Below are 57671 nucleotides of genomic sequence, written 5' to 3' on the forward strand. Positions count from 1 at the left end.
ACCCCACCGCAACAGGACGTCGGCGCCCGCCCGCACCGCCGGCTGCCAGCCGGTAGCCGCGAACGGCTTCACCACCGCCCAGGCCCGCCCGAACTCCCCCGCCGCGCACAAGCCCCGCACCGCACCCGCGGCGCAGAACCAGTCCTCGCGCACCCGCGTCGCGTCCACCAGGGCCTCCAGGCCGCCGCGTTCGAGGATCTCGTCCACGATCCGCGGCAGGACACCGCCGAGAGTGCTCAACTGCCACCGAAGATCACCCACATTCACGAGGGCATGCTAGGGCAAGTCACCGACACCACCCAGTGCGGGAACTTCGCCCTGCTGTAGCTGCGATCTCTCGCTTTTGTGTCAGTACGCAACCTGCACGTCTCTCACCCGATGACAGTGCAACGACCCCGATCTCACACCTCCATGACAGTCGTAGGACAACTGCCACAGCCCTCTGGCCAGCGCAACAGACCGGTGCCAGACAAGACCACCAATGACACCAACCTCACTGACACGAAACCGAGAGATCTCACTCCGGGGCGCCGCCGCGTTCAGTGCCGTCAGGCGTCGGTATCCAGGCCGGCCTCGGCCGCCCGGCGGAAGACGTCCCCGCACGTGGGGGACGGCACCGGCGAGCGTTCGGCGAGGACGACCAGCGCATGGCGCAGCTCCGTGCTCAGCTGGAAGAGCCTGCGGCTGGACTGCCCGCCCTCGTAGGCGTACAGACGGAAGAGGTCGACGGCCTGTCCGTCACGGCCATCGGCGAAGGTGTCCGGAAGCCCGGCGAGCAGTTCGAAATCGCGCTTGCCGGTCGCCGCGTCGGCCACGGCACTGACGGCCAGAGCGTCGTATTCGGCGGCGGAGACGGAAGCGTCAACCGCGACGGCATGGGCGGCCAGAGCCGCGAAGACCTCGATCAACTGCTCGCCTACCACTGTGTCGATACCCCAGGTCCGGAGATTCTCGTGGCGACGGCCCCGACGCCATGGCTCCTGGTCCACCAGCGGCAGCAGGACACGCCCCAGGTGCGAGCAACGACGCCACAACATGTCGTGATCCGAGGTCACCTTCGGTCCTCTCTACGGCGAGTGGAAGACCGGGGGCCGAAGACCAACCCGACCACCACAGGCCCTCCAACTTCCCACTACACGCAGGGCACGTACAGAACGGGGCTGTTCGCCGTGCCCCCGCCCACCAAGCCGCCCGAACTCACCATGGTCCCCACCGTACTGGTACGCCAGGCACGGTTCGGGTCACCAGGATGGTTCACACAGGTTGCCGCTGCGGTCGACGACCGCAGCGGTGGCGCACAGAGGGACTGACGCGCAGTCCCCGCCGTCATCCACATGCACGAGAAGTCGTTGTAGAACTCTCGGCTCGAACCGAGCTTCCCACTCAGGCTCCAGCGCGTTCTTCACGCGTGCTTGCTGCGCGCGGTCCGCGAGCACCGGAATACCCAGGGGACGCTGTTTCCCGTTCGCCTTCGGAATGTAGACCCGCTTGACCGGCAGGGCTTTGAGGGGTGATGCATGACGGTGCAACCGTTCCGCCAAATCCCCTCGATCGCGGGAGGTCAAGGCGACCTCTCCGTCGACGCCCGCCGTCTTGCGGCCAGCGTTGCGCTGCGTGACCTGCCGCACGCTGACCAGCGTGTTGCTTCGGCTCCGCAGCATCAGCTTTTGCAGATTGCGGACCTTCTTGAGGTCCCCGTCCTTCGTCGCCTTGAAGATCCTCTGCCTCAGTCGCCGTACGTGGTCCTCGTGGGTGCACCAGTTAATGGCGTCCCAGTCGGGGCCGCGTCCTCCGGTCCGTTCACTCCGAGGGCTGCCATCGCGAGAGCGAATGCGTGTGCCGTCATCTGTGTCCAACTTGTCCTTCGGCTCCGGTACTTCAGCTTTGGTGCATCAAAGGCTCACCCGGTCCACGTCAGCTCCCTTTCGGGCCAGGCGAGTGCCTGTATCCGGCCGGTTATGCGAGACGACCGCGAAGGGCACGGCCTTGGTGTCCCGGTTTCCCGTCGCCTTTCGGCGTACCGGCGTTGGCTTCTTGGACCGTCCTGCTCCCGCCGGGGAGTTGAGCCTCCCTCACGGTCGGCTTACCGGGCCAGAGCCCGGACCCCGACGGGGTTTTCACGTTCCGCATGGTCGAGATACGACCGGGGTGGGCGCTCTCTGTACCCCGGGGCGGCGGTGTTCTGCACGGCTGGCTCCTAGTCACCAGCCGCCGCCTGCCGTTTCGCAACGGCCAGCCCTGCCCCCAGCGGTTCATCCCATCTCCGGGGGTATCGATGTCGAGGCATCTTCGAGAGTTCGCGTGTACTCGCCCGTCCGGCCTTCCCCTTGCCTGTAGCCCCCGGATGGAGCGGGAGCCCTTGGGCGTCTTCTCTGAGCTTCGCACCCTGCCGTTACCAGCAACGCACGTCAGAGCGGGGACGGATCTATGAACACTTGTCCGGAGCTACGCTGCTGTCATCGGTCTCAGCCCTCCAATCAGCATGCTCGCTCGAACCATGCGACTTCGTGTCGCACCCAGGAAGTCGAACCCGTCACTCATGTGCACGACCTGGGTCTTGGCCTGCGAAAGTCGCAGGCCGAGAGGTTCGAGCACGTCGGCGACTTCTTCGCGCAGTGCCGCGGTGTCGGCCCAGGTGCCGTGCACCAGGACGACGAAGTCGTCCGCGTAGCGGACGACCCGCCACGTCGGACGGCCTTTGCGGCGCCGGTAGAAGCGCTTGCCTTCGGTTGACATCGTCCCGCCCGGCTCCCATGGCCCGTGCAGGTGCTCGTCGAGCACCGACAAGGCGATGTTCGCCAGCAGCGGGGACAGGATGCCGCCCTGCGGGGTGCCGGTCAGTGTCTCCTTGCTCTCGCCGAGTTCCGTGAAGACTCCGGCTTTGAGAAAGGCTTTGACCAACGCCAGGACGCGCTTGTCCTTCACCCGGTGACGCACTCGGTGCATGAGAGCCGCGTGGTCGATCGAGTCGAAGCACGCCTCGATGTCCGCATCCAGCACCCAGCGATACCCCCGGGTGCCGAAATAGTGGATCTCGGCGATCGCGTCCTGGGCCCGCCGTCGGGGCCGGAACCCGTAGGAGACCGGTTTGAAGTCGGCCTCGAAGATCGGTTCCAGCACCAGCTTCAGCGCCGCCTGAACGACCCGGTCCGCAATCGTCGGAATCCCGAGCCTGCGAACCTTCCCCGAGCCCCCCGGCTTGGGAATGCTGCGTTCCCGCACCGGCAAAGGACGGAACGAGCCGTCCTTGAGGGCGGCCCGCAGGTCGTTCAGAAACCCGGGAACACCGATGGATTCCTCGACGTCGGTGGCGGTCAGGCCGTCGACGCCGGGAGTCCGGGCTCCCTGGTTGCCCGCGACCCGGTCGAACGCCACCAGCAGCGTCGCCGGGTCGTGCACGAGGTTGAACAGGTCATCGAACCGGCGGCCGGGATCGGCCACCGTCCAACGGTGAAGCTTGGTCTGCATCTCCAGTACCCGGGCCTGGGGGCCCAGAGCTCCGCCATTCGGCGGGGCGTCTTCCGGCATTGCAGCATCCTTCCCTTCTCGATACCGCTGCCGCCCTTTCCCATGTGGCCGGCTTTCCCGGCCTCGGAGTACTACGGCGGCTCCGCCCCGTCCCGGACCGATCGGCGGTCGATGCGCCCAGCCCCGGCAGCCTGTTGGAGACAGATAGCGGGGCGAGGTTCGGGACGGTTCCCGTGTTCACTGTGGTTCGCTCGATGAAGGAGGAGCCCGACTGTGTCCCTGCGGCATCGCCACGAGTACGCCGCAGGCTTTCCTCGTGGCCTCCCGGCCAGCTTTCGTAGACCGGCCCAGAAGTCGTCAGACCACCCGAAAGGATGACCTGCATACGCACCGCTTCCGGCCCAGATCCGCCAGGTTCGAGCCGGTGTCCCTTTGAGAGGGCGGTATGAGAGTGTATAGGGGTTTTGTCGTCACCTGAACGTGTGGCGGTGCGGTATCCCGGCCGGTCGGCGGCCATGGGCATGTTGGGCTGGTCGCCGTGAGCGAGCGCAAGCCCTACAAGACCGACGTGAGCGACGAGCAATGGGCGCTGGTCGAGCCGGTGATCGTCGCGTGTAAGGCCGCGCATCCCTCGGTCAGCGGCCATCAGGGCCGGTACGCGATGCGGGAGATCGTCAACGCACTGCTCTACCAGGGCCGGACCGGTTGCCAGTGGGAGCTGCTCCCACACGACTTTCCGCCGCCTGGCGCGGTGAAGTACTACTTCTACACCTGGCGCGACGACGGCATCGATCAGACCATTCACGACCTGTTGCGCTGGCAGGTGCGGGAAATGGCGCGTCGGAAGGCGGACCCGAGCCTGGTGGTGCTCGACACCCAGAGTGTGCACGCGGCGGCCGGAGTGCCCGCTGAGTCGACGGGGCGTGACGCGGCAAAAAAAGTACCGGGCCGCAAGCGCGGCCTGGCCGTTGACGTTCTGGGGTTGGTGATCGCTGTGGTCGTGGTGGCCGCGTCGGCGCACGAGAACGCCGTCGGCATCGCGCTGCTGGACAAGGTCGCCGCCGACACCGACACCGTGAAGAAGGCCCTGGTCGATCAGGGCTTCAAGAACGCCGTCGTCGCGCACGGGGAGAAGGTGGGCATCGAGGTGGAGGTCGTGGAGCGCAATCCCGCGCAGACCGGGTTCGTTCCCCAGGCCAAGCGGTGGGTCGTGGAGCGCGCCTATGGGATCTTGATGCTGCACCGCAGGCTGGTGCGCGACTACGAGCACCGGCCCCGCAGTTCGGAGTCGCGGGTGTACTGGGCGATGACCGCGGTGATACTGCGCAGGCTGACCGGGACGACCGTGCCGGCCTGGCGCACCGCATGACCGGCGGGGAGCTGACGCTCGGCGCGGTGCTGGCACGGCTGGAGGAGCGGGAACGGGAGATCACCGCGCAGGCCGAGACGATGCGGGAACAGGTCGCGCAGTTGACCGCGCGGCTCGACGAACTCGGCCGGGCCGCCGAAGAAGTCCGGATCACCCGAAAGACACTGCTGGGGCTGCCCGACCCGCAACCGCCCGCGCCGCCGGCACTGAAGCTGCCGGATCATCCGGCCTATCAGCAGATCATGGCGGTGTTCACCGCCGCCGACCACCCGCTGCGGGCCCGGCAGGTGTGCGAGGCGATGGACCTGCCGGTCGCGCCCAACAACATCAACAACGTCCGCCTCAAGCTCAAGCGACTGGCCGACCGCGGGATCCTGGCCGAGACCGAGCCAGGCTTGTTCACCCAGCCCCGGCCGTAGCCGACCGACGTCGCCACAACCTGCCCACTCGTCCCGCACGAAACGAAGAATCGGGCATCAGGTCTCATACCGCCCTCTCAATGAGGCCGCTGGCCCACTCCGGGCCCGTGATGTCTGCGAAGCCCTCGACCACGAACTCCTGGCGAAGAACATCGAGAAGACCCGCGCCAAGCTGAAACGCCTCGTCAAGCTCGACGTCATCACGGAGGTCGGCCCCGGCAGCTTCGCCAGGAAACAGTAGCCGAACGAACCACCACGACCTCTAGGACCAGAGCGCCACCGGCAGCTACCAGCCGCACTCCACCGGCCCGATCGGCTGCAGCCCAACCTGCTGGGCCAGCCATTCGGCACGCGCCACGTCACCCTCCCGGAAGTGAATGAAGACCGTGTGATCCGTGGCGGGCGCGTCGCGGTACACGTCCCGGCTGTTGATGGCGATCTGGACCTTCGCGTCCTTGTTACGGATCTCCAGGCCGAGTTCCGGAACGGCCGGCCAGCTGAAGAAGTCCCAGTCGATCGAGGCTGTCCCGGAACCGATCACACCGAAGAACGCCTTCTCGATCGACCCGACTGGCTGGCTCTCAAGGTAGAGCGTGACAGGGAGCAGAACCGACACCCGCGGGTCCCCTGCCGCGATCATGCGCCGGACCTCGTTGTCGGACTCGGGCCAGCACGGGTCGTCAGGGCTGACCCATGCCTTCGGGAAGGCGGCAACCATGCGCTGTGCCTCTTCCAGCGTCAGCGCCTGCGCCTCCGCGCCGACCTGGAACTTGTCCATGGGGAAGGCAAGGCTCAGCAGGCGCTGAACCGCCTGGTGGGCGTTCAGTAGATCTAGGGTTCGCAGAATTGGCAGGGCGTTCGAAGTGCTCACGCCGGAGCAGTCTGGCAGATACAGCCCCGCACGCTCACGCGAGTTTGTACTGCTCAGCTGCGTCTCCGCCTCGGCACCTACCCGCGGCAGTGACTCCGCCCCGCCCCACCAGGTGACACCGCTTCTCAACCTCTCCTCGAAACGGACAGCACCTCACAAACCGCCCTCTGAGAGACGTAAAACGCCGGTTCCTCGCGTACTCCTCTCCATCACGCTTGCCGGACCCGCCCCATCTGGCAGTACTGGACACGTCCCGGCTTTGTCAGGGCCGCTCTCGCCCTCCCCGGCATCACCCGGATCAGGCTGCCCTCAGCTTCAACCCTGCTGCTGCGACAGCGGGTTGGTGCAGGTCTTCCACCTCCACTCGAACCAACAGCGCCTCACGGCGCAAACAGAAGCTGAGCCAGAGCCCGTTCTCGTGTACAGAACCACTGGCGTCAACGTCGAACCCGAGCACCGCCATGCCGTGCGATGGCCACATCTGCTGACAGCGCCACTCGCCGTAGGTGGTGCGGCAGCGGGTGCAGCAGTAGCGGCCGGTCAGCCCCGTCTTGGTGCGCTCGTGGACCACCCGCAGATGGCACACACCACCAGCCCGGCCAGCAGCGCCCTTCCCTCCCGCGGCGCTCCCATGCTCTTGGCGCGGTCCCGGTGGCAACCATTCGCGCCAGGTTCCGCTCGTACTGCTCGACGCCGATATGGGCCGGCAGCACGTCCTCGATGTGCACCAGCCACTCCCCGCGCTCCAGCCCCCGCTCCCGGCCGCTGTGGGAACGGTCAGACCTGCACCGGGCGGGGTCGCTGCGGCTGCGCCCGTAGGAGTAGGTGCCGGCATGCGCCGGGTTGCGCAGCATGCTGATCAGCCCCTGCTGGTGCGACGACCGCTCGGCCGGCCACGCAAGCCGCTCGGCTGGGGAACCCCCAGCCGAGCGGCTGCTCAGCCTGCTCGCGGTCCGGTCAAACCGGCCACATGTGGTGACGGGTCCTCAAGGGCGGTGTCACGACATACACACCATCTCGAGATACACACGTACCACGTTGTCCCGCACCGTCTGCACATCCACATAGACGGTGCTGTCGCAGGTCGCGGTTGTGATGTTGTACCGTCCCGAATCGACCGTGACGCCCTTGGGGATGGTCTGCCACAGCCCCTTGTCGCCGGAGGATTCGATCGGAACCAGTTCCACTTCGCCCCCGCTGGAGGACTCGAGGAACGGCACCAGGTCGGCCCTGTCGATCTCGAACTGCATCTCTCCGGCAGAACCCGACCAGTCGTCCTGATCGCAGAACTTCACATCCTCGGCCCGCTCGGGAAGGACCAGCCGGTAGGTGTTCAGGGTGTCCTTGAGGGACTTGCCCCGCGCACACCTGGTGAACATCCGTGAGTCATCGGCGGCTTGTGGAACGGTCACAGTCACTGCCTCAAACATCGAGTACACAATGCCCGACATCGCGAGCAGGCCCAGCAGCAGTATCCCTGCTACGGTCATTCCTCGCCCTCTGCGACTACCCATGTCCTCCCCCGCAGCTAGAAGTAGTGCATGGTACTGGTTCCGGCCATGTCATATTCCTGTGCCCATCCATGCTCATGTAGGTCGACGAACTGCCCGAGGTCGATCTCCTTGCCCGTCCCGAACGGGTCAGGCGCGGTCTTCCCCCGGTCGAAGTTCCAGTTCTTGAAGAGGTCCACCTGGTACCGCGTCCGCGCTTCACCTCCGGCGCTTATGGTGACGGATCCGGTGACCCGGAACTTCACACTGCCGATGGCGTTCTTGGCGTCGAAACGCCGGAACTTCGTCTTCAGCCACCCACTGTCGCCGGAGAACGAACACGTACCGCCGCCTGCGCACTGGCTTTTCGAGTACGACTCCCAGCGATTCAGCTCCTTCTTAAGGCCGGGGCTCAGGCCCTCGTCCTCAAGAAGGTTGTCCACGGTCTTGCTCTGCAGCGTGTAGGTGTCGCCGCTCTGCTCCCGGTAGCGATTCCAGAGGTCGCACGACAACTGCAGACCGGCCCAGCACGCTCCCTCGGTGAAGCTGTTGTACAGGCTCATTGTCTGGGTAAGCCCGTAGTTGAACCAGTCCTTCCAGCTGGACTTGGAGTCGAACAGCGCGACGTCGTGCGGAGTGTTCGGCGAAGAGCCAGCTTCGTCGTCCTTCGGGATCGGCGAGGACTTAACCTCCCAGCCGGTCGACGTCATACGGCAGCCCACACCCGGATCGTCACAGTAGTCGGGACGGTGTCCGTCCAGTTCGACCCTGCTGATGGGGTTGCCGCCGGTGAAGGCGTACCGGTTGCCGGTCATGGGGTCGGTGCCGAGTCCCATGTCGGCGAGGGCGCCGTTGTACATGTCTCGGGTGGTGAAGCGGTTGAGGCCCGGATTGTAGTCGCGGAAGCCCATGTCGTACGTACCGGACTGGGCGTCCCAGCGCTTGGCGTTGAAGCGGTACGGGTTGTACTCCTCCTTGTCCGGCTGGCCGGCCCCGGGCTTGTCGATGCCAGTGAACTCCGAGTCGTCGTCCTTGCCGTAGGCGGTGTAGCCGTACGTGGCCTTCGAGTCGCCGTTCTTGTCCGTCAAGGTTTCGACGTCGGAGTGGCTGTTGTAGCCGTAGAAGCCGTCCTCGGTCGTGCCGTCGGCGTTGTGCTTGCTCTGCGACAGGCGCTCGCCCCACGGGCTGTACTGGTAAGACTTGGTCAGCTCGCCGGAGACCTTCTCGTCCAGTACCTCATTGGAGAGGCCCAGGTACGCGAAGTCCGTTGTCTTGCCGTCCGTCGTCTTCGATGCGGTGCGGTCGAGCGGGTCGAAGGTGTACTTCGTCGACTTCAGTACACCGGTGTCGTCCATCTTCTGGGACTCCACGACGTGGTCGAAGCCGTCGTACACGCTTCGCTCTATGACCTTGCCGCCCGAGGTGACCGAGTCCTGGCGGCCGAACGGGTCGTAGTTGTAGTTCGCCGTCGTACCGCCGGTGGTGGCCGTCAGCAGGCGGTTGCGGTCGTAGTTGTAGGTCGTGGACGTGCCCTTGACGGTCTGGCTGATGACGTTGGCGTTGTCGTCGTGGACGTAGGTTTCCGTGCCGGCTCCCGTGCCGGTCTTGACCGACTTGGCGAGCCGCTCGACGGGGTCGTAGGTGTAGTCCGTCGTCGACGACAGGTACGCGGCATGGTCGTCGGCGTTCATCTTCTTCGCCACGTCCTGCGTCTTGTTCCCGTTCGGGTCGTAGGCGTAGGTGTGGGAGGAGACGAGCGTGCCGTTCGGTTTCTTCTCGCTTGTGGACTTCAGCGCACTGTCCAAGTAGTACGTGTAGTCGACGGTGTTGCTGTTGGCCTTGGTCTCTTTCAGTTTCTGGCCGCGGTCGGTGTACGTGTACGACGTGATCTTCGGCGAGGCATCGGTCGCCGTCTTGCCGACCGAGACCGTCTTGACCATCTCGCGCAGGTCGTAGGTGTACGTGGAGAACTGGTCGGGGTGTGTGATCGTCTCGGGCTGCCCGTTGGCGTCGTAGGTGTAGGAGGTGGCCTTCTTCTCCTGGCCGACGAGCGCTTCGGTGACCTTCTGGACCTGGTTCAGGCCGGTGTAGGCGACCGTGTAGGCGTCGATCTTGGCGCCGGACGAGGTGTCGTCGATCGAGGTGAGGTTGCCGTTGACGTCGTAGGCGTAGGCGAAGGTCTTCTTCTCGCTGTCCGTCTCACCGCTCGTGTCCCGGACCAGCTTGACCGCGTCCGCGACCGCGACGCCTGTGCTGTTCTGGTCCAGCTTCAGCTTGGCGTCCTCGCCCTGCTTCAGGCTGTACGAGCCCAGCGACACCCAGGTTCCGGTGGTGGCGTTCTGGTCCTTCGTCACCGACGGCTCGGTCGTTGTGCCGTGGGTGAGCGTGTACTTCGCCGTCGTCGCGGCGCCGGTCGCCTTCGGGAACTTCACATACGCGCTGTAGGTGCCGTCCTTGGGGATGTTGAGTGTCCAGTTGAAGGCGTCCGTGCCGGTGCCGGCCGCGTGGGTGCGGTGGTCGTAGCCCTGCTGCCCAGCGATGTCCCCCTTCGTCCACGTGCCGGTGGACGAGGTGTTCTGGGTGTCGGAGTTGTCCACGAGGACGACCGACTTGCCGACGGGGACGCCGTCGTCCGACTTGGACTTCAGCTTGCCGTCGGGGTAGTACGACCAGCTCATGGTGCGGTCCGAGGAGCCGCCCGCTGAGGTCAGCGTGCGCTTGGTCTGCTGGCCCAGCTCGTTGTAGTCGTAGTCGGCGGCGATGTCCCAGGGGTCGGTGGACTTCTTCGTCCAGCCGTTGTCGAAGTAGTCATAGACGGTGTCGTTGCGAACCGTCTGCCCCTCCGACGGCGGCAGTGAGGTCCTGGAAACCCGGCCCACTGCGTCGTAGAACGTCTGGGTGTAGACGTTCGGGCTGTTGTAGCGGGTGTCTGCCGGGTCGTACGGCTGGAACTGCTTCACCGGCCGGTTCAGCACGTCGTACTCGGTCCGGGCAGCGAAGTCATCGGCACTGGCCGTGTCCACACCTCGCGGCGTGATCACCTTGGTGGTGTTGCCGACCTGGTCGTACTCATACTTCGTCGTCCGGTACGTGATCGACGTGGTGCCGTCGTGCGGGACCTTGACCTGCGTCTGCTTGCCGCGCTCGTCGTAGGTGATCTCGGTGGTGTTGTTCTCGGCGTCCGTCGTCGAGACGACCAGCGAGTCCTTGTCGTAGGAACGCTTGGTGGTCTTGCCTGCGGCGTCCGTGACCTGCGTGACCCGATGGTTCAGGTCATAGGCGGTCTTGCTGGTGTAGTCGCTCGTGTCAGCCGTCGCGTTCTTCTTCGGGTCGATGACCGTGACCACGTTGCCGACGGAGTCGTACTCGTACGACAGCTTGTCCCCGACGGCGCTGACCACCGAGGCGAGCTGATAGATCTCGTCGTAGGTGTTGGTCGTCCTGAAGTCGTTCGGGTCCGCGGTGGTCAGCGTGCCCCTGGGCTCGACAGTGGCGGTGACGTTGCCGACCTTGTCGTACGTGTACGTCGACTTCCGCTCGTCCGACGTCGTCGTGTCCTTGGGGGCCGTGGCCTCCTTGACCTGGTCCGCGGCGTCATAGACAGCCGTCGACACCGCGCCGTTGGGAGAGGTGGTGGTCGTGACGTTGTTGTTGGCGTCGTAGACCGGGGCAGGCGTGGTGATCAGCACACCCGCGGTCTGGTCCTTCGGTACCGTGCTGACCAGCGGACGCCCGTAGGTGTCGTAGGTCTGCGTGGTCTTCTTGCCCAGCGCGTCCGTGACCTCGCGGACCTGGCCCCGCTCGTCGTACACGAACGCCGTCGACTTCTGCAGCGCGTCCGTGATCGTCGCCGGGTAACCGGTCGGGCCGAAGCCGCTGTTCGCCGTGGCGTTGCCATTGGCGTCGGTGACCTTGGTCATCTGGCCGTAGGCGTCGTAGTCGTACTTCGTCGTGTAGTCGCCTGCCGTCGTGGTGGCGACGCCCTTCGGGTCGGTGACCGTCTTCAGGTTGCCGAACGTGTCGTAGCCGAACTGCCACGTACGACCCTCGGGCGACTTCTTCTGGAAGAGGTCGGCGATGTAGCCGTTCAGACCCGTCTGGTACGTGAAGGTCGCCGCTTCGGTGCTCTTCTTGTTGGCCTCGGCGTCCTTCTGCTCGAGCGGATAGCCGGTCTTCGCGTCGTAGACGTACGTCGTGACCGCCCCGTTGGGCTCCTCAAGACGCGTCACATTGTTGTCCGCGTCCCAGTTCAGCTTGGTCGCCTGCGACTTGGCGTTGGTGATCTGGGTGGCGCGGCCGTAGCCGTCCGTGACGTAGGTGGTGGCGTGGTCCTCGGCGTCCGTGGTCTTCGTCTGGATCGTCGAACCGGACGTGCCGTCGGGGTCGACGTAGTCGAAGACCGTGGTGCCGCCGAGCCGGTCCGTGATCTTCTTGGCCCGCCAGTGGAACTTGGGGTCGTCGCCGTCCTTCGGGGCGTAGTAGTCCAGCGATGTCGCGTTGCCCCGCGGGTCGGTGACCTTGACCAGCTTGACGTTCTTGTTGCCCTGCGTGGCGTCGTAGGTGAACTTGAATACCTTCGGCTGGGTCGATCCGTCACCGTCGGTCAGCTCGCTCAGCAGGCCCTTGTCGCTGTAGACGAACGACACCTTGCGGCCCGATATGTCAGTCATCGACTTCACGTGGTCGATGATCTTCGGGTTGGTGAGGTTGGTGCCCGTCTGCTTTGCGCCCGTGTCGTCGATGTACGAGTACGACTGACCCTTGGCGTAGTAGTCGATCGTGAGCGACTGGCGGCCGGCCGGGTCGGTGATGTACCGGAGCAGTTTGGCGCGCTTGTTGCCGGAGGTGAGGGACTCGTATGTGTAGGTCTGCGTGTTGCCGTTCTTGTCGACGATGGACGTGATGTGGCCGGAGCAGTTGAACCAGAACGCCGTCCGGTCGGGCCGGGTCAGCTTCCAGGCCCGCGGGTCACCGTCCTTGTCCGGGGTGCACTGCACACCTACCGTCTGCTCCAGCAGGTAGTGCACGCCCGCCGGGGCCTTCCAGGTGCCGTCGGGCTGCTTGCGGAAGACGTGCGAGGTGCCGTCGCCATCCGGCAGTGTCACCTCGGTCGGGTTCGGATTCGGATGGAAGTCGAGCGCCATGCCGAGCCGCACGGGAGCGGCCGCCTGGCCTGCCCAACCCTGACCGAGGACGGTGTCCGAAGTATCCAGCGAGTTGTAGCTCAGCCGGGCGAAGGTCGACAGACCCCGACCCGGGTTGTTGAAGATGTTGTACGACCAGACGTTGTTGCCGGCGTGGACGTTGTTCATGACCGTCGAACCAGCGCCTGTGTTTTTGCCGGTGTACGAGTAGAACTTCTCCAGACCGAGCTGGTCCGAGGTCGGGTCCTCGACCGCGACACGCATCGCGCCGCCAGGGATGCCGTCGGACTCGGAGAGCCACTTGCCCGTGACCTTGTTGTAAACGTCCCAGGTCAGGATGTACTCGGTGCGCTTGTTGCCCCCGTCCGAGTTGATCGGGGCCTTCACCTGAGCATTGACCCAGGTCGTCTCGGACGGGCTGAGCCGGGACTCCTCCATGCCACCGTTGAACGACGACTGCAGCGGGCTGCCACCATTGACCGGTGTGCCGTCGGGCAGCGACCAACGGTACGAGAGGGCGTAGTCCGCGATCTTCCACAGGGATGAAGAGGTGTTGGTCAGCTGGACCGTTGTGGTGTAGGTGTCGCCTGGGATCATACGGGAAGGCACTTGGTCGGCGAAGTACGTCTTCGAAGTGTCGGTGTAGGTCAGCGACAGTCGCGGGCGCAGCTGGGGTTCTGCCGCCTCGGTGGAAAGGAACGTGGTCGTCTCCTGCGGCCCCGTCGTCGTCTCGTCCTTCAGCTTGATCAGGACGGACTTGTTGCCCGCAGGGTCCGAGACCCAGCTCTGCGCCAGCGATGTGACGGGCCAGGAGCGCCAACCGTTCTCATTGGAGGTGGTGGCGTACTGCTCCGAGATCAGGGCACCAAAGTCCCCTCCCGCGGTTGTCCAGTTGGTGGCCGCGTCAGCCTTGGTCCAGGTCGCGGTGGCCTCGTCGAAGTCCTTGTTCAGTGGACGGGCCTCGAAGCCTGCCTTGGTGGTGTAACTGGTGGTCGAGCCGGCCCACAGGTCCACCCCGGCATCGGTCAGCTTGGCCGTTGCCGGCATGCTCGGGATGACCGGGAACTTGAGAAGAGCGCGGGTCTTGCCGAGCGCGGTGGAGTTGTTGCCCACCTGAAGCCACTTCTGCCCGACACCGCCGACGCTGATGGTGTCGTGCGCAGTGGTCGATTCGGTCGACGAGAGGGTCGTGTCCGAGACAGCTGAGACGATCTTCGTGGTATGGGCGTAGCGCGGGGTGATGACCTTCTGCGTCGGCGCCGTGATGAGCTGACCGTCCTGGGTTTTCACCACCACCATGTAGTAATAGATCTTGGTGCCGTCCTCCGCACTGTTGTGGCTGGGGGTAGCGGAGGAGTCGGTGTACCTGGTTGTTGTCGGGGACAGCGGAGCAACGAGTGTGTCCGTCGTCGGCGTGAACTGCGGCGACGTGCCTCGGTGCACCTGGTACTCGACGATGTCGTCGCCGGTCGCGGTCGAGGGGTCGGCGTAGGACGACCAGGACAGCTCCGCGCCGGTGTCGTGAATCGTGGTGGGTGCGGCGAGGCTGACCCCCGGACGCCCGTAGGTGATCGTCAGCCGGGGGTAGACGGCCGTCTCCTCGTCGTGGAAGTACGGCCGTTTGCCGGCCTCCGAGGAGACATAGCTCGGCCCACCCTTGCCGAGTACGGACTCGTCGGCCGCCTTCAGGACGAAGCCGTAGTTGGCGTAGGTGCCGTTGACCCAGGACTGGACGGTGTCCGTGACGGAGAAGTTGTGCCACGCGTTCTGAGTGGCGTTGGCGCCCTTCGTCACCGTGGCAGCCTTGGTGAAGCGCACCGAGTCGGCGATGGTCCGCTTGGTGGAGTCACCCGTGTCGCCGAGAACGACCTTGCCTACCGTACCGGCGGCGAAGGAGTGTGAACCGAGCTTCGTCCACACACCGGTGGTGCCCGTGGTCTGGTTGACCGTGTAGGGCGCGGTTCCGCCGTTGTATGTCACCGTGTACGGCGCCACAGTGGTGGCATCGGCGGTGCCGGCGTGGTGCACGTCCACGGTGTAGGTGCCGGACTCGGGCAGCTTGGGCTGCCAGGTGTACGACTCGCCGGTGGCGGTGTTCTTGTTGTAGACGTAGTCGTTACCGGTGTTGATATTGCCGGTGGTCACCACACGGGGCCACTCACCGACGGCCGCCGTAGTGCCGGTGTCGCCGTCGTCCACGGTGACCGAGGTGCCGGAGAGCTCGCCGGTGATGCTTTGGGCGGTGTTCCACGTGGCCTTGGTCTCGTCCCAGGCTGCGGTGGCCCGGTGCGCCTCAACGACAACGCTATTGGCGTTGGTGGTGTGCGTCTTGTCGTAGTACAGGCTGAGCTGCGCCGAGTCGATCTTCGTCTTGGCCGGGATCGAAGCGACTGGGAACTGCACGAGCGACCGGACAGTGCCAAACGCGTTGGTACCGACGTTCAGCGGATAGCGGGTGCCCGCCCCGTCGTTGTCGTCGTAGTTCCAGGTCGGCGCCTGCGACGCGATCATGGTGTCCTGAACGCCATCCGCCTCCTCCCGGACACGGATGGTCGGGTCGACAGCGACCGGATACTGCCTCTCAGGCGCGGCCAGCCACTTGGCATCGGGCACGACCGTCAGCCGCCAGCCCTTGCCGTCCTTGACCAGTTGCTGGCGGACAGCGTCACTGTGCGCCTTCTTGGCGTCCGTCATGAAAGGGGCCGGGACGGTGAGTACGGGGTGCTTGGAATACTCCCCGAAGAAATCGATCGAGCCGTCCTTGCGCAGCTTGGGCGTGAGGCCATCGCTCTCCAGCGTGAAGGTGAACTTCGTCGGCCCAGTGGGGCGTTCGCCGAGCACGATGTCCTCCTTCACCTCCCCGGGGCGCACCTGGTAGACGAGGTCGGCCTTGCCGACGGCATCGTCGTAGCGGACAGTCGCCCCCTTGACCTGGGGCTTCAGCTTCGCTGCGCCAGCCTTGAGCCCGATGGTGACGGACTGTCCAGTCGGCGCCTCGAACCGCATGACACGGTCTGAGGTGGTGCCGAACCAGCTCCGGCCAGTGTTGCTGGTGTTGGCGAAGTCGTACCCGGCACGGCCGGACCGGCCGACCGTCGTGTCGATCGGCTTCCAGTCCTTGCCAACCCGGTATGCCGTCGCGCGCGCCGATATCTCGGCCTCTACCCGACCGTCCGAGAGCTGCCAGTAGCGCGAGTTGGCGGTGCGCTTTCCCGTCAGCTCCTTCACACGCTTGACCTTGGCCGCCTTCTTCCCCTTGGCCAGACGCTGCCGTTGCGGAATATCGGTCTGAGCCGAGTGGCCGGGATTGTCGCCGCCTTCCTCCTCATCGGCGAACCAGCCCTTGACGGTGTCGAACAAGCCGGGACCGTCATCCCCCGACTCGCCTGCTCTAGCGGCGAATGCCGGAGTCTGCAGCAGCGGGCTGCATAGAACCCCAGCCACTACGACGGCCAGTAACCGTCTGGATCGAGAAACCACGAAGAATTCTCCCTGTTCCCATTCGCTGCGCCCCGAATGAGCGCAGCGGAACGAGCCGTCCTGCAGCTACGCGAGACGACCCGTGCGCCAGACCAGGAAGGCCCAATGCACCGCATGGGGCGGCTCGTTGAGTGACCATCCAGGCCGGGCCGCGCGATTCTTAAGGGGGCGTCACACCCGTGTCAAGCAGGAGGCCAAGGCGCCATATCACGTAATATTTGCCATATAGCCTCGCAATTCTCGCGTACTGCGAAGACTGTTCTGATTGCCCCAATTGTGAATGGGGTGGATCCCCCCGTGTCAATCCGGTATAACCAGCTGTCTTTTCATCAGGAGCATCAGGAGAATGGCAGGCCATGACCCCCACCGAACGGACAGCTCAGGAATCCACGAAAGCGGAAGACGCTGCCACGGAGGAGTGTTCCGAGGCGAGCACCCCGGTCGAACGGATGCGCTCGCCCTTCCGCTTGCTTCTACTTGGCGGGGTTGCCCTGCTGGCGATTTCGGCAGTGGCCATCGCCTTGGTCTCGAACTTTGGCGAAAAAAAGAGGAAGGAAGCGAAGGTCCCGGCATACGACGTTACCTACACCGTCACCGGTACCACAAACGTCAGCGTCTCAGTACAGAAGGGTGGCGGGGTGGCCCTTCCCGGCGGCGAAATCTCCCCCTCCAAGCTGCCCTGGACCAAGCACATCGCCATGCCGGCGGATGGTACGCCCCCGACAATGGACATCCTTCTCGGCGAGAAGGGCGGCCATGCCGAGTGCACCCTCATCATTCGCGGCCGTCTTGCCTCCCGCTCCGTGGCTGAGGGCACCTTCGGCCGGGCGACCTGCAGCGCCGAGGCGCCGACCACGGCTCCGTCCACCGCCCCGTGACGCCTGCAGCCTGACTCGCGCCCCCCCTTTGGGGTGTGTGAATACAGTCACACCGGCAGCCAGTCCGGCCACCACGGCGGCCTGCGCCCGCGCGCCTTCCCGGCCTGGGGCATCACCGACGTCGGTATCGGCACTCTGCGGTCCGAGGTCCACCGCGGGGACTGTTTCGCCGCCGGGAAGCAGCTGCGGGCCATCAGCCGGGACCAGGCCCTCGCCGCCCTCGCCGACGGAATTCAGGCCTGCGAGGTGTGTCGGCCGGACCTGGTGCTCGGCGCGCTGTGATCAGTGCCTGGTTGCAGCATGAAAGTTGTGGAACTCCCGATCAGCGTGGCGCTGGCCCGTGCCGTACCGGTACTGCCGGACGGGCCGGGCTGGTGGTACGAGCCGAAATTATGGACAGGGTTTTGTGGTGTCCGGTGTCCGGCCAGTCAGGCTGAGTAAACCCTCCAGTATTGAGACCGTGCACGATCTGGTGTCAGCGGCGGCTGTTACGGTCCGGCCATGACACGCCCCGACCACGTACTTGCTGTCTTGCGCCGGAATCCTGATCTGGTGAGGCTGGCTGCGGGATCCTTTGATTTTGATCTTGACCGGGCCGAGCACGGGGGAAGAGGTCCGTCTGGCGAGCGGAGCGCCGCTGAGGGCCGTGGCGGGTGACGACACCGGTGGAACCTATTTCATATGTGCCGACGGGGCTGTGCTGTACGCGAGCTCCGAGGATGAAGCGGGCCTCATCGGCGCCAGCATGGACGAGGCTCTGGAGATCCTCTTCGGTCTGCCGGGCTGGCACGACTACGCCGAACTCGATCTCGTGGCCGATGACGAAGCGCTGGAGGCGGTGTTCAACCGGACCGAAGACGAGATTCGGGACTCTTACGGCCCTGAGCTGGACGCCGATCGCAGCATGCTGCTCAGCGGGTTGGGTCTGCGCGAGCTCTCCAGGAGGGAGCTGCTGCGCAGGCTCCAGGAGTCCCTTCTGCGGACCGAGCCGGAGTTCCTGCTGGTGAACGCGGACGAAGGCTGCGCGTACGCGTTGCTGGACCGTCTTCGGCGCCCGCCGCTCTGGCAGGCGGTTCTCGCTCCCGGCCGGGCCGATCTGGCCCGGATGAGGGCGGACCGCGACTGCTGGGACGCGATTGCGGGCGATCCGGTACGGCGGGCCACCGTCCTGCGCGCAGCCCAGTACGACCGGCAGCCGGCCGACCTGCAGCTTCTGCGCATACTCCTGCGACAGGAAGTCCGCCGCGGCCCCACCGAAGAACTCCGCCTCGCCGCGGTCCTGGTCGCCCTGCACGGTGAGACGCAGGACCACGCTCTGCTGCGGTCTCTGCGGGAGTCCGACCCCGATTTCTACTTCCTGCTCGGCGGTTTCCCCGATTCCGCACGGGCCCTCACCCAGTGGGCGGCCGACTGGGATGAGTCGAACTACGGCCAGGATCCCCACGACGAATACGACCTCACCTGGACGGCGCTGGCCCGCCGCCAGGGGCAGACCGAGCTGGCCCGCGCCGCGCTCATACGCATCCTCGATGACACAGGCCCGCGTGATGGGGCCCTGCTCGGGTCTCTCGCCAACGAGCTCAAAGCCCTGGGGGATCTCGGGCAGGCGATCCGGGCGCGCAGCCTGCACGCGTCCCTGCAGGACGACGCCGACACGCGCGGCTCGGCCCTGGGCAACCTCGCCTCTTCGCAACGCCGCCACGGCGAGGTGGAGGCAGCCTGGCAGTCCCTTCAACGGGCGGTCACGCTACTTGACGGCCCGCCGCCACTGCCGCCTACCAATCAGCTGGCGCTCGATCTTGATCTAACGAAACCGTCCTGTCAGACCTTCACTTGGCGGGAGCTCGGCCTGGGGGTGAGGGTCACCGAGGAACACTTCCTCATCACACAGGCCGCTGTGCCGCTCGGTCTACACGAGGTGGCCCAGGCAGCACTCCGGTCGGGGATAACCATGCTCGACGGCCTTGCTCACCCCACCGAGAATCTGCGCCAGGCCGCAGAGGCTGCGCAGACGCTTGCAGCACCCCGGCCCGCCTGAGAATCGCCCTCTTCTACGGGTGTCGGCCGGTGGCGGGTCGTCACCTCGCACTGGATGGATCTGGCCACTGCCGGGATGGAGCTGCTCCCGGGGACGGTCCTCGATGGGGTTATGTGACCTGTACCGGTGTCTCAGACCCCGGATGTCTCAGGTGGCGCTGGGGCACGATGCGTTCGCCACCGAAGGTTCGGGAGCCGAAGGAGTAATAGGGCCGCGGCCGTCTGCGCGGCACAGATAGCCTGCGCCAATGAAGGGGATTCAGCGGGCCGCCGGCGTGATCGTCGGCTCAGCGGTGGGTGACGCACTGGGTGGCCCCTTCGAGTTCGGTACCCAGGGAGCGTTCTCCGCGCGGTTTCCCGCGCCTGGTGCCGGTGACGAGATGTGCGGAGGCGGTGGCTGGGATCCCGGCGAGGCGACCGACGACACGCAGATGGCCATCCTGGTCGCGGAGTCGCTGCTGGAGCGGGGCGGCCTGGATCTGCCGGACATCTTCGGCCGCTTCCAGCGGTGGGCAGCGTCAGAACCGAAGGACATCGGCTTGCAGACCGAAGACGTCCTGACCAACGGCATGCCCTGGGACCTCGCCGCCGCGATCCATTTCCAGGTCAACCAGCGAGCAGCGGGAAACGGCTCCTTGATGCGGGCATCGACCTCCGCGGTCCACTTCGCGGCCGCCGGCCAAGAAGCCACCATGGACGCGGCCCGCCGGATCGCTGCCCTCACCCACGGTGACCGTGCGGCCTGGGAAGGCACCGCGATCTTCCACGAACTCATCCGCGTCACGTTTGAGGACACCGACCCCCGCGCCGCGCTCCCGGACATCCTGGCTCATGTCCACCCCGACCACCGCGGCCGTTACGCCACCGTCCTCGCGCCCGACTGGCACCCCGATCAGGCAACCGAGTTCAACGGTGCCGTCTGGCCCTGCCTGGGCTCCGCCGTCTGGGCCCTACGGACCACCGACAGCTTCGAAGACGCGATACGCGCGGCGATCGACCTCGGCGGTGACACGGACACCGTCGCCGCGGTGACCGGAGGCCTCGCGGGGGCGTACTACGGGCTGGATGCAATCCCCGCCCGCTGGACCCAGCCGCTCCATGTCCCCCTCCCAGGATTCGACGGACGGGTGCTGCACCTAGCAGATCTGCTCCACCTTGCACACCGCCTCGGAGGCTGAACCGGGTGCTGCTCCGCACTCTCCACGAACTCCGGCGCTCAACTGCCGCGCACCGGGCGACCAGCCACCCGGGCACGGCAGTTCCGGCACGCGTGCGCGCCGCCGGGGCCGTATCGGTGAATGGGAGCTGCGCAGCCGGCGCACGGGCCGATGTTCCACTCGGCGCACCCGTAGAGGGCCCCGGCTTCCCGGCGTTGCTGAGGAAAGGCCCGCGCGCTGGCCGCCCGGTACCCGGCCTCGTACGCCTGCTGGGATCTGGTGCAGCACCCCGATCCGGCGATCGGCGACACCCGCCCCCTCCCCTACACGCAGCGGCGCGCCCTGCTCCTGGAACTGCTCGCGAAGGTCGGCCCGCCGATCCAGCCTCTTCCAGCGACCGACGACCGGGATGTGGCGGAGCACTGGTACGAGGCACTCCAGGCGCAGGGCCTTGAAGGAGTGTTGTAGCGAGGCCTCGGCATTGACCGTCTGACCATTCGGGGCAGGGTAGGACTCAGCTTGGTCCTTGAGATCGATCGCCCGACGACTCGTGGCCAACCATCCAGCAACGCTACGTAGAGTTCGGTCGTGACCAAAGCAAAGGGGCGGTGGCCCAAGCTCGATCCAGATCAGGGCGTCGAGGACGCGACGCTACTGATTCTGGAATGGCTCGGTGAGCAGGGTGTAGGGGCAATGATCCGGGTCGACGCGGAGCGACTGCGGGAAGGTCGACCGGCCTGGACCTTCGCCGCTGGTGGTGGACCGTTGTCTGGCGGGATGAGAGCCGATGGAGCCTCAGCCGCAGAGTGCATGGGTAGAGCCCTGCTCCAGCTGCGAGAGGCCGGTCTGGCCGTACCTTTCTGAGCCAGGGCCGCTGACTCGCAGCCTTGAACACGTCCCGAACATGGTTGCTCGGACCACATCGGATGGCTCATCGGCGCGGGTCAGCGAAGGCCAGACGAGCCGGAGATCGCCGCTGCGACCGACGCCGGACGGTAGGTCCAGTCCGTGGGTCGACGGGTCCCTTTGCCTGCCTTCTAGGCTGACGCCATGGACAACGGGCTCGCTCACGAGGGAAGCGCCTTCATAAACTTTCGACGCTACATCCCGGATGCGAAGGAGCACGGGTTTCGGTGGGTCGACATCAAGCAGCTCCGTTTCTCTGCGGGGTCCGTGGATGATGGAGGGCTGCTTGCAGCACTGATTGAGCATGAGCAGTTCCGGGATGACTATGCAGGTGGTGGAGTGATGCCGGAGGGACCCCGGCACGGTCCGTATTGGCTGCGGTTGATCACCCCCGACCTCTACGAGCCCGTCAGCCAGGAGAGGGCCGTGCAGATCCTGCGGGAGTGGGTGGATCCGCTCTGGGACGTGCCCACCGAGCTGGAGGCCGTTTTACAGCGGGAGGTGTTCGACCGCCTGGCTGCAGCCGATGGGATCTACTACCTCGGCGAGCTCGGTGATGAGGTGCTTCACGACTGGGGACGTGTACACGACTACTTCCACGAGTTCGTGCTCATCGACCGCTCGGCTGGGCAAATCACCCTCATTGTCGCGGCCGACGACTGAGCCAACCACCAGGGCACCCGCCCCTAGTCACCCATGAACCACAAGTAGCTGCCGGTGTCGCCGCACACGTTTCAAGAAGTTCGGCAAGGTCGAGCAAAACGACAAGAACGCCGCCAAATCCCGCGCATACCCGAACTGCGTCGCCACCGACTTCGCTCGCTGAGCCCGGCTAGACGTGCGGGAAGATGCAGGTGAGGACAAACTCGGCTGACCGCGCTGCCCGAAGTCGTGACCGCACACCAGCTGCGGCTGCAGCTGGAGCGGCGGCTGGTACAACCTCGGCCTCGTGCTCCAGGAACTGCGGCGCTTCGAGGAAGCCCTCAACGCCCAGCAAACCGCCCGCGACCGCCACCAACAGACCAGCGACACCCACGGCGAAGCCACCGCCCGGAACAACCTCGGCCTCGTGCTCCAGAAACTGCAGCGCTACAAAGAAGCCCTCGACGCCCACCGTATCGATCTCACTCATTGCCAGCTGATCGGCGACACCCACGGCGAAGCTGGCGCCTGGAACAACCTCGGCCTCGTGTTCAAGGAACTGCGGCGCTACGAAGAAGGGGGTTCCCCCGGGGAAGTCCCGACAACGGCTGGCCCAGCCCGGCGGTGATCCGCGCCATGCAGAAGGCTGGCGACGCCATGCTGGATGAGCTGGCCCGGTACGAGAGCGACGCGGCGCAGCCTCTGTGTCTCGCTGCAGCAGAGGAGGACCGGCTCATCCGGCTGTGCCATGTCGCCTCCAGCTTCGAGGCGGGCGGCTACAACGCGACGGTGTCCATGGCCGGGAACCTACGGCAGGCGCTCGGGAACGACCCCGACGGGTGTGGTTCCCGCGTCCCGCCGACAGGGACGTGATTGTCATGCGTCGGCTGGTTCCGGTTGAGGCGGCCATACTGTCCATTGGCGCTGGTCGGCGACGAACCGCTCAGCGTGCTCGCGGCGCGGCGGCCTGGCCCACTGGCCCCATCTCCTCCCCGCCTGAGCCGAACCCCGGCCACGGCGCGGCCCGAAATCCCAGCCCCGCGGCCACAAGTCACTCACGGCCCGGTGAACGACTCGAGGGCCACTCACCGGCGAATGCCCTGAGCTGCTCCCGTTGCCGTTCTTCCTCCGCGATGTGGTCGTCGAGTACGGCCTCGTCGAGGTACGGAGCGACGGCGGCGAGGACCAGGCGCTGAAGCTCGGTCGGGTCGAGCGCTTCGACCTCCCACTGCACCGGCCGGCCGGGGTCGAGTCCGTATCGGCGCGCGAGCCCTGCCCAACGCGGGTCACCAGCCTTCCCCGCAGCTGCGGGCAGTTCGTGCTCGCGTACCTGGTCGTGCGTGAGCAGGACACGCTCCACGTGGCTCCAGCAGGCCGTACGGGCCACCCAGTCCCGCTTGATGTCCGCGCCCGAGGCGTCGAAATCGCCGACGTTTCTCCGGCGCGCCGCGAGCGTGCGGTTCGACAACACGCAGCTCAGAAGCGGTCGACACGACCATAGCGGTTGCAACAGGTGTGGTGCATGGAGGAGTCGGGGGGTTCACTCAGACAGTGATCGTTCGTCGCTGAGCACCCGATTGCAAAGCCGGACTGCCGATGGTGGCGTTGGCAGGTCGCGAGCTGTTTAGTCAGTGCTCATGTAGTCCAGCCGCAGCGCGCCGTCGCGAGAACCGGTAGCGAGCACTGCCGTGCCGTCAGGGCGGAGCGCCGCAGTGGCGGCGTATCCGGGATGAGGCAGCGCGAGTTGCTCGCCGGTCAGTGCGTTCCACTGGCGGACGGTGTCGTCGTCGTATGCCACGATCACGCGGGGTGAGCCGGCGACCGGAACGACGGAGGTGGTGTGCGGAAACCGGTCGCCAGTGGGTATGGGCGGACCGAACGCTTTGCCGGTGGCTGCGTCCCACCGGTGGATCGCATGTTCGTCGTCGTGCGCCACCAGGAGCACCCGTCGGTCTGGAAGTCGGCACGAGGAAAGGTTGAAGACGCGGCCATCGGCGCTGACTGGCAGCGGCTCGCCGACGGATTCGCCGGTCTCGGCGTGCCAGCGGCGCACGGTGTCGTCCTCGCCGCCGGTGACCACCAGCGGTGTGCCGTCCGGCAGGTTGAGGGTCGTGAGGGTGATGACGTAGCCGCGGTTGCACTCCCAGGCCGGTCCGTCTGGTTCGCCGGTGGCCGCATCCCAGCGGTGGAGATGGCCGTCGATGCCCGCCCCGAGAAACACTGTCCGCCCGCTCGCGGATATCCCTGTGGTGACCTGCCAGATCGTCGTTGTGTCGTCGACCCGGCCCAAGGACTGTCCCGTTGCAGCGTCCCAGCGGTGCAGTCCGTCCGGGGCCGACGTCGCCAGGATCAGCCGGCCATCCGGCAGGTGCGCGAGGGCGCCGTTGTGCCTACCAGTACTCCTACCGCGACCGCACCACGTACCGCGTCGCGTGGTCGGGCTACAAGTGGACCCGCACCGGCGGCTGGAGCTGGACCCGAACATCACGGACCTACGTCTCCTACTACCGCATCGTCTACACCAGAGGCTGACCCGGACACTGACCGACCCTGAGTAGTGTGGCGCTCCGCGGATCCCTCTGCGGAGCGCCGCATCCGCTTACAGCCTTCGACAAGCTGGTGAAGGCTGGCCCACCCCCGCAGACCCGCACGGGAGACACTTATGCTGTTCGTCATCGCCATCATCGGAATCTCAATACTCGGCTTCACCCTGTGGTACTCGGTGCGCGTCGCCAAAATGCGCGACCTGCCCGCGTGGCGCAGGTTCCTCCCCCTCAGCCTTCTTGTGCTGTCCATCGCAGCCAGCCTGCTGCGAGCCGCCGACATTCCCCAGGTCGCGAACGCTGTCGCCTTCCCCCTGCTCCTGGCCGCGATCGCAGTGTCTCTGATGGAAGTACGGGCCGAGAGCAACCGGCGCACACCAACGGCCACGCCGTAGAAAACCCAAAACGCTTCGGGCACGGGACGGATCCGCCCCATAGTCCCGGCAGTCCCGGCTCGGACACCAGGGAGCAAGCAACCCGCCGATAGGTTCTGAAGTTCATCGACGACGGCGGGCGGCGGGGTCGCGTTCGGCGACGTGCCGGGCGACCGCGTCGACGCCGGGGCGGGCGTACCGCTCCAGGGAGCGGACCGAGGCGTGGCGGGAGCGGGCCAGCAGCATCGGGGTGGAGGTGCCGCCCTCGGCGTCGTGGGTGAGCGCACTGTTTGGAAGCAGCGCTGCCACGTCACCGGCCAGCTCGGGCACCAGGAGGGGTCGATGCCCCCGAGCTGCTCGCGCCGCTCCGACGAGAGCGCGCCTGCCGATGACTCCGCCGGCAGGCCCTCGGCACGCCGCCGTTCGATCTCGGCGGCTTTCCGGGCGGCGGCCCACGACCCTCCCCCGGACCGCGGCCCGGCCACGAATACGTCGCGCTGACCGGGGCGGCGATCCTGGACGAACCGAGCTGCTGCCGCCGACCCGTACGGGGTCGGGGAGCGGTGCGGTGACTGACGCTCCGTTCCGGCTCCCCGGCCCTGCTGAGATTCACTTCATGGTCACGCGACGCCGAGGGCGAAGACGTGCAGTGACGAGTTCTGCGGCAGTTGCACGGCGGCGACGGTCTTGCCCGGCGTCAGCGGCACACTGTTGTAGTAGACGCGGTAGTCGTTTCCGTGGTTGGCCGGTCCGGACGGGGTGTTGCGGTAGGTGGTGGTGATGACCGGTTGGGCGCCGAACTCGGTCGGGTTGTCGGTGATCCAGTTCGGGAAGCCGAGCGTGCCGGTCGAGGTGGTTCCGTCGGTGTAGTGGACGGTGACGGTGCCGGAGGGGTCGCCGACGCCGGATCCGAGGAATGCCACGGATTTGCCGGTGCCGGAGACTGGGATGATCTGGCCGTCGGCGGTGGTGTTGTCCTTGGCTCCGGACGCGGCGTCAGGCCAGGTGAAGTCGGTGTTGTTGTACGTCAGGGTCGCCCCGGCTTTTACGCCGGCCGCCGACAGTGCTTGCGCGGAGTAGCTGTTGCTGTAGCCGTCGAAGTTGCCCGGTGACGGCGTCGAGTCGTCGGTGATGGCCACGTTGTTGAACGTCGCTGCCAGGCTGGTGAAGGCGACCGGCAACTCCAGTGGGACATCGGTACTGCCAGGTCCCTTGGGATAGGACACCGACACCTCACTGGTCTGCGTGCCAGGGGCGGCGTCGGCCGCGATGTTCACGGTCCAGGACACGGTCGCCGTTGCTCTCGGGGCGATCGTGGCGACAGTAGCCTTCGCCGCAGAGGTGGTCCAGCCGGACGGCAGCCCGAGAGTCGCGGTGATCCCGGACATCGGCCTCGTACCGGGATTGGTGACGGTCGCGGTCAACTTGACCGATGCGCCCGGAGTCGCGAAGCCGCTTCCCGCCTTCAGGTCGACCGCCGGAGCGGCGCCCACGGTGCCGGTCGTGAACGTGCCGTGGGCGTCGGCGACTCCAGGACCGCCCTTACCGGTGATGGTGAAGGTGACCTTCTGCGAGGTCTTCGGGATGCCGGTGATGCCGCCGGTGTCGGGGTTGAGCGTCAGGCCGGCGGGCAGCGAGCCGGAGGTGACGGAGTAGCGGACCGTTCCCGGGCTGTTGGTGGCCACCCGCGCCTCGTACAGCTTCCCCGCGGCCAGTGCGGGCAGACCGGTCGTGGTGAAAGCCGGGGTCGGGGCCGTGACGGTCTGCGCGGGACCGACGGGGTTGCCGGAGCCGTCGAGCTGCTGCAGTGACCACTCCTCGCCGGGCTTGACGACGGTGAGGTGCCAGTTGGTGGACTGGTCACGGAAGCGTGCCTTCTGCGCTTCGGTGAAAGCTCCGATGTTGCGTGCCGTCTCCCACTGCTTGATGGTGTCCAGCAGCATCTTGGCGTGGTCGCCACCGTTGGTGAGGCTGCCCACCGTTGACTGGAACCCGGCGCCTGCGTTCAGGCCCGCGCCCCGTGCCAGCTTGTTTTCGACGCTCAGCTGGCTGTCCGAGCCGTGCAGGCTGATCCAGCCCAGCATGCCCGGGAGGAAGTTCTTCTGGTAGAAGGCGTTGTTGATGAACACCTGGTTCATGCTGGTCGAGCCCACTTCGCCCCAACTCGACCTGGTGAGGGCGTCCCACGTGTTGGAGGTCATCCGGCTGGTCTCGGTGACGAAACCGTCCTTCGTCTCGGTCTGCTTGTAGGTGTCGTTCACCAGCTTGGCGATTCCGTACGGGCCCCAGCCGGACTCCGAAGCTCCCTCCAGGCCGTCGTAGGACATGGACATGATCCCGGTGGTGTTCCAGATGGTGGAAAAGCGGGCGGAGATGTCCTTGAGGATGCCGAGTCCGCCGAGCGCACCAGCGTACTCGTTCTGCGGGACGCGGGCGACGGTGTCGCCGCTCGCGTGGGCAGCCGCGGCAGTTCCCCAGCTGTGCCGGTCCACGCCGGTGACCTGGCATTCGTCCCCGACCTGGCTCGCCGCCGAGTAGGTCACGATCTCGCCATCGATCACCAGGGTTCTGCCACGCGGCCCCGAGGTCATCGGTGCGCAGCTGGACAGATAGAGGGTCTTGTCATCCGCGCCCACCGGCCGGGTCAGTGTCGCGCGCAGGCCGAGCGCGATGTCCGGGCTGGTCTTCGGCCTGATGTAGGGGTCATTGGTGCCGATGAAGTTCGAGATGGTGTGCACGCCGAGCCGGACGCCGTTGGCCTTGGCGATGTCGGCCGCTTCCTTGGCGCCGGCGTCGCTGCCGCCCAGGCTGGAGTTGAACTGGTAGTGCCCTGTCGACTGCCACGGCCCGACCGCATTGGGCAGGGAGTAGATGTGGCCGATCCCTGCCGCCTTCGCGAAGCCGGCCGCCGCCGGGATGGTGCCGGTCTTGAGGTCTCCGAGGACGAGGAAGGACTGCGAGCTCGCCTGGGCCGTCTTCTGCCATTGCCCGTTCTGTGTCGGGTACGGCAGGTGCTCTCCGGTCGCGATGTTCGACAGCACGGTCGGGGCCATCTCGGGTGACGCGCCGAACAGCGCGATCTTGGATCCGGCGATCTGTCCTTCCTGGCCGGACAGCGGTCCGACCGGGAGCTGGGAGCCGTTGATGTCCTTCCGCACACGTTCCTTCGTGTAGTCGAAGGTGAAGGCCCGCAGCACCGATCCCCACGGCGTCTTGCCCGCGGCGCTCCACTGCTCGATTGCGTGAGGGAGGGCCACCTGCAGCTTGTCGGGATTGTCCGCGACCTCGCTCTCCCAGCCGAAGTCCTGGTACTCCTGCGGCCAGGCGCCTTCGGTCCGGTCGGTCAGCGGCTTCAGCCCGATGGCGAACTGGTCGTCGCGGACCACGCCCACCGCCTGACCGATGGTCTGGTTGACGGAGGTGGGCAGCGGGCCCCACAGCAGCGTCTGCACATCCGCTCCGGCGGGCCCTTCGACCGTCACCGCCTCGAGCGTGGTGTAGCCGGCCTGGTGCTTCGCCTTCACCACGATCTTGAATCCGGCATCGTTGGTGAAGATCAGGTCACGGCCCGAGCGGGTCACCTTGGTCGGGCGTACCTGTTGGCCGTCGATGACAAGGCTGACCAGCGAGACGGACTTCCCCGGTGCCAGGTAGTCGGTCCCGGTCCGGGAGTCCTTGAGGCTGGTCACGGTGCCGGTGGAGTCCAGGCCGATGGCCAGGTACCCGGCCGAGAGCTTGATCGCGGCCCTGGCCTCGGCCGCCGTCCCGTGGGACGTCGTTTCGGCACTGTTCGCGGCGTCCGCCGGCGCGGTCGCCGCGACGCCGATGGCCAGCGCCAGAGCGCCGGCCCCGATGGCCGTGCTCCATGTCTGCGCGTGTCTCATGTTCTGCTCCTGATTCGCTGTACGCCTGTGCTTGTCGGGGACGTTCGTCCGCCGAGGACGGGGGATGCGGAAGGCTCCTGCCTGCGGAAAACCTGCGTGGACTCGGTTGCGTGGGGCGCGAGTTCGCCGATGACGCGGCGCAGCATGGAGAGCAGGGCCGAGGCGGTGGCCGCTACCGGGGGCACCGTGGCCGCCTCGTCACCTGGTGGCTGAGGGAGGGCCACGGGCGCGTATGGTCGTCGTGGTGCTCACGGCGCGGGCTCGCCCTGGGTGGTGGACCGTCGGGTCGTCATGTGTTTCCTCCTGGCCTCGAAGGGGTGCGGTCGAGCTGCACAACCTGCCCGGTGCGCCGCGCGCGTTCGGCGGCGAAGACGATGCGGTGGCTGTCCAGGCTGGCTTCGATCCCGGAGGCGATGAGTTCGGGCCGGCCGCCGTGCAAGGCGTCGACGAAGGCGTGGAACAGGGCTTCGTCGCCGCCGGCGTGGCCTTCCGCTGCTGAGGAACCGTCCCGGGAGGTGTCGATGACGGTGGCGCGTTCGGTGAGGAAGTCGTAGACCTCGATGTAGCGGCCATCACCAGTCAGTTGACCGCGGGTGCCGAAGATCTTGGTGTGGCGGTTCTCCAGCGGCGTGAACGCGGACAGGGTGAAGGAGGCGGTAGCGCCGCCTTCGAACTCCAGGGACACCACCTGGTGGTCGACCACGTCGTTGTCGCTGCGGTACACGCAGCGTCCGTACGGGCCCTCTGCCAGCGCGGTGGCCACCGCATCCTCGGTCAGCTCCCCGCCGCTCATGACCTTGGTGAAGTACTGCTTGGTTCCCCCGTTGCGCAGTCCGCTCAGGTACACGCGCTTGGCCGAGTAGGCGCACTCGGATTCCACGGGGCAGGTGACGCAGCGGTCGGTGGAACCTTCAGGGGCCGCTTCGAGACGGAAGTGGGACCGGGAGCCGAAGGAAGCAACCCGGCTGACGGGTTGGCCGACGATGTAGGAGATCCAGTCGAGGTCGTGGCAGGACTTGGACATCAGCAGGAACGTGGAGGCGTCCTCCCGCCGCCAGCTGCCGCGGACGAAGGAGTGCGCGAAGTGGTAGTAGCCGACGGGCTCCAGATGCTCCATCGAGACGATGTCCCCGATCGCGCCCTGCGAGAGCACCTCCTTGAGGGCGACGGTGTAGGGGGTGTAGCGCATGACGTGGGCGACGGACAGCGCCGTGCCGTTGCGGTGCGCCGACTCGGCGATCCGTTCGCAGTCCTCCTCGGAGGTGGCCATGGGCTTTTCCAGCAGCAGGTGGTAACCGAGGTCCGCCAGCGCCACGGCGGCCTCCATGTGCTCCGCGTCCTGGATCGCGATGATCGCGGCATCGGCCAGGCGCGGCCGGTGCAGCAGGGCGCGCCAGTCGTCGAAGCAGAGATCGGCCTCGATGCCGTGCCGGGCGGCGACGGCGGTGCGAATCTGCTCTTGAGGCTCGGCGACCGCGACGACCTTCGCCTCTCGCGGGCGCCTGGCGGCCAGTTCGGCGTAAGCGGCGCCCCGTGCGCCGGCGCCGAGCACGGCGATGGTCAGCGGCCGGTCGAGTGGCGTGGCTCGGTCGCCGCCGGCGAAGTCGGTGGACTCGATCATGGGTGGTCACTCCAAGACGGGTGCAGGGGCACAGCGGAAGCGGGCCCCTGCGGCACAGATGTGGAAGGGACGGTGAGCGGCGGGCCGATCGGGCTCACCCCTTGAGGGAGCCACCGGTCAGGCCCTTGACGAAGTGGCGCTGGAACGCCAGGTAGAAGATCAGGACGGGCAGGCTGGCCAGGAACATCAGCGCGAAGAGGGCACCGAAGTCCGACTGGTGCTCGCCAATGGCCCGGTAGATGCCGACGGTGACCGTCGTGCCGTTGGCCGGCCCCAGGATGATCAGCGGATTGAGGAAGTCGTTCCAGACCCATACGCCCAGGAAGATCAGCACAGAGGCCGAAGCGGGGCGCAGCAGCGGGAAGACGACCTGCCAGAAGACGCGCAGGCGTCCGGCGCCGTCCAGGGCCGCGGCCTCCTCCAGCTCCAGGGGGATGGTCTTGACGAAGCCCATGAAGACGAAGACGCCGAACGGCACGTAGTAACCGACGTTGACCAGGACCAGGCCCGGCACGGTGGTCATCAGGCCGAGTTCGCGCAGTACCTCGGTGACCGGTTCCAGGATGACCGCCGGCGGGATCATCAGCCCGCACAGCAGAACCGCGAGTGCGGCCTTGGCCCAGCGGCTGCCGGAGCGCGCCAGGTAGTGGCCGAGCATCGCCGAGACGATGGTGAGGCCGGTGATGGAGATCGCGGTGACTTCCACGCTGTTGATCAGCCCGTACCAGAACAGATGGTCGGGGCGGGAGACCACTTGGTGGACGGAGTCCAGGGTCGGGGGCATCGGCGGGCTCGCCGGATGCGGGGTGATGTCGGCCCCGGGTTTGAAGGCGTTGGTCAGTACCAGGTAGAGCGGCAGGGCGAAGGTGGCCGTGACCAGCAGCGCGGCCAGCGGCCGGAATGCGGAGTTCCTGTCGGTGATCACAGCGATATCTCCCGCCGTTGCAGGACGCGCAGTACGACGGTGGACAGCACGGCGATGATCAGCAGCATCAGGGTGGCCATCGCGGCGCCGTAGCCGATGTGGTTCCCGGTGAACGTGGTCTGCACCACCTCGAAGGCGACCGTCGACGTGGTGCCGTTGCCGGGCCCGCCGTTGGTGAGCACCTGGATCTGGTCGTAGGCCTTGAAGCCGGTGATCAGCAGCATGACGGTGTTGATCGTCAGTGCCGGGGCGAGCATCGGCCAGGTGACGTGGCGGAAGCGCGCCAGGCGGCCGGCGCCGTCGATGGCGGCGGCTTCGTGCAGCTCCTCCGGTACACCCTGGAGGCCGGCGAGATAGACGACCACACAGAACCCGAGCATCTGCCAGGTCATGATGGATGCCACGGAGTACAGGGCGATATCGGGATCCGACAGCCAGCCCGGCGGCTGGTCCACACCGGCGGAGCGCAGCATCGAGTTCAGCAGTCCGTCATCGGTGAGGATCGCCTGCCAGATGACCGACACGACCACCGAGGACAGGACGACCGGGGTGAAGAACACCGAGCGCAGCGCGTTGTAGAGCCGGCCGCGCTTGTCCAGGAGCAGGGCGATGAGCAGTCCGGCGGCGTTGGCGCTGAGGGTGACGAGGGCGGTGATGACGAGGGTGTTCCGCAGCGCCCCGGTGAAGTCGGAGTCGCTGAACAGCTGCTTGTAGTTCTCCAGTCCGACCCAGTTGGTCGGCGGGTTCGCCGGGTGGCGGTTGGTCAGGCTGGTTCCGACCGTCATCGCGATGGGGACCAGTACGAGGGCCAGGTAGACGGCCAGACCCGGGGCCCCGAACGTCAGAAAGTGAAGGGACTTGGGCAGCCAGGAGGCGCGGCGGCGGGGGCTGGGAGCCGCTCCCCGGCCCGCGGCCTCGCGGGCCGGGGAGCGTGCGAGTGTCGTGGTCATGGTGTTGTCTCTTCTGGTGCGCGTGCCGATGGCGGATGTGCTGCCGGGGCATGGACGGCAGGAGCTACCGGGAAGCCTTGGCCCACTGCTCGTCGAGGAACTTGGCGAGGTCGGCGGCGGACTTCTTGCCGTTGATCAGATCGGCGACGCCGGCAGCGGCCTTGTTCGGCAGCCCGGCCGGCATGGAGCCGTCGCCGGTCTCGATCGAGAAGGCGTCGACGATCGCCTTCTTCTTGACCGCGTCCCGGTACAGCTCCTCCGTCGCCGTGTAGACCGGGCCCATGTCGGCAGGCGGGGTGTAGTCCTTGAGCGCGATGATCGAGCCGTCGGTTCTGGCCGAGGTGTCGAGGGACTGCTTGTCCAGCATGAAGGCCAACGCCCACTTCTTGGCCAGCCCCACGTCTGCGGCATCTGAGGACACGCTCATGCCGCCGCCGGTGTAGGCCGGCACCGTCAGCGACCCGTCGTCGGAGGGCCAGGGGAACACACCGACGGGAAAGGACGGCGGCTTGGCGTCCGCCGAGGCGGCGAACCACGAACCCATCGGGTACATCGCGCCCTTGCCGTCACGGAACGCCTGCTCGCTGTCGGCGTAGGAGCGGGACAGCCCTGCGGGGTCGATGTAGCCGTCCTTCGCCAGCCGGGACACCTTCCGTGCCGCGTTGACGAACACCGGATCGGTGAACTTGGCCTTGCCCGCCGACTTCCGCGCCAGCCAGTCCGGCGTCTGCCGGTAGACGTCGGTGCCGACTGTGGCGATCAGCGGGTACATGTCCGCCCAGGTGTCCTGGCCACCGCCACCGACGATCATAGGGTTGATGTGTTTGGCCTTGAGCTTCGCGCTGTCGTCGAGCAGTTCGCGGTAGGTCTTCGGCGGCGCGGTGATCCCGGCGTCGGCGAAGGCCTTCTTGTTGTAGTACACGAACGGCGTGGGCTGCGTGTTGTACGGCAGCTGGTAGATCTTGCCGTTGATCGGGTTCGAGTGCGGTGAGACTAAGTCGGAGAGCTCCTGATCCGTCCACGGCGCCAACTGCCCGGCCTGGGCGAAGCCGTTGGGCGACACAGCGATCATGATGTCGGGCAGCTGGCCGGATGCGGCGAGCTGCTTGGCGTAGCCGGCCCGGTCCACGCTGGGGGCCACCAGCTTCTTGATCTTGACACCCGGGACCTTCGCCGAGGCGCGGGCGATCGCGTCGTCCCAGTACTTCGCGGTCAGGTTCGGCGTCTCGAACGTCAGAAATGTCAGAGTCGCATCCCCGCCGGAGCCCTTGGCCGATCCTCCGCTCGAGCCCGCGGTACAGCCGGTCAGTGTCAGCATCGCCGCGGTGCCTGCGACCGCGAGGCTCATCAATCTGCGCATCTCGCCGCTTCTCTCCATGTTGAATAGATAGCAAGACTTGTTTAATATCTCGGAGCGGGATTCAAGGCGGCCCACGGCAGATTGTCAAGAGGTTCCGCACGGTAGCGTTCCGGTGGAAACGGGAGAGGGTGAAGATGCGCATACGGAGCGGCGACCCGTCCGTGCTGCGGCGGCTCAACCTGGCGGCGATGCTGCGCGCGCTCTACGAGGGCGGCCCGCAGACGGTCACCGAGATCGCCACCGCCACCGGACTGTCCCGGCCGACCTGCGAGGAGGGCGTCAGCGAACTCCTGGTGCAGGGCCGGATCGCCGAAGCCCCGCCGTCGGACCCGGCCAACCGCGCTCCCGGCCGTCCCGCCAAACGCTACGCGTTCAACGCCGCCGCCGGCCGCGTACTGGGCGTGGACATCGGCGCCCACAAGGCCCTGGCGATCACGGCGGACCTGGCCGGACATGTCACCTCGGAGCATCGCGTCCGGCTCGACCCCGATCTGGCCCTGACGGATCGCCTGGCGGCCATCCGTCAGGCGGTCCAGGCGTGTCTGGCCGCTGACTCAGCCCCCGGGGAACCTGATCTGTTCGCAGCCGTGGTGGGCTCCCCCGGCGTGATCGACGCCGAGGGCAGGGTCGTGCTGTGCAACGCCATGCCCGACTGGGCAGGCGTCAACCTGTCCACCGAGTTCGCCCGCGTGCTGGAAGACGTCGGAGTGACAACCGATGGCCCGGTACGCGCCGAGAACGACATGGGCATGGCTGCCCTCGCCGAGCAGTGGCGGGGCGTCGCCAAAGGTGTCGAGGCGGTCGTCTACATTCACGCCGGCCACCGGCTCGGCGCCGGCGTCCTCATCGACGGCAAGCCTTACCGGGGCCATCATGGCGCCGCCGGTGAGATCGGCACGCTCAAGCTCCTGGACTGGGAGAACTCGTACCGCCGCCTGGGGCGCTACACCCCCGCCAGTACCTCGGGCGACTTCGCCATGCGCGTCTTCACCGACGCCCACAACGGCATTCAGGCCGCAGCGGAACTCGTCGATCGCTTCGCCTTCGACCTGGCGACCGGCGTGGCAGCCATGGCCATGACCATCGACCCTGCCCTGGTCGTCGTCGGTGGCGGTATCTCTCGTGCCGGCGAGGCCATCACCGAGCCCGTGCGGCGCCACCTGGCGGACCTGTGCCTGTTCCCGCCCCGCGTCGAAGCCTCGGCGCTCGGCGAGGAGTCCGTCGCCCTCGGCGCCGTACGCGCCGCCCTCCTCCATGTCGAACAGCGGCTGTTCAACCCCGCCTCCGCGGCCGGCTGAACCGGCACAGCGAACCGGTCACGCCATCGCCGACGAGTTTGGCGAGGAAGGCCTCGTGCAGCCGGGGTCATACCCCGGCCCCGGTCCACTCGGCCAGACGGCCCCGGCAGGTCATGCCCGAGCCGAAGCCGAGTTCCTGCGGTTGAGGCCTTCGGCTGCGTGCGACCAGCGCCCACGATCACGTCGTCGCGGTCGACCAGAGGGTGGGCGTCGGCAAGCCAGGGAGGGGCATACATCGGACCAATAAGTGGTCCGTGCAGGAGGAACCCCGGTGGCCGGTAAGCGTATGCCGCCGGAGGAGACGCCGATGAGGCCTGCTTGACGAGGCATCAATGCAACAAGTTGCCCCAAAGCCAGGTAACAGAAGTCTCGTTGGCACCTTGAGTCAACGGCTCGATGGGCATATTCCTCGCGAGCAATCTCTCCGCGTCAGAACTATTGATCCTATGTATGCCGTGACTTATGGTGGCTGCTGCCGACCCCACTGTGAGTGTGTCGCCACCTCCAGCGCGCCGCTCTGCAACACGAAGGAGCCGGACCCATGTGCACGTGTCGATCAACCCGACCTTGAACGCCCTGTACGACGCGCTCACCAAGTAAGGCCAGATCGAATGAGATCTGGCTGGACGGGACCAACTGTGGCCGGACGCCGCCGGCGCTACCACTTCCGTGACGGATCACAGTGATCCGTACGCTGCAGCCGACCGCAGCCGTCAATCCAGAACGGCGGCCCCGACGTGCGAGGGGTCGCTAACGAAAACAGGCTGACCATGCCCGTCTCGGAGTGGGCCACGGTGCCCACCGCTGACGATCCCGCGACCGCGGCGGACTCGGCGCGCAGAGGGGGCCAGTACGTCGGGCATGGTGCGCCGGCAGCCGGCCGAGTGCGGTGGCCGCGTCCAGGCTCCTTCCTGGTTCTGGGACCGGGAGCCAAGCCGGTGTCGCTGGCCGCTCCACAGAACGTGTACCTGAACTCGGTGGGCAAGAACTGCCAATGATCCCTGCCCGCTGATCCCACGCGGCCTCGAGCGGGCCGCGTGTCGTTCCACCCAGCACAGCCCATAGAAGGAGAGTCGCATGTCACACACACCCCTTCCCGCCGGCAGAGCGGACGGGAACGAATCCACAAGGTTCAGCCGCCGCGGGCTGCTGGCGACCATGGCTGCCGTGCCTGTCGCCGTCGCGGCCGGCTCCCCGGCATGGGCGCAGGCCGGCGCCCAGCAGGACGAGGTCGCCCGCGTGGCCGGGCTGGACCCGCAGAACGCCGGAAATGTCCTCGCTTCGCTGCGCTTCGGCATGTTCGTGCACTTCAACCCGTCATCCGTCCTCGGCCGGGAGATCAGCTGGGGGCGCAACGCCTACCGCCCGGGTGAGCCGGGGGGTAATCAGTACCGCGACCCGTCGGTGAAGTCCGACCCGGTCTACGACGTCGCTTACCGCGACTTCCTGCCCGAGCCGGACTGGGCGACCAAGCTCGTTTCCACGGCCAAGGCCGCCGGCATGACCTACCTCGTCTTCACGACCAAGCACCACGACGGATATCCGAACTTCCGCGCGAACAACGTCGGCAAGTCCTTCTACGCCGACTTCCCCGAGACGCCTCTGGGGAAGTCCGGACGCGACCTGACGCGGGAGATCGCGGAGGCGACCCGGAAGGCCGGTCTCAAGCTGGGCTTCTACTACTCCGGGCGCGACTGGACTCAGCCCGACTACCTCAAGGGTGACTACGACGCCTACTACGAGTACATGATGGAACAGCTCCATCAGTTGCTCACGCAGTACGGGAAGGTCGACTTCCTCTGGTACGACCACATGCCCTTCACGCACATGTCAGTATTCCGCCCGCCGCTTCTCAACACGATTCCGCGGAAGCTGCAGCCCGGCATCCTCATCAACAACCGCGGTTACAAGAGCATGGACTTCGAGCCGCTGCCGGACACGTTGGCCGCGGACTACGACACGCCCGAAGGGGTAGTGGGCAAGTTCAACGCGACCCGCCCGTGGGAGTCATGCATCAGCATCACCCCAGGAGGGAAGTGGTCCTGGCATCCGGACGCCACGAAGATCGACTACCCGACGGTGGTCAGGACGATCGCCCAGACCGCCGCTGGTGACGGCAACCTGCTGTTCAACGTACCGCCGACGAAGACCGGCTACCTGGAGGACGACGTCACCGCGACTCTGAAGCAGGTCGGCCAGTGGATGGGCACGTACCGGACCGCAATCGTCGGAACGCGCGGCGGGCCGTACCGCCCGAGCCAGGTGGCTGGGGCGACGTACCGCAACAAGAAGATCTACGTGCACGTCCTCGAGGAGCAGTCGGGATTCAAGCTCCGGCTTCCCTGCCTCAATGCCAAGGTGAGCTCGGCGGTCACCCTCGAAGGTCAGAAGGTGCCGTTCACCGAGGACGCACAAGGCGACGTGCTGCTGAACCTCGACGGGATCACCAAGCCGGGCCCGGACCTCATCGTCAAGCTCACCGTCGACACGCCGATGACCTCCGAGTACGTGACCGGCCGAGCCATCTCGTGGGACATCGTGAAGCCCAGCACTCCGAACCTCGCCAAGGGCAAGTCGGTCAAGCAGCACTCGACCGCGTACGGTGGTGTGCCCGAGCGCGCGGTCGACGGCAACACCAACGGTGTCTATACGGCCGGCAGCGTCACCCACACCGTCGAGGCGTCGAACCAGGCATGGTGGCAGGTCGACCTCGGAGCATCGACCGACATCGGTCAGGTGTGGCTCTACAACCGCACCGACACCCCGTACAACCAGCGGTTGAGTAACTTCTGGGTCATGACTTCCGACAGCGAGTTCACCTCCGGAGACCTGACCGCGTCGCGCACCGCGCCCGGGGTGACGGCGGTACGGATCGCCGGGCCGGCCGGCGACCGACGTACCGTGAAGCTCAACGGCCGCGGCCGCTACGTGCGGATCCAGCTGGAGGCGGACAACACGCCGTTGTCGCTGGCCGAAGTCGAGGTGTACGCCCGCTGAGCCGACGCACCGCGGCCGGCCGGCCGGCCGCGGTGCGCATCGGTGGCTCCTCGTCACTGACCGCCACCTGCGCGGCGCCGGCAGCCCGGCTGCGGCCCTGGCGATGGTGTTCAAGCTCGCCGAGTCCGCCCAGGCTCGCTGGCGCGCGATCACCGCAACCCACCTCGTCGCCCTCGTCCGCACCGGCGCCCGATTCGAACGCGGAGTCCTGATCGAGCGTGAGCACAAGGCTGCGGCATGAGTCGGCGCAAGGAACGCCCGCTGCTGTTGCTGGACGTCGACGGACCTCTCCTGCCGTTCGGCGACGTCCCGCAGCGCGAGCCGTCAAGCACTGCGACAGATTCGCACCTGACGCGGCTCGACCCGCGCCTCGGGCCTCGCCTCGCGGCATTGCCGTGCGAGCTGGTCTGGGCCACCACCTGGGAGGAGGAGGCGAACACTGACATAGCACCCCGACTCGGCCTGCCGCCCCTGCCGCTCGTGCACTGGCCGGAACACTCCGACGCGCATGAACGCGAGGACCAGTGGTACGGACTCCACTGGAAGACCCGAACCCTGGCGGCATGGGCGGACGGACGCCCGTTCGTCTGGGTCGACGACGAGATCACCGACGCCGATCGAGACTGGGTGTCCACCCACCACCCGACCCCGGCCCTCCTCCACCGCATCGCGTCGTCCCGCGACCTCACCAATGAAGACTTCGCAGTCCTCGATCAATGGCTCCAGGCCACTTGAGGCTCCTCGCGGTGATCCACAGGAATTGACGATTGCTCTCACTGGATCACGTCCTGGTCATGAACGAGGCTCACGCCCGACACGTTCTCGCTGACATCCAACGGCACCACAACACGCATCGGCCCCATCGGTCCCGGAGTCAACTGCCGCCCGACGCTCAGGATCAACCCGCCACTGCGCACGATCTGGGCAACCGCAGGCTCCTACGCACCCGCGTCCCCGGCGGCACCCTCAACGAGTACCGCTACGCCGCTTGACTGGCAGCGATGACTTTTCGAGCCCGGCAGGTCTGAATGCACGTAGCACCGCAGTGACCGACAGCTCGGGCGGCTGATCCCCGGCCGTGGTCGGCGGCAACACTGCCGCAGCCGCATCTCAGCAGCAGCGCGCCTCAGCACGAACCACGCACACATCCGACCTATCTTCGAACTCCTTCGAATGGATGCGCATGCGCTCTGCTTTGGGTGCAGATACTGACACCCTGGGATTCGACTGGTGAAGCCGCCTCAACGCTCCACCCTCTGGGCCTCACCGCGTAATTGACGGATCCGTCTGCTCGACAAGAGAAAAGTCCAAGGGGCTCCACAGCGCTGTCCATGGTCCGATGAATCGTCACATCTCAGACTGACCACCACGCTTGGACCGCATCCCACCCGCAGGAGGGAACCACCCCATGGACCAGCAGGAATCCACCGACCCGGGCCCCAGCCGCCGCACCGTCCTGAGAACCACCGCGGCCGCAGGCGCCGTCACCGGAATCTGGGCATCGGGGGCACTGCCCGCATGGGCGTCCGACCGCCGCGGCGAGCTGGTCTCCGAAACCTTGACGGTGACCGTAGATCCCGACTTCCCCCGAGTTGTCGGCTACCGCTGGACGGCCACCGGGGACACCCTGGGCGGCGCCGTCGAATCGGTCCGTACCGTACGCATCAACGGCACCGACTACACTCCGGCCGTCACCTCGCAGCTCTCCGCGGACCGGGCCGCCTACCGGATCTCCGTCCCCGAACTGGACATATCCGTGGACGCCGAACTGACCCTCAAGGGCAACGTCCTGCGCTTCAGGGCCGTACGCATCACGGAGCGCGGCGCCACCCGCATCTCCACCTTCGGACTACCCGGCCTGGGCCTGGTCTCCGCCTCCGCCGCCCAGCAGGCCGCCCTCTCGCACTGCCCCCTGACGTACGGACTCGGCGGGCCCGAGGCCGCCGACGTGTTCGTCGCGTCGGCCGACGCGACCGCCGACGCCACCTGGCGGCGCACCTCCTACGCGATGCTCGACACCGGCCGACTGGCCGCCGCCGTCGAGTCGTTCACCTGCGCCCAGGACCGGCTGATGTACCGCACCAGCGATGTCGCCGGGGTCCACCACACGGAGATCGCAAGCGGTGAATGGGTCTACCGGGGCGCGGACGGCAAGGTGTTCGGCCTGCCCGAGGCCGCGGTCGTCGTCACCGCCGACCGCAACGGCGACGGCGTCGCCGACTGGCAGGACGCCGCCATCGCTTTCCGTACGATCATGCGCAACCCGTACGCGGACGACTGGAGCCGCACCCGCGTGGTGCAGGGCATCGCGATCAACATCGCCAGCAACGCAGACCAGCCGTTCCTCACCACGCTCGACGAGATCCGCCGCACCTACCTGCACACGGACGGGCTGCCGCAGGCGATCCTCCTCAAGGGCTATCAGTCCGAGGGGCACGACAGCGGTCACATGGACTATGCGGGTCACTACAACACCCGGGCCGGCGGCCTTGCGGCGCTGCGCACGCTCACCAAGGAGTCCCGTCGCTACAACGCGGCGGTGGGCGTGCACATCAACGCCTGGGAGGAGTATCCGGAGTCGCGCAGCTTCCGCTGGGACCGCAGCAACGGCGTGGCCGACCTCGGCTGGCGGTGGATGGACCAGTCGTGGCACACCGACACGGTCAAGGACCAGGCGACCGGGGCGTTCGCGAAGCGGTTCGCCGGACTCACCGACGATCTGCCGCACCTCGGCTTCGTCTACTCCGACACCTACTGGACCGGCGGCTGGGCCCCGGCCCGCCAGGGGCAGGTGATCACCGGCGCGGGACTGCCTCTCGGAGGCGAGGCGGACGCCCAGTTCGAGCGGGACAGCGTCTTCACGTACGCGGGACAGACCGGCAGTGGCCTCAAGTCGAAGATCATCCGGTTCATCCGCAACCACCAGCGGGACGCCTGGAACCGCACCTCACTGCTGCGCGGGGCAGACAACACCCACTACATGGGCTGGCGGAGCCAGCAGAACCTGAAGAACTGGCTGAAGGCCACCTTCACCGTCAATCTGCCGACGAAGTTCCTCCAGCACTTCGAGATCCAGCGGATGACCGCCCATCAGGTCGACCTGACGAGCGGGGTCTCCGTCAGCGACGCGACCGGCGCGGCCAGGATCACCTGGAACGGACGGCTGATAGCGGACGGGACGACCATCTTCCTCCCCTGGGAGCCCACCGACGAGGCCGATCCGCGGAAGATCTACCACTGGAACCCGGCGGGCGGCGCGACCAGTTGGCAGCTTCCGGCGAAGTGGGCGCAGTGCGAGACCGTCGGCCTCTACCGGCTCGGCGAGGACGGCCGCACCCACATCGGCGACCTTCCCGTCACCCGCGGCACCGTCACCGTGACCGCCGACGCAACCACCGCGTACGTCCTCTATCGCACCGTGCCGTCTTCGCTGCGCGACCCCGACTACGGCAGGGGCGGCCTCCTCGCCAACCCCTCCTTCACGAGCCGCACCACCGACGGCTGGACGGTGCCCGAAACCGGCCAGGTCACCGTCACCGACGACGGCAACGGTCTCCCGTATCTGCGGATCGCGGCGACCGGCGCGCGCACCGCCGCCCAGCGGCTGGCCCGCCTGACTCCTGGCACCTACTCCGCCTCGGTGTGGGTACGCATCACGGGCACCCGCAAAGCCGCCCTCACCGTCAGTGGTCACGGCGGCTCGGAGACCACCGTCTGGGCCACCTCCTCGCCGCTGACCCACAAGGTCAACAACGCCCGCTGGTACCGCACTTCGTTCCAGCGGATGAAGGTGCTGTTCACCGTTCCCGGGCACGGCAGGGGCACGGCTCTGCTCACCCTGTCCGCCGAGGCGGGCGCCGAGGGCACCCGGGTGGATTTCGCCGACGTACGGGTGGTCGCGAACGAGGGCGCCGATCCGGAGTACGGCGGCCACTGGTTCGCCGAAGACTTCGAGCATGTGGACGAGGGCTGGGGTCCGTTCGTCTACACGGGCGGGGGCGAAGGCAACCGCACACACCTCTCCGAGACCCATGAGAACTACACCCGTGACACCGTCAGCGGCCGCTTCTCCCTCAAGACCCTCTCCGACAGCACGGGGGTCGTCTACCGCACCATGCCGCAGACCCTGCGCTTCGCCCCGGGCCGCGCCTACCGCATCCGCTTCTCGTACCAGGCGGACCCCGGATCGGACTACCGCGCCGTCGTCGCCCGGGACGGCGGCTCCGCCGTCACCGAGGACCTGCTGCCGCCCACCACCACCCGTGCCCTCGACGCCGCACCGCCCAACACACTTTCCATTCCGGCTGGTTGGGACGACAGCCTGCCGCCGCAGCATTCGGCCACGCACCGGGTGTACGAACAGACCGTGATCACCGGTGGGGCCGGCTGCGGCGACATGTGGCTCGGCATCAAGCGCAACCGGGGCGACGCCTTCGTCCTGGACGACCTGGTCGTCGACGACCTGGGCCCGGCCGGCATGAGCGCCCTCTGCCCCACCGCACCGCCCGCCCGGGTCGCCCTCGCCCCGGCGCTCTACACGCGCGGCGCCCCGGGCACGGTGAAGGTGAGCTTCACCAACAGCACCGGCGCCCCACTCTCCGGCGTGGTCCTCACCCTGGACGCCCCCGAGGGCTGGCAGGTCACCCCGGACCGGCAGTCCCTGGACACCGTGTCCGACGGGGCCACCGCCACCGCCGAGTTCACGGTCACCCCGCCCGCCGCCGACCTCAGGGAGTCCGCGGGCTCCGTACGGGCCCGAGCCGCATACCCGCTCGCCTCGGGCACCGCCGTCACCACCGCGGCCGTCCCAGCGTCCCTGCCGCTGGCGCGCCTCTCCGATGCGTACAACAGCACCATGATCGCCCGCGACGCCCATCCGGCAGAGGGCTCGTTCGACAGCGGCAACAGCTACTCCGCCGAGGCACTGACGGCGGCCGGCGCCGCACCGGGCACCCAACTGACCGTCGACGGACTGTCCTTCACGCTCCCCGACTACGGTCCGGGCCGCTGGGACAACGTCGCGGGTGGCGGCAGAGAGATCGCCCTGAGCGGCCGCGCCCGCGAGATCGGCTTCCTCGGTGCCTCGGCGGGCGGCATCACCGGCCAGGTCACCGTCCACTACACGGACGGCACCACCGACACGGCGAACCTCTATCTGCCCAACTGGCTGACGGACGCCCCCACGGCCAACGGGGCCCGCATCGCCGTCACCACCGACCACCGGGTCACCCCGTCCGGCCCCGCCAACTACGGCCTCAACTACCGCCTCTACGTCAACACCGTACCCGTGAACCCCGACAAGGGGCTCCACTCGCTGACCCTCCCGTCCCAGTCCACACTCCACATCCTCGCCCTGACCCCACGCCGCTGACCCGACGAACGGCCGGAGGCCGGCCTCCACCCGGGACCGGCCTCCACCTGCTCACTGACCGCGCCTGCACCAGCACCTACGCCGGCGTTGTCAGGTTGAGTGGTGGCCTTCTCAGGCGGCATGATCATCCGTCTGGTCGAATCGCTGGAGGGGCTGTCCGTGGTGACGCCGTCGTACCGGGGTTTCCGCTTCCCTCCGGAGGTCATCTCCCACTGCGTGTGGCTGTACCACCGCTTCAACCTGAGCCTGCGCGACATCGAGGAGCTGATGCTCGAGCGCGGCATCGAGGTCAGCCACGAGACAGTCCACCAGTGGACGCGCCGGTCCGGCCCGGCCTATGCCGCTGCTCTACATCGGCGCCGTCCGGGGCCCGGTGACAAGCGGCACCTGGACGAGGTGCTCGTCAAAATCAGGCTCTCCTGTCGGATCCGTGGGTCATCGGGTTGCGAGTTGACGGCCGGGTAGGTGGGGGCGGTGGCCGCCGAGGCTGAGCATGGCGAGGGCGATGAGAGCGTTGGGGGTCTTGAAGCCGAAGGCGATGCGGGTGATAGGGCGGATCTTGGTGTTCATGCTCTCGACCAGGCCGTTGCTCAGTTGATGTTCCGCGGCAGCCGTGATGGCGTTCCAGTGTTTGACGATGGAGCGTTGGAGTTTCACGAAGGGCGCCAGGCGACAGCGCCGGGCCCACCGCACCCAGTCCCGCAGGCTGTCGGCAGCCACTGGTGGGTGTAGCCGGGTACCGGCGGTAGATGTCGCTGTCCGCGCGTAGGGTGGGCCGTATCAAATTCTGGCGCGCGTGTGCGCGGCGCAGCGACGGGTCGGTGGCAGACGGCACCGGATGGCGTCGAAGGGGGAAGGCGTGATTGGAAACCGTAAAGCCGTCCTGGTGTCGACCGGGCTGGCGGTCGGAGCGTTCGCTGGTGTGTTGTCGTTTCTGAGCTGGGACCGGGCGAATCAGGTGGCCGGGGTGGTCTCCGCGCTGGTTGGTGTCGCAGCCCTGGGCATCAGTGTGTTCGCGTTGTTGGCACCCCCGCCGGGTCCTTCTGTGCGGGTGTCGCGGACGGGGAAGGCTGTGGCCGGCGGGGACGGAAGCGCCAACACCGGTGTGATCTCGGTGTCGGGCAGCGTCGCAACCGGGTCTGTGTCTGTGGTGGATACGGGTGATGCGCGGGCCGATGAGGGCAGTGCGAACACTGGTTTCAGGCGCGACTAGCCGGGGCTTCGCCGGTGTGCGGTCGAGTTTGTGTTTGCCGGGCGCCGGGTTCCTGTCACCGTCGATCGGCCGGGCAAGGAGCAGGGTGTGACGAGCGCCAGCAACAGAACTGTGGTGAAGGATTCGGGTGGGGTGTCGGCGCGGGGTCTGGGGGCCGTCGCCAACTCTGGTGTGATCAACCACCTTCACCTTGCCTCACGGCCGGCCGCAGAGTCGGGTTATCTGTTGCAGGTTGAGGCCTTGGCCGCCACCGAGTTCCGGGGCCGGGAGGAAGAACTTGCCGCACTGGAGTCCTTCTGCTCGGCCAGCGGACACAGGAGCGGGTACTGGCGCTGGCTGGCGCCTGCGTGGGCGGGCAAGTCGGCCCTGCTCGCGAAGTTTGTGCTGGATCCCCCGCCCGGAGTGGATGTCGTCTCCTTCTTCATCACATCCCGCCTGGCGCGGCAGAACGATGCGGCGGCCTTCTGCGAGGTCGTCCAACGGCAGTTGTCGTCCTTGCTGCAGGAAGAACAGCCACTGCCCACGCCGTACACCCGCGAGGAACAGTTGCTGCTGACGATGGACCGTGCGGCACTTCTCTGCCGTGAACGCGGGCGTCGGCTCGTTCTCGTGGTGGACGGTCTGGACGAGGACCGCGGCGTGGTCGCGGGACCAGACTGCCACAGCATCGCAGCACTGCTGCCGCGCGTCCTTCCGCATGGCATGCGCGTGATCGTGGCCGGCCGTCCACATCCACCGGTTCCTGGTGACGTTCCGGGGGGCCACCCCCTGCGGACGACGGAGATCGATCACTGGCTAGCGCCGTCGGGCCATGCCCAGGCGGCACGCTGGGACGCAGAACAGGATCTCCTCAGGGTTCTCGGCGGCAAGGGACTGGCGCGGGAACTGGTCGGGTTGACCGTGGCGTCGGGCGGCGGGCTGAGCGCCGATGATCTGGCGGAGTTGAGCGGGAGCCGGCCGCGCCTTGTGGAGCGCGAGCTTTCCGCCGTCAGCGGGCGGAGTTTTCAGCAGCGTTCTGCACACTGGGCGCCGGCCGGGCCGTCCGTCTACCTCCTGGCGCACGAGGAAATCCACCTTCGTGCGGCAGCTCTCCTGGCCGACGACGATCTGGCAGGCTACCTCAGGGCGCTACATCAGTGGGCCGATCGGTACCGGGACGCGGGCTGGCCCGCAGCGACACCAGAATATCTCCTGCGCGGCTATGCCCAGATGCTCAGTGAGCGGGGTGAGACAGAGCGGCTGGTGGCACTGGCGTGTGACGCCGCTCGGCACGAACGGCTGTGGCAGGTCACCGGGGCCGGGCTCAGCGAGCTGGCAGCATCGCTGGACCAGGTATTGCGGGATAGTGGGCACGGCACAAGGGACGTCGATGTCTCCGGCTCGCAGCGGCACGCGACAGGCTCCATGACCGGGTGTCCCACATGCCTGCCAAGCTGATTGCCTTGTGGGCCCGGCTCGGGCATACCGCGCGCGCTCTCACCCTGGCACGGGCACAACGCGATTCCTACGACAGGGTGACAGCGCTTGCCTCGATCGCCGGGTTCCTCGCCGGCGAGGGCAGTGTGGATCAAGCGAGGGGACTCGCCGAGACCGCGGCCAATTCCGATGACCGGGACCGCATCCTGGAGCAGATGGCCAACGGACTCGCAAGGGCAGCAGGTCAGTACGACGATGCCCTGCATGCGGCGCGGGACATCGAAGGTACTGAGCCCAAGGCGAAGGCCTTGGTAGCGGTCGCCGTTGCGTGGGCCGCAGCGACGAGCCAGACCGGCACAAACGACGTGCTTGACGCTGGCGCCGGCCTTTGCATTGCCGAGGCCGTCGCGGCAGTGGACCAGGTCGAAAACCACGTCACGCAAGCTCCCCTGTACGGCCTGCTGGCTGCGGCACTGTCCGAATCCGGCGACGATCAGCAGGCCCAGGCACTGGCCGATCGCGTCGTCTCAGTCGAAGGCTGGGAGGGCCCGGGCTTCCGACCGGCTCAGCTTCTTGCGTTCCTGGCGCAAGAAATGTCGAGCGCACCTCGGCTCGAAACCCAGGCGGCTGCATTGGCCGCCGCGTCAGCGGAACTGGCAGCGGCCATCGACGACCCGGACGACGTGCCCTGGGTCTTTCCCCACGTCGCCGCGGCCTTGGAGGCGACAGGGCAGCATACGGAAGCCATCGGCATGGTCCATAGCTGCCTTTCCGATCAGAGTGACGTGGACGACGGTCTGGCCGCTGTCGCCATTGCAGCCGCCAAGGCAGGCGCCTTCGACAGAGCGCTGGAAGTTGCAGAACACATCGCTGGTGCGGCGTTGCGGGCCGAGATCCTCAACACGGCCGGCAGCGCGCTCACCAAACGCGGCGACACAATGAGTACTGCTCGGCTCGCCGAGAAGAGTCTGCAACTCATCGACGCGGAAACCGACCTGAGGTGGCGGGTAAAGCTGCTGACCGGGACGGCGGAGATGCTGGACCGGGCCGGCCATGCGGAACTGGCCCACGAGGTGACGGTCAAGGCCACACATACAGCGCGGAACAGTGTCGTGCCCTACGACATGGTGGAAACGCTCATCGAGGTGGCCACCGTGCTGGGGCACTCAGGGCATGCCGACGCCGGGTACCGCCTTGTCTGCCGAGCCCGGGCAGCAGCCGAGACGCAACCGGATGACCTCGCCCGCTCGATGCAGCTGGCCAGAGTGGCCGAAGGCCTGCACGGCGTGGGACACGACGCAGCAGGAGCGGAACTCCTGCGCGTCCTGGCGGCTGAGGCCCGACGGTATCCACGGCGATCACACCGTGCCAGTGCTCTTCAGCACCTGGCCGAGGCCCATGGCAGGATGGGAGGGCCAAGCAGGGCCAAGGAACTTGCGCTGGAGATCCTCGACCTGCAGCAGACCACACAATCCCCGGCGTTGCGCAGCTGGGACAGGGACTGCGCTGCGTATGCGTTTCTCGCGGCAGGAGACGTCGGCAGCGCCATGGAACTCCTCGACGGACTGCCCGAGGATTCAGGACCTGAGCTGCTGTCCCAAGTCGTCGCTCATCTGCTCACGACCGGAGACACGGCAAGAGCACTGGAACTCGCCCTTCAGAACTCGGACACGAACGCGGGCCTGCACAGCTTGGGCCTTGTCGCAGGGCGCATCGCAGCCACCGGCAACATCGACAGGGCGTTCGAACTGTCCGACTTGGTCTCCCGTGAAGACTCCCTGCCTGCGATCGTCAAAGGAATCACCGAAGCGGGCGCGCTGGACGTGGCACACGCCCTCGCCGACTCCATCACCTCACCCGAACACCGCAGCAAAGCCCTCTCTGACAGCCTTGGCTGAGACGCCCGCTTTGCCGGGTTAGGCTGGAAGGGCGAGACAGGAGTACACCCCGGCATGGCCAGCACCACACCCCGTAGCTCCGGATCGGATCCGGCGCCCCGTCCGAAGCGGCGAACGTTCTCCGCGGAGTACAAGCTGCGGATCGTCGCCGAGTACGACGCCGCCCCGACCGGCGAAAAGGGCGCGATCCTGCGGCGTGAGCGGCTGTACCACTCGCACGTGATCGAATGGCGCCAGGCCCGCGACGCCGGCGCCCTGGACGCCCTGACCGACCAGCGGACCTCTCCGGCCCGGCCGAAGCAGGCGGCCGAGCAGGCCGAGCTGGAACGACTGCGCAAGAAGGTCGCCCGGCTGGAGAAGGACCTGGCCCGCCGGGACGCGGCCCTCGAGGTCATGGGAAAAGCCAACGCGCTCTTGGAGCTGCTCTCCGAGAGCGCGGACTGAAGCACGCCGCCGCACCGTTGATCGATGACGCTTTCGCGGGTGTTCAGGGGCAGTTGGGGACCACGGCAGCCTGCCGGCTGACTGGACGCTCACGCGCCACCCACTACCGCCACATCAACCCGAAGCCGAAGCCCAACCCGTCCCCAAGACCCACGCCCGCCTCGGCCCTCTCACCGGCCGAGCGGGCCGACATCCTGGAGTTGCTGAACCGGCCTGAGTACGTCGACCTGCCACCCGCCCAGGTCTGGGCACGTGAGCTGGACGCAGGGAACTACTGGTGCTCCGAGCGGACGATGTACCGGATCCTGTCCGCCGCGGGGCAGAACGGCGAACGCCGCCGCCAGGCCACCCATCCACCCAAGGCGATCCCCGAACTGGTCGCGACCGGGCCGTCGGAAGTGTTCACGTGGGACATCACGCGGCTGCCCGGACCGGCCAAGGGCATCTGGTTCCACGCCTACGTGATCATCGACATCTACAGCCGCTACATCGTCGGGCACACCGTCGAACGTGCCGAAACGGCCGAACGGGCCGAGGAGTTGATCCGCGAGACCATCGAGCACAACGGCATCGTGCCCCACACCGTCCACGCGGACCGCGGCACGTCGATGACCAGTAAGAAGGTCTCCCAGCTGTTGATCGACCTCGGTGTCACCAGGAGTCATTCCCGACCCCGGGTGAGCAACGACAATCCTTTCAGCGAAAGCCAGTTCCGCACCACCAAGTACGCACCCGACTATCCAGAACGCTTCGGCTCCCTGACGCACGCCCGGGAGTGGATGGAGGCGTTCATCGGCTACTACAACCACGAGCACAGGCACTCCGGCATCGGCCTGCACACCCCCGCATCCGTCCATTTCGGCACCGCCCAGGAGGTGAGAGACCAGAGGGCCGTCGCCCTCGCCGAGGCTTACGAACGCCACCCCGAACGCTTCGCCCGTCGGCCGAAGCCACCCGAAATACCCGGCGAGGTCTGGATCAACGACCCCACCAAACGAACACAACCCGAACTACAAACCTCATAGCGATGCAAACGTCTCATTTGACTTGACAACTATCGAAGCGCTCGGAGCCCTCGCTCAGGGCCTCGGTCCATCACCCACAGGGCGCACCATCCTTGTAGCGGCTCTGTCCCTGGGACCTTGGGATCAGCTGATCGAAGAAATCTCTCACGTGGCGCCCGAGCAGCTGCTCCTGCTGAGTAATGTCGCCCTGCAAGATGACTAGGTTCTGTCTCTTTGGTCATTCGAGCGCGGATGAGGATGACAGCCGGGCTCGACGGAGCACTTGTGCCATCCGGATTACGATGGGCGTCTGTGGATCCGGCAGGCCGTTCGCGAGGAGGGGGCGAGTGAACGAGTCCGATGACCCGCAGCAGGAGCCAGTCTGGTTGGTAGCGGCGAACGTTGTGGCCTGGCGTCGATGCGGAGTCGGCGGGCAGGAACTGCGCCCGGGGACGAAGTGCTTCAAGGGCGGGGCGAAGGTGTACGTGGCCCACGCGTACTGGGGTCCGGGAGGCGATCGGGTCACGGTGGTCGGACGTGAACGGCACACCAGCCGATGGCTCGTGTTTCGCACTTTTTGGATCACTGGGTCGGTGAACTGGTGTGTGATGATGCGCTCGATCGGGTGGTGAGAGGCCGTACCTCTCATGGGGTGTGACGGACAGACAGAAGCATCGGCAGTGTCTGTTTCACCCTGTTGAGAGTGATCCGCCGATGCTTCCAGTGGGCACGATTCCGCCGTCCTTGTTCGCTTTCCTGGCTGTCTGCCGTTCCTGCTTCACCGCTCCGACGTTCCGCACGTTCAGCGTTCTGCTGACCGGGCTGATCGCGCAGACCCTGTCCTTGCCGAATACCTCATCCGCCCTGGTGGGAACGGGTGTGCCGGGGTTTCGCGGATGGCGGCCGCGGTCGCTGGAGTCGGCGCTCTCGCGCGGCTGCCGACCAGGCGGCAACATGATCGACCATGCTGCTGCGACTGCCTACCTCGGCGTGACGAACGCGCTCGCGATGCTACGGCTGCTGCCGATGAGCGATCGGGAGAAGGAGGTAGAGATCCTCGCCCTGCGTCATCAGATCACGGTGCTGGAGCGCCAACTCGGCAAGAAAAGGGTGCGGTTCGCCCCGAGCGATCGGGCATTCCTGGCGGCGCTGGTGCACCCGCTGCCACGGGATGTGCTCCGCAGGGTGCGGCTGCTGGTGCGCCAGGACACCGTCCTGCGCTGGCACCGAGACCTGATCGCCCGCCGGCACGCCGCCAAGTCCCGGCCCAGGCGCCCGGGCCGGCCACGGACCGTGCACTCGATCAGGGCCCTGGTGCTGCGCCTGGCACGCGAAAATCCCAGCTGGGGCTACAGGAGAGTGCACGGTGAGCTGCTTGTGCTGGGCGTGAAGGTGGCCGCCTCCACCGTGTGGGAGATCCTGAAGGAGGCCGGGATCGACCCGGCGCCCGAACGGAGCTCCAGTACCTGGGCCGGCTTCCTGCGCTCCCAGGCCGACGCCCTGCTGGCCTGCGACTTCTTCGAGACGGTCACCCTGACCGGAGCGCGGCTGTACGTGTTCGCCGTCATCGAGCACGCTAGCCGCCGGGTCCGCATCCTGGGCGCCACCGCGCATCCGTCCGCGTCCTGGGTGGTCCAGGCCGCGAAGAACCTCATCATGGACCTCGAGGACGCGGGCTGCCGAGCGCGCTTCATGATCCGGGACAGGGACGGCAAGTTCCCCGAGCTGTTCGACGCGATCTTGAAAGATGCGGGGATCGAGGTCGTGCTCAGCGGGGTCCGGATGCCGAGGATGAATTCGGTCATGGAGAGGTGGGTGCAGACCTGCCGCCGCGAGCTCCTGGACCGAACCTTGATCTGGAACCAGCGCCATCTCCTGCACGCCCTGCGCGAGTTCGATTCCTTCTACAACGAGCACAGGCCGCACCAGGGCATCGCGAACGCCCGACCGCTACACCCCTTGCCCGCGGCGATCACCGATCCAGGGCAGATCGCCCGCCTCGGCATACGCAGGCGTGAACGTCTGGGCGGCATCCTCCACGAATACGAACATGCCGCGTGACCTGCACGGAGGAGGTTATCGGCAGGCACAGGGCCATGACAGTGGTACGCAGGGTGTTCCAGGCGAAGCGCCGGATGTCGGGGCTGGCGAGGGCCTCGTTCCAGCGCAGCCAGAGGATGTCGAAGGTGTTGGAGACGGCGGTGTCGCGCTGGTCGTCGTCGAGGAAGACCTGCGCATAGAAGAGGTAGTCGTTGTCCACGATCTCGCGGAACGCACGGTGGTCCAGGGGCGGCACCTGAGACGTTGTCACCGAGGCCTTGTCGCTGCACCGTTCAACCCAGTCGCTCGACTTCTGGGCCTCGAACGCCGCCTGCCGCCACAGCCGGTACAGGGGCCATCCGGGCATCTGCAGATGGAGGGCCAGGCTGAGGATGATCTCCCACCGCGGGTAGAGCCCGGTGCCTCGCAGCAGCTCGGAGAGCTTCGACTTGGCGAGCGGGACCCTGGTGCTGAGGTCGCTGAGGGGCAGTCCGCTCTTCAGGCCCTCTCCCGGATCGCTGCCCAGCACGACGAGATCCAACAGTTACGGGCCGACGACCGCGACGAGTCCGTTCTCCTCCCGATCGCGGACGGACTGACGATCGCCCGCAAGCGCCGTTCCAGCGGGATCAGCGCGACCAGTCCGCCAGCGACAGCAGCAGGTGCGCGGACTCGGGCCGCAGATGGTCCGAGTGCGCGCCCGCCGGGTTCAGCCGCTTGCCCCGCACGTAGAAGTCGGAAGCGTCGACGCTGACGAACCGGTGGTTGAGGCTGTCGAACGGATACTGCTCGGCGGCCCGCCGCATCCGGATCCGGGATGGCTCCAGAGGGACTGGGGCCATCCCACTGTGGCCTATGCCCCGCTCGCGTTCCGCACGTAGGTGCCAGAAGCCGGTGGCCCGGTCGTGGCGCGAGTACGTCGTCACGACCGGCCCACGCAGCGGTGCCCCATCGTGCCCCCCGTCGACCGTGCCATCGCCGCCCGGCAAAAGAGACGGGAAGAGGGAGCCGAAGGCATCGCGGGGCGCCGCCATCTGGAAAAGCAGCATGCTGTCGGCAGTGAAGGGCCGGGACGGCAGCTCCTCGGCCACGTTCCAGCTCAGAGTGTCGCCGAACGAGGCCTCCGCCGCCCACTGCACCGCCTCGCACAGGAAGCGGCAGCCGAAGGAGTGCCCCACCAGGTGCAGCCATTGGCCCTCGCGGTTGGCGAGGACCGGGGCGTCGGCCGGGTCGGGACGTTCCGCGTCGAGATAGCCGAGCAGTCGGCCGATCACATGGGCGGCGTGCCCGGTGCCGCCGCGGGCGCCCATCGCGTGCGCGCGTTCCCGGATCCGCTCGTAGCCGGACCGGCCGACCCGACTGGAGGACGGCCACCGGACCACTAGCGTCCAGGGGCGGAAACCGCCCTCTGCGAGCCGCGGGTAGCGGTCGGGGGACGTGGTGAAGGCGTGTTCGGAGAGGTCCCGCAGCCGGTCGGCCGCGCGGGCCGCCGAGCGCGGCGAGGTCTGCCAGCCGTGAACGTAGACGACGATATCGGTGGCCCAGGACGGCGGCGCCAGGCGTTCGGCAATGTAGCGGGCGAGGTGGTGCTCGGCAACCGGCTCGCCGGTGTCCTCGTCCAGCAGCCAGCCGGTCTCGTCCAGGTCGATCGCGGCAACCGCCCCGCCGGTCAAGGGGCGCGGTGGTGTCATGCGTGCTGGTCCGTTCTCTCGGCCGGGCGTACCCGGGCGTCCATGCCGCAGTGCAGGGCGTACGCGAAACCAAGGGGGTTGCGGAACTCGGCGGTGAAGTGGCGGGACAGGTTGTGGACGATGCGGCCCGCTGTGTCGTCCGGGCCGCCGCGCAGGAAGCGACGTACAAACTCCCGCGCGTACTCGGCGGCGAATGCCTGCGGCATGTCGATCTGCGGGCCGAGTACACCCTGCGCGCCGTGCTCGACGAGCACCCGGCCGAGGAACGCGCGGTCGGCGTCGCCTGCGGCGTGGCCGGCCTGGCAGGCGTTGAGCAGCACGAACGGGTGGAAGGTGCCCGTGCGCCGGTGTTCGGAGCGGACCTCACGCACCGTGTGGCCATCGAATGGGGTCTCGTCGGAGAGCCGGATGACGAGCTGGGCGGCTTCCAAGCCGTTCGCCTCGAAGCCTCCGTGACCCCAGAAATACATCAGTTGCTCGTCGAAGTCGGCCTCGCCAAGGTCGCGTACGAGCTCGTCGTACGTGGTGCGGATCTCGCAGCGGGTCCCCTCACCGAGGGTGGCCGCGACGGTGGGGGCGCAGGTCTTGAGGCCGATCCTGGTGTCGTGGTTCAGGCTCACGGCCACGGGTCCCGGGTCGGGCACTGGCAGCCACAGCCTCTGGTAGGCGTCGCCGGTGTGCTCTATCTGGTGGCGGTGGCCGAGGAAGAGGGAGAACAGCGCATCGAGCTCGCTGGTCTCGGCGGATGGCGGGGCATAGGCAAGCTGTTGGGGCTTGAGGCACAGCATTGGCCAAGGGAGATGAAGGTCGTGGGAGTCGAATCGAATCCGGAGGCCCTCGCCCGCCAGCATCATCGCGAGATAGCCGCGAAAGATCTCCACGCGCTCGTCGTCGCCGCCGAACAACACGTCGAAGAGAACGGAGGCACCACTGCGGGCGAGCTGGGACACGATGGCCACCAGCTCAGCTTCGGGTTCGTGCCGCAGATCGGCGGCCGCAGCGTACGGGCGGCGCCGGTCGGACTGCGGGCGGCCGACGGCGTCTTTGGGCTGGTGGTCAACGAAGATCTGCTTCCAGCGTCGGCACAACCGGGCGGCCGCGGAGCGAACTTCGACCGGGCTCGCCGACAGGACGGCCTTGTGTTCGCCGCCGCGCAGGGTGGGTAGCGCGGGCCCGGACATCCGTGCCTGCAGGCGGCCGCCGTCGAGGACATCGAAGCTGATGCGGAGGTCGGGTTCGGCAGTCGCCAGGTGCGGCAGCCGCCGGAAGCCGTTGCTGGGGTCCTGAACCACCCGTACGGGCAGGTGAGTCGGCATCGGTTCACCGCCGCCGGCGCTCGGCCGTCGGTACGAGCGCCTCGTTGTCCGGGGCCGCCCCGGTGACCGTCAGCTCGGTCTCCACCTGTTGCAGGGCGGCTCCGCTGGCGTTCTCGTACAGGGTGAATCGGATGACGTGGCGTCCGGGCCGTCGGGACACGAAGGTGAACTCCAGGACGTCGAGGTGGTCGTAGAAGCCCCGGCCCGGCTCGATACTGGCCGACCCGAGCGCGGTCGCCACCACCTCCAGGGTGGGGCGGCGGCGGGAGTCCGGCACGGCCCAGGGGTGCCCGGGGTCGGCGTGCAGCCGCAGGGCGATGCGGCTCGTCTCGTCGACGCCGGGACTGCGGTCGTCGAGCAGCAACAGTTCGACCTGGCAGCCCGCGGCGGCGCCAGCACCGGTGTGATCACCAGCCTCGCTGTCGCCTGGCGAAGTGTCGCTGCGGACGGTGTGTCCGACCATGGCCTGCCAGTACGCGAGGTCGGCGCGGGTGGTGAGGGTGTCGGGGTGGTCTTCGCCAAGGACCCGGACACGGTCGCGGAGCACTTGTTCGTATTCCTGGGCTGCGCCGAAGGCGTTCCCGGCCTGCCCGCGCCACCAGGCGAGGTCGGCGCGGGTGGTGAGGGTGTCGGGGTGGTCTTCGCCAAGGACCCGGACACGGTCGCGGAGCACTTGTGCGTACGCGTCGGCCGCTTCGTCGGCGTCCCCGGCCTGGCCCAGCCACCAGGCGAGATCGTGCCGGCCGGCGAGGGTGGCCGGGTGCTCGGGGCCGAGCACCCACAGCATGTGGGCGAGGAGTTCCTCGTACGCGGCGGCCGCGCCTGGGGCATCGCCAGCCTCCCCGCGCCATTGGGCGAGGCTGTGCCGCGCGGTCAGCGTGGAGGGGTGGTCGGGGCCCAGGACCCGGACGAAGTCGGGGAGTAGCTCGGCCGTTGTCGCTGCGGCGCCCGCAATGTCGCCGGCCTTACCCCGCCACCAGGCCAGGTTGTGGCGGGTAGTGAGGGTGGAGGGGTGGTCGGGGCCCAGGACCCGGATGAAATCGCTGAGGAGATCGGAGGTCGCGGTAACGGCACCGGAGACATCGCCCGCGTGGCCCTGGCGCCAGGCAAGGTCGGCACGGGTAATGAGGGTCTCCGGGCTGTCGCGTCCGGCGCTCTCCTGCAGCCGCTCCAGCAGTTCCTCGTAGGTGGCGAGTGCACCCGGGGTGTCCCCACTCTCGCCCTGCCAGAAGGCGAACCGGCGCCATGCGGCCAGCGCGTCGTTGTGGTCCTCGCCAAGGATCCGGTCATTGGCCGCGGCCAGCTTTAGGAAGTACTCACGGGCGGCGAAGACCTGGCCGCTCGCACCCAGGCTCTCTCCGGCCATGAAGAGGACGGGGTGGGCGCGGTCACCCTGGTAGAGGGAGGGCTGTGCGTGGAGGGTGAGGGCGTCGACATTGGCGCGCAGGGCCTGGGCGAGTGCGCTGTCGCGCGCAACCGACGGCCAGGCGGTAAGCAGCGCGTCGGCGGCGGCCCCCGCGAGGCTGTGGAGTTCCTGCGCGGTGAGCGAGTCGCGGGTCGTGCGCTGCACGGTCTCCAGCACGCGGACCGCCTGCTCGGGGTGGACCGGGTCGTGGTCGATGAGGCTGAACCGGTACAGCGTGCGCAGCGCGAGGACAGCATCGCGGGCCGTCGCGGGCTGCCCCGGGGTCGGGGCGCCGGCATCCCGCTGGTCCGCGAGGTACCGCAGAGAGGGTGGGCTGGTCAGCACAACCTCGGGGACGCCGTTCGGGTCGAGTAGCGAGGTCAGCCGCAGCATGGGCCGGGACAGGCCGAGCGGCCGCATCAGGTCGGCGCTCTCCACGGACAGCGACCAGGCGGCGGCCAGGGTGGTGGTCTGGTCATCGGGCAGCGCCCCGGGCTCGGGAGTGAGGTCGGCCAGGCTGGTCGCCCGGTCAGAGAGCCGGCGACGGTAGTGCGCGCAGTCAACGCCGGCATCGACGAGGTAGGCGGCGGCCTGGCTCAACGCGAGAGGCAGGTGGCCGAGTTCGGCGGCAAGGGGCCGTAACTCCGTCGGCGGTTCCTGCCGTCCGTGCACGGCGAGCTGCTCGGCGAGGTAGGCGAACGACTCGTCCTCAGTGAACAGCCCGACAGGCACGATCCGGTCGGCGCTGCCTCGCATGGACGCGTCCCGGCGGCGCGTAGTTACCAGGACACGGCCGTCCTGATGCTCGGGTGGCCACAGGCCGCGCAGATCGGCCGGGTCGGCCACGTCGTCGAGTACGACCAGCCAGCGGACGCGTCCGGGGCGGCCGGCGGGTCGGCTCGTCAGCCACACCAGGAACCGGCTGGCGGCTAGATCGGCATCGGGGTCTCGGTCCCCAGTAATCTCGGCCGCGGCCTGCGCGTACCCGGCGACCACGGCGGCACGTGAGGCAGCGGTGATCCACACCAGCAGGTCCACGGACCCCGACTGCCAGGCCCGGTGCGCGAAGTCGGCTGCGGCCTGCGTCTTGCCGACGCCGCCGGGGCCGACGAGCAGGACGGTGCCGGGTTCGGCTCCCGCGGCGTCCAGTTCGGCTACGGTGCTGGTGCGCTGGAACGCCTCGGCCCGGCGGGGCAGTAGACCTACCTGGTGGGGCCAAGCGGACGGTTTGTGCACGCTGGACGCCGCGATGAAGACGTTGGTGATCGTCGAGTGGGCGACTGCGGAGCCGGTGACAACAGGGCTGCCTGAAGTGCCCCCGCGCGGGAATCCGGGCGAGACGTTCAGGGAGTCACTGACGATCACCGGGCCGTACACGACGCTTTGGTTAACGAGCCCGCTGTTCACACCTCCCTGTTCGCTCTGTCCACCCTGCGCCGCAAGGCGGTCGAGGAGTTCGAGCAGTTCAGCGGCGCTCAGCCTGCGGTCGTCGGGATCTTGCTGCTCCAGGAGGGCTTCTACGCGCACCTGCCAGGCCGACATTTGCCGCGCCTGTTCGCGCTCGTGCTCCGCCTCGTCCGAGCATACGGAGGCCAGCGCGTTGGCGGTCTGGTCGAGCCGTGCCAGCGCCAAGCGCTCGCGCTCGGTGTCCCGGCGGGCCATCACCTCTGCCATGCGGCGGCGCAGGCCCTCCCAGGCGTCCGTACCTGCGGCCGTGACCAGGACGGTCGCCGCCCGCACGGCCAGCGTGACCATCGCCTCGTTCAGCATCAGCGCCCCCATGCCCTGCCCTGACGCAGACCTTAGCGTCGTCTGCGAGGGTTCATAACCGGGTCGCGGAAGGATCCCTCACCGAGGCAGGGTTTGCATGATCCGCCACAGTCGGCGGGGCAGCTCGCCTTCCTCGAACGCGTGGATCTCCCGGATCCTTGCGCTTCAGCCGTACCCCTACGCCAGGCCCCCAACGAGACGTGACATCCAGGGGGCGTTGTCACGTTGTTGGGTGCGTGGGTGTCTGACGGTGTGTCGGGGCGTGGTGGTGCCGGGTGCCGGCCTGGGTT

The 57671-nt window shown here is 67.4% G+C and carries 36 protein-coding genes and 7 pseudogenes; 22 read left to right on the top strand and 21 right to left on the bottom strand.

Features of this window, described 5'->3' with window-relative positions:
• From ACNPQM_RS30090 to ltrA, 4 genes and pseudogenes are all read right to left on the bottom strand, one after another.
• Window positions 1-267 (bottom strand): annotated as a pseudogene (locus ACNPQM_RS30090) (hypothetical protein); the annotation flags it as partial.
• A gap of 281 nt (window positions 268-548) precedes the next feature.
• A complete protein-coding gene (locus ACNPQM_RS30095) occupies window positions 549-1055 on the bottom strand; it encodes a hypothetical protein (RefSeq protein ID WP_418086424.1) in 507 nt (168 codons plus the stop codon).
• Between the two features lie 186 nt (window positions 1056-1241).
• Complete coding sequence (locus ACNPQM_RS30100; protein ID WP_418086425.1) at window positions 1242-1856, bottom strand: reverse transcriptase N-terminal domain-containing protein; 615 nt, start codon at window positions 1854-1856, stop codon at window positions 1242-1244.
• A 658-nt stretch (window positions 1857-2514) separates the two neighbouring features.
• Window positions 2515-3528 (bottom strand): annotated as a pseudogene (gene ltrA, locus ACNPQM_RS30105) (group II intron reverse transcriptase/maturase); the annotation flags it as partial.
• 478 nt (window positions 3529-4006) lie between these two features.
• Here ltrA and ACNPQM_RS30110 point away from each other — a divergent pair.
• Together ACNPQM_RS30110 and ACNPQM_RS30115 are read left to right on the top strand one after the other, a co-directional pair.
• Complete coding sequence (locus ACNPQM_RS30110; protein ID WP_418086426.1) at window positions 4007-4837, top strand: IS5 family transposase; 831 nt, start codon at window positions 4007-4009, stop codon at window positions 4835-4837.
• On the top strand, window positions 4834-5256 hold the full coding sequence (locus tag ACNPQM_RS30115) for a hypothetical protein (RefSeq protein WP_418086427.1): 423 nt from the start codon (window positions 4834-4836) through the stop codon (window positions 5254-5256). Before ACNPQM_RS30110 ends, ACNPQM_RS30115 begins: the two co-directional genes overlap by 4 nt.
• Before the next feature lie 286 nt (window positions 5257-5542).
• On the opposite strand, the gene ACNPQM_RS30120 is transcribed toward ACNPQM_RS30115, so the two are convergent.
• From ACNPQM_RS30120 to ACNPQM_RS30135, 4 genes are all read right to left on the bottom strand, one after another.
• A complete protein-coding gene (locus ACNPQM_RS30120) occupies window positions 5543-6127 on the bottom strand; it encodes a hypothetical protein (protein WP_418086428.1) in 585 nt (194 codons plus the stop codon).
• 298 nt (window positions 6128-6425) lie between these two features.
• Window positions 6426-6698 carry a hypothetical protein gene (locus ACNPQM_RS30125; RefSeq protein ID WP_418086429.1) on the bottom strand — a complete coding sequence of 91 codons (273 nt, stop codon included), beginning with the start codon at window positions 6696-6698 and terminating at the stop codon, window positions 6426-6428.
• Between the two features lie 427 nt (window positions 6699-7125).
• Window positions 7126-7617 (bottom strand): hypothetical protein, encoded by a 492-nt coding sequence (locus tag ACNPQM_RS30130; RefSeq protein ID WP_418086430.1) that lies wholly within the window; start codon window positions 7615-7617, stop codon window positions 7126-7128.
• Window positions 7618-7655: 38 nt separating this feature from the next.
• Window positions 7656-15272 (bottom strand): DNRLRE domain-containing protein, encoded by a 7617-nt coding sequence (locus ACNPQM_RS30135; protein ID WP_418086457.1) that lies wholly within the window; start codon window positions 15270-15272, stop codon window positions 7656-7658.
• 1325 nt (window positions 15273-16597) lie between these two features.
• On the opposite strand from ACNPQM_RS30135, the gene ACNPQM_RS30140 reads away from it, so the two are divergent.
• The 8 genes and pseudogenes from ACNPQM_RS30140 to ACNPQM_RS30175 all read left to right on the top strand — a co-directional run bounded on the left by ACNPQM_RS30140 (window position 16598) and on the right by ACNPQM_RS30175 (window position 22734).
• Window positions 16598-17119 carry a hypothetical protein gene (locus ACNPQM_RS30140; RefSeq protein WP_418086431.1) on the top strand — a complete coding sequence of 174 codons (522 nt, stop codon included), beginning with the start codon at window positions 16598-16600 and terminating at the stop codon, window positions 17117-17119.
• 33 nt (window positions 17120-17152) lie between these two features.
• A complete protein-coding gene (locus ACNPQM_RS30145) occupies window positions 17153-17401 on the top strand; it encodes a DUF6233 domain-containing protein (RefSeq protein WP_418086432.1) in 249 nt (82 codons plus the stop codon).
• 304 nt (window positions 17402-17705) lie between these two features.
• Window positions 17706-19157, top strand: a complete 1452-nt coding sequence (locus tag ACNPQM_RS30150; RefSeq protein WP_418086433.1) for a hypothetical protein — start codon at window positions 17706-17708, stop codon at window positions 19155-19157.
• A gap of 247 nt (window positions 19158-19404) precedes the next feature.
• On the top strand, window positions 19405-20334 hold the full coding sequence (locus ACNPQM_RS30155) for an ADP-ribosylglycohydrolase family protein (protein WP_418086434.1): 930 nt from the start codon (window positions 19405-19407) through the stop codon (window positions 20332-20334).
• 258 nt (window positions 20335-20592) lie between these two features.
• Entirely contained in the window at window positions 20593-20781 is a 189-nt protein-coding gene (locus ACNPQM_RS30160) for a hypothetical protein (protein ID WP_418086435.1), read from the top strand.
• A 582-nt stretch (window positions 20782-21363) separates the two neighbouring features.
• Window positions 21364-21882: a hypothetical protein gene (locus ACNPQM_RS30165; RefSeq protein WP_418086436.1), complete on the top strand. Its 519-nt coding sequence runs from the start codon at window positions 21364-21366 to the stop codon at window positions 21880-21882.
• A 280-nt stretch (window positions 21883-22162) separates the two neighbouring features.
• Window positions 22163-22489, top strand: a pseudogene (locus ACNPQM_RS30170) (tetratricopeptide repeat protein); the annotation flags it as partial.
• An 8-nt stretch (window positions 22490-22497) separates the two neighbouring features.
• On the top strand, window positions 22498-22734 hold the full coding sequence (locus ACNPQM_RS30175; RefSeq protein ID WP_418086437.1) for a hypothetical protein: 237 nt from the start codon (window positions 22498-22500) through the stop codon (window positions 22732-22734).
• Between the two features lie 178 nt (window positions 22735-22912).
• Here ACNPQM_RS30175 and ACNPQM_RS30180 read toward each other — a convergent pair whose 3' ends face one another.
• Both ACNPQM_RS30180 and ACNPQM_RS30185 read right to left on the bottom strand, forming a co-directional pair.
• Window positions 22913-23332 (bottom strand): hypothetical protein, encoded by a 420-nt coding sequence (locus tag ACNPQM_RS30180; protein WP_418086438.1) that lies wholly within the window; start codon window positions 23330-23332, stop codon window positions 22913-22915.
• Window positions 23333-23485: 153 nt separating this feature from the next.
• The gene (locus ACNPQM_RS30185) at window positions 23486-24151 is read right to left on the bottom strand and encodes a WD40 repeat domain-containing protein (protein ID WP_418086439.1); all 666 of its coding nucleotides are present in this window, start codon (window positions 24149-24151) and stop codon (window positions 23486-23488) included.
• Between the two features lie 372 nt (window positions 24152-24523).
• Between ACNPQM_RS30185 and ACNPQM_RS30190 the strand changes: the two genes are divergently transcribed.
• On the top strand, window positions 24524-24799 hold the full coding sequence (locus tag ACNPQM_RS30190) for a hypothetical protein (RefSeq protein ID WP_266993128.1): 276 nt from the start codon (window positions 24524-24526) through the stop codon (window positions 24797-24799).
• Between the two features lie 102 nt (window positions 24800-24901).
• Here ACNPQM_RS30190 and ACNPQM_RS30195 read toward each other — a convergent pair whose 3' ends face one another.
• The 6 genes from ACNPQM_RS30195 to ACNPQM_RS30220 form a co-directional block, all read right to left on the bottom strand.
• Window positions 24902-25108 carry a hypothetical protein gene (locus ACNPQM_RS30195; protein WP_418086440.1) on the bottom strand — a complete coding sequence of 69 codons (207 nt, stop codon included), beginning with the start codon at window positions 25106-25108 and terminating at the stop codon, window positions 24902-24904.
• A gap of 290 nt (window positions 25109-25398) precedes the next feature.
• The gene (locus ACNPQM_RS30200) at window positions 25399-28662 is read right to left on the bottom strand and encodes an NEW3 domain-containing protein (RefSeq protein WP_418086441.1); all 3264 of its coding nucleotides are present in this window, start codon (window positions 28660-28662) and stop codon (window positions 25399-25401) included.
• Window positions 28663-28951: 289 nt separating this feature from the next.
• Window positions 28952-30283 carry a Gfo/Idh/MocA family protein gene (locus ACNPQM_RS30205; RefSeq protein WP_418086442.1) on the bottom strand — a complete coding sequence of 444 codons (1332 nt, stop codon included), beginning with the start codon at window positions 30281-30283 and terminating at the stop codon, window positions 28952-28954.
• A gap of 94 nt (window positions 30284-30377) precedes the next feature.
• A complete protein-coding gene (locus tag ACNPQM_RS30210) occupies window positions 30378-31205 on the bottom strand; it encodes a carbohydrate ABC transporter permease (protein ID WP_418086458.1) in 828 nt (275 codons plus the stop codon).
• Window positions 31205-32158, bottom strand: coding sequence for a carbohydrate ABC transporter permease (locus ACNPQM_RS30215; RefSeq protein WP_418086443.1), 954 nt, complete (start codon window positions 32156-32158; stop codon window positions 31205-31207). The genes ACNPQM_RS30210 and ACNPQM_RS30215 overlap by 1 nt, the downstream gene beginning before the upstream one ends.
• Window positions 32159-32222: 64 nt before the next feature.
• Entirely contained in the window at window positions 32223-33518 is a 1296-nt protein-coding gene (locus ACNPQM_RS30220) for an ABC transporter substrate-binding protein (RefSeq protein WP_418086444.1), read from the bottom strand.
• Between the two features lie 134 nt (window positions 33519-33652).
• On the opposite strand from ACNPQM_RS30220, the gene ACNPQM_RS30225 reads away from it, so the two are divergent.
• From ACNPQM_RS30225 to ACNPQM_RS30250, 6 genes and pseudogenes are all read left to right on the top strand, one after another.
• The gene (locus ACNPQM_RS30225; RefSeq protein WP_418086445.1) at window positions 33653-34816 is read left to right on the top strand and encodes an ROK family protein; all 1164 of its coding nucleotides are present in this window, start codon (window positions 33653-33655) and stop codon (window positions 34814-34816) included.
• A gap of 1077 nt (window positions 34817-35893) precedes the next feature.
• Window positions 35894-37813: an alpha-L-fucosidase gene (locus ACNPQM_RS30230; protein ID WP_418086446.1), complete on the top strand. Its 1920-nt coding sequence runs from the start codon at window positions 35894-35896 to the stop codon at window positions 37811-37813.
• A 70-nt stretch (window positions 37814-37883) separates the two neighbouring features.
• A pseudogene (locus ACNPQM_RS30235) lies at window positions 37884-38054 on the top strand (IS256 family transposase); the annotation flags it as partial.
• A complete protein-coding gene (locus ACNPQM_RS30240) occupies window positions 38051-38548 on the top strand; it encodes an HAD domain-containing protein (protein WP_418086447.1) in 498 nt (165 codons plus the stop codon). The pseudogene ACNPQM_RS30235 and the gene ACNPQM_RS30240, both read left to right, overlap by 4 nt.
• 673 nt (window positions 38549-39221) lie before the next feature.
• The gene (locus tag ACNPQM_RS30245; RefSeq protein WP_418086448.1) at window positions 39222-43184 is read left to right on the top strand and encodes an endo-alpha-N-acetylgalactosaminidase family protein; all 3963 of its coding nucleotides are present in this window, start codon (window positions 39222-39224) and stop codon (window positions 43182-43184) included.
• 120 nt (window positions 43185-43304) lie between these two features.
• Window positions 43305-43595, top strand: a pseudogene (locus ACNPQM_RS30250) (IS6 family transposase); the annotation flags it as partial.
• Window positions 43596-43619: 24 nt separating this feature from the next.
• Here the strand turns inward: ACNPQM_RS30250 and ACNPQM_RS30255 are convergent.
• Window positions 43620-43889: pseudogene (locus ACNPQM_RS30255) on the bottom strand (transposase); the annotation flags it as partial.
• Window positions 43890-44043: 154 nt separating this feature from the next.
• Here ACNPQM_RS30255 and ACNPQM_RS30260 point away from each other — a divergent pair.
• The 5 genes and pseudogenes from ACNPQM_RS30260 (at window position 44044) to ACNPQM_RS30280 (ending at window position 51220) form a co-directional block, all read left to right on the top strand.
• On the top strand, window positions 44044-44397 hold the full coding sequence (locus ACNPQM_RS30260) for a hypothetical protein (RefSeq protein WP_418086449.1): 354 nt from the start codon (window positions 44044-44046) through the stop codon (window positions 44395-44397).
• A gap of 87 nt (window positions 44398-44484) precedes the next feature.
• On the top strand, window positions 44485-45834 hold the full coding sequence (locus tag ACNPQM_RS30265; RefSeq protein ID WP_418086450.1) for a hypothetical protein: 1350 nt from the start codon (window positions 44485-44487) through the stop codon (window positions 45832-45834).
• On the top strand, window positions 45819-47711 hold the full coding sequence (locus ACNPQM_RS30270; protein WP_418086451.1) for a hypothetical protein: 1893 nt from the start codon (window positions 45819-45821) through the stop codon (window positions 47709-47711). Before ACNPQM_RS30265 ends, ACNPQM_RS30270 begins: the two co-directional genes overlap by 16 nt.
• A 54-nt stretch (window positions 47712-47765) precedes the next feature.
• A pseudogene (locus ACNPQM_RS30275) lies at window positions 47766-49180 on the top strand (IS3 family transposase).
• Between the two features lie 933 nt (window positions 49181-50113).
• Window positions 50114-51220, top strand: a complete 1107-nt coding sequence (locus ACNPQM_RS30280; RefSeq protein WP_418086452.1) for an integrase core domain-containing protein — start codon at window positions 50114-50116, stop codon at window positions 51218-51220.
• Here ACNPQM_RS30280 and ACNPQM_RS30285 read toward each other — a convergent pair.
• The 4 genes from ACNPQM_RS30285 to ACNPQM_RS30300 all read right to left on the bottom strand — a co-directional run bounded on the left by ACNPQM_RS30285 (window position 51132) and on the right by ACNPQM_RS30300 (window position 57381).
• A complete protein-coding gene (locus tag ACNPQM_RS30285) occupies window positions 51132-51728 on the bottom strand; it encodes a hypothetical protein (protein WP_418086453.1) in 597 nt (198 codons plus the stop codon). The genes ACNPQM_RS30280 and ACNPQM_RS30285 overlap by 89 nt on opposite strands.
• A 100-nt stretch (window positions 51729-51828) precedes the next feature.
• Entirely contained in the window at window positions 51829-52890 is a 1062-nt protein-coding gene (locus ACNPQM_RS30290; protein ID WP_418086454.1) for a hypothetical protein, read from the bottom strand.
• Window positions 52887-54206 carry a CHAT domain-containing protein gene (locus tag ACNPQM_RS30295; protein ID WP_418086455.1) on the bottom strand — a complete coding sequence of 440 codons (1320 nt, stop codon included), beginning with the start codon at window positions 54204-54206 and terminating at the stop codon, window positions 52887-52889. The genes ACNPQM_RS30290 and ACNPQM_RS30295 overlap by 4 nt, the downstream gene beginning before the upstream one ends.
• A 4-nt stretch (window positions 54207-54210) precedes the next feature.
• Window positions 54211-57381: a tetratricopeptide repeat protein gene (locus tag ACNPQM_RS30300; protein WP_418086456.1), complete on the bottom strand. Its 3171-nt coding sequence runs from the start codon at window positions 57379-57381 to the stop codon at window positions 54211-54213.
• Window positions 57382-57671: the final 290 nt, after the last annotated feature.

The sequence above is a fragment of the Streptomyces sp. NPDC056231 genome, assembly GCF_048270745.1.
In the GTDB taxonomy this organism is placed as follows: domain Bacteria; phylum Actinomycetota; class Actinomycetes; order Streptomycetales; family Streptomycetaceae; genus Streptomyces.

What these genes read in the sequence shown, in the direction of transcription:
- ACNPQM_RS30245 (WP_418086448.1), top strand. Translation starts at nt 39,222, where the DNA reads ATGGACCAGCAGGAATCCACCGACCCGGGCCCCAGCCGCCGCACCGTC.
- ACNPQM_RS30140 (WP_418086431.1), top strand. Translation starts at nt 16,598, where the DNA reads ATGACCCCCACCGAACGGACAGCTCAGGAATCCACGAAAGCGGAAGAC.
- ACNPQM_RS30135 (WP_418086457.1), bottom strand. Translation starts at nt 15,272, where the DNA reads ATGATCGCGTCGCAGGCGCCGACCTGGAACTACGACGACAACGACGGG.
- ACNPQM_RS30175 (WP_418086437.1), top strand. Translation starts at nt 22,498, where the DNA reads ATGCAGAAGGCTGGCGACGCCATGCTGGATGAGCTGGCCCGGTACGAG.
- ACNPQM_RS30130 (WP_418086430.1), bottom strand. Translation starts at nt 7,617, where the DNA reads ATGACCGTAGCAGGGATACTGCTGCTGGGCCTGCTCGCGATGTCGGGC.
- ACNPQM_RS30295 (WP_418086455.1), bottom strand. Translation starts at nt 54,206, where the DNA reads ATGCCGACTCACCTGCCCGTACGGGTGGTTCAGGACCCCAGCAACGGC.
- ACNPQM_RS30230 (WP_418086446.1), top strand. Translation starts at nt 35,894, where the DNA reads ATGTCACACACACCCCTTCCCGCCGGCAGAGCGGACGGGAACGAATCC.
- ACNPQM_RS30220 (WP_418086444.1), bottom strand. Translation starts at nt 33,518, where the DNA reads ATGCGCAGATTGATGAGCCTCGCGGTCGCAGGCACCGCGGCGATGCTG.
- ACNPQM_RS30270 (WP_418086451.1), top strand. Translation starts at nt 45,819, where the DNA reads ATGCCTGCCAAGCTGATTGCCTTGTGGGCCCGGCTCGGGCATACCGCG.
- ACNPQM_RS30200 (WP_418086441.1), bottom strand. Translation starts at nt 28,662, where the DNA reads ATGAGACACGCGCAGACATGGAGCACGGCCATCGGGGCCGGCGCTCTG.
- ACNPQM_RS30165 (WP_418086436.1), top strand. Translation starts at nt 21,364, where the DNA reads ATGGACAACGGGCTCGCTCACGAGGGAAGCGCCTTCATAAACTTTCGA.
- ACNPQM_RS30300 (WP_418086456.1), bottom strand. Translation starts at nt 57,381, where the DNA reads ATGCTGAACGAGGCGATGGTCACGCTGGCCGTGCGGGCGGCGACCGTC.
- ACNPQM_RS30240 (WP_418086447.1), top strand. Translation starts at nt 38,051, where the DNA reads ATGAGTCGGCGCAAGGAACGCCCGCTGCTGTTGCTGGACGTCGACGGA.
- ACNPQM_RS30225 (WP_418086445.1), top strand. Translation starts at nt 33,653, where the DNA reads ATGCGCATACGGAGCGGCGACCCGTCCGTGCTGCGGCGGCTCAACCTG.
- ACNPQM_RS30290 (WP_418086454.1), bottom strand. Translation starts at nt 52,890, where the DNA reads ATGACACCACCGCGCCCCTTGACCGGCGGGGCGGTTGCCGCGATCGAC.
- ACNPQM_RS30280 (WP_418086452.1), top strand. Translation starts at nt 50,114, where the DNA reads ATGATCGACCATGCTGCTGCGACTGCCTACCTCGGCGTGACGAACGCG.
- ACNPQM_RS30215 (WP_418086443.1), bottom strand. Translation starts at nt 32,158, where the DNA reads ATGACCACGACACTCGCACGCTCCCCGGCCCGCGAGGCCGCGGGCCGG.
- ACNPQM_RS30155 (WP_418086434.1), top strand. Translation starts at nt 19,405, where the DNA reads ATGAAGGGGATTCAGCGGGCCGCCGGCGTGATCGTCGGCTCAGCGGTG.
- ACNPQM_RS30190 (WP_266993128.1), top strand. Translation starts at nt 24,524, where the DNA reads ATGCTGTTCGTCATCGCCATCATCGGAATCTCAATACTCGGCTTCACC.
- ACNPQM_RS30115 (WP_418086427.1), top strand. Translation starts at nt 4,834, where the DNA reads ATGACCGGCGGGGAGCTGACGCTCGGCGCGGTGCTGGCACGGCTGGAG.
- ACNPQM_RS30205 (WP_418086442.1), bottom strand. Translation starts at nt 30,283, where the DNA reads ATGATCGAGTCCACCGACTTCGCCGGCGGCGACCGAGCCACGCCACTC.